Origin of the sequence: Variovorax glacialis (assembly GCF_051216375.1) — a bacterium.
Classification (GTDB): Bacteria; Pseudomonadota; Gammaproteobacteria; order Burkholderiales; family Burkholderiaceae_C; genus Variovorax.
The window spans coordinates 1-55,695 of the sequence record NZ_JBPJZT010000019.1; the positions used below are offsets into that span (position 1 = coordinate 1).

Below are 55,695 nucleotides of genomic sequence, written 5' to 3' on the forward strand. Positions count from 1 at the left end.
CGTGGGCGTGTCCTACGACTTCGGCAGCGGCCTGGCACTGGGCGGCTGGATCCAGGGCGGCAACAACCAGAGCGCCTTCAACCTGGTGGCCTCGCCCGGCATCCCCACGGGCACCGCGCTCGGAACTGTCGGCGGCTCCACCTTCTCGCCGAATGTGACGCGCTTCATTCTCACGCTGACCAAGACGCTCTAGTCACAGAAGGCGTGGCCCCGGTGGTTGCGCCGTCCCTTTCATCTGTAGGAGAAACATCATGAAGCTGGTCACAGCCATCATCAAACCCTTCAAGCTCGACGAAGTGCGCGAAGCGCTGTCGGCGATCGGCGTGCAGGGGATCACGGTCACCGAGGTCAAGGGCTTCGGCCGCCAGAAGGGCCACACCGAGCTGTACCGCGGCGCGGAGTACGTGGTCGACTTCCTGCCCAAGGTCAAGATCGAAGCGGCCGTGGCCGACGAACTGGTCGAGCGCGTGATCGAAGCCGTCGAAGCCGCCGCACGCACCGGCAAGATCGGTGACGGGAAGATCTTCGTCTACGACCTGGAGCAGGTCGTGCGCATCCGCACCGGTGAAACGGGCCGCGAAGCTCTCTGACACGCAAGGCACGAAAGACAAACCGAAATGAAAAAATTCCTTGTATCACTCGCGCTCGGCCTGAGCGTGCTGGCGGCCGGCACATCCGGCTTTGCACAGACCGCAGCGGCACCTGCCGCTGCACCGGCTGCGACGGCGCCCGCTGCGCCCGCGGCCGCGGCGCCCGCCGCCGCACCGGCTGCGGCCCCCGCCGCAGCGGCTCCCGATGCCGCCGCTGCCACGGCTGCACCCGCCGCGGCGCCCGCGCCTTCGTTCAACAAGGGCGATACCGCCTGGATGATGGTCTCCACGCTGCTGGTCATCATGATGACGGTCCCCGGCCTCGCACTGTTCTACGGCGGCCTGGTCCGCAGCAAGAACATGCTGTCGGTGCTGATGCAGGTCATGGTCACCTTCTCGATGATCGTGGTCCTCTGGCTGATCTACGGCTACAGCCTGGCCTTCAGCGAGGGGAACGCCTTCATAGGGGGCTTCGACCGGCTCTTCATGAAGGGGATCTTCGACGCGTCCACCGGCGTGTTCGCACCCGGCGCGACCTTCAGCAAGGGTGTCTACATCCCCGAGCTGCTGTTCGCCGCGTTCCAGGCCACCTTCGCCGGCATCACCTGCTGCCTGATCGTCGGTGCCTTCGCCGAACGCGTGAAGTTCTCGGCCGTGCTGCTCTTCATGGCGATCTGGTTCACCTTCAGCTATGCGCCGATCGCGCACATGGTCTGGTTCTGGATGGGCCCGGACGCCTACGCCAGCAAGGAAGTCGTCGACGCGATGAACGACAAGGCCGGCCTGATCTGGCAATGGGGCGCGCTCGACTTCGCGGGCGGCACCGTGGTGCACATCAACGCGGCCGTTGCCGGTCTCGTGGGTGCCTTCCTGATCGGCAAGCGCATCGGCTACGGCAAGGAATCCTTCACGCCGCATTCGCTGACGCTGACCATGGTCGGTGCCTCGCTGCTGTGGGTGGGCTGGTTCGGCTTCAATGCGGGTTCCGCACTCGAAGCCGGCACCAGCGCCGTGCTGGCCTTTATGAACACCTTCTCGGCCACCGCAGCGGCGGTGCTCGCATGGTGCATCGGTGAAGCGCTGATGCGCGGCAAGGCCTCGATGCTGGGTGCCGCCTCGGGTGCCGTCGCCGGCCTCGTGGCGATCACGCCGGCAGCCGGCAACGTCGGCCTGATGGGCGCGATCGTCGTGGGCCTCGTCGCCGGCTTCGCCTGCCTCTGGGGCGTGCATGGCCTCAAGAAGCTGCTCGGCGCGGACGACTCGCTCGACGTGTTCGGCGTGCACGGTGTCGGCGGTATCGTCGGCGCGCTGCTGACCGGTGTCTTCAACACCCAATCGCTCGGCGGCCCCGGCCTCGTGGGCGACTGGGTCACGGCCAGCGTGATTTCCAACGGCATCGGCGCACAGGTCTGGATCCAGCTCAAGGCCGTGATGCTGACGATCGTGTGGTCGGGCGTCGTGTCCTTCATCGCCTACAAGATCGCTGACCTCACCATCGGCCTGCGTGTGAGCGAAGAGGAAGAGCGCGAAGGCCTCGACATCTCGTCGCACGGCGAGACCGCGTACAGCCGCTGATCTTCGACGGGCCGCCCCGTGCGGCCCGATCCGACAAAGAGTTTTCTGCGAGAGTCTCCTCTGGATGTTCGGCCCGCTCGTGCTTCGGCACCGGCGGGCCTTTTTTCGTCCGAAATGATTTCCCCTTTAAGCTGCGGCCATGTGGACCACCCTGAACGACAGCCTCAGCCAGCTCGGCGAATCACCGTTCTGGCATCCGGTCGAGCGCTCGCTCTACTGGCTCGACATCCCGGGGCGCGCAGTGCTGCGCACGCGCGGCGACATCCATGCGGCCCAGGTCGAGCGGTGGAGCCTGCCGACCGAGCCCGGCTGCATGGCACCGGCGCGCAGCGGCGGCCTCGTGATTGCACTGCGCGACGGCATCTACCGCGCGCGCGAATGGGCCGGCGCGCTGGAGCCGATGGCGAAGGTCGACCATGACGTGCGCACCATGCGCTTCAACGATGGCAAGTGCGATCCACAGGGCCGCTTCTGGGCAGGCAGCCTCAACGAGGCCAAGGACCGCCCCAACGCCGCGCTCTATTGCCTCGACGCGCGTGCGGGCCGCGCGCCGACGTTGACGCAGATGGCCAACGAGGCGACCACCGCCAACGGCCTGGCCTTCGCGCCGGACGAACCCACGCTCTACTGGGCCGATACCGCGGCACACGTCGTGCGCGCGTGGACCTGGGCAGCGCGACCCAACCGGCTGTCGAATCCGCGCGTGTTCCGACAGTTCGCCGACAAGCCCGCGGGCTGGACACCCGAATCGCTCGTCCGCTACGAAGGCCGCCCTGATGGCGCCACGGTCGATGCCGAAGGCCACTACTGGGTCGCGATGTTCGAGGGCGGACAGTTGCTGCGCTTCGCGCCATCGGGCGAGCAGGTGGCCGCATTGCCGACGCCTGTCCAGTGTCCGACGATGCCGTGCTTCGGCGGCGACGACCTGCGCACGTTGTTCGTCACGAGCGCGCGACGCGGGCGATCCGTTTCCGAACTCGAACAGCGGCCGGCGTCGGGTCATGTGCTGTCGATCCGTGTGGATACGCCTGGATTGCCCGTGGCCTTCTTCATGGAATGACTCACCCCCAGCCTCGCCCGGTTCGTGGGGCTGTGCTGGCTGTAGGATCGCCGGCATGGATCCAGCCATCAGCCAGATCACCGAGCGCATACGCGCCGCTGTCGCCGACACCACGATGCTGCGCATCCGTGGGGGCGGCACCAAGGACTTCTATGGCGAACCGCCGCAGGGTGAGCCGCTTTCCACTGCCGGGCTCACAGGCATCACCAGCTATGAACCGAGCGAACTGGTCGTGACGGCGCGAGCCGGCACGCCATTGGCCGAGCTCGAAGCCGTGCTGGCCGGGAAGGGACAGTGCCTGCCCTTCGAGCCGCCGCGTTTCGGTGAGGGCGGGACGGTCGGGGGCATGGTCGCCACCGGGCTGAGCGGACCTTCGCGGGCGAGCGTGGGGTCCGTGCGCGACTACGTGCTTGGCGCGACGCTGGTGAACGGGCGGGGCGAAGTGCTCACCTTCGGCGGGCAGGTCATGAAGAACGTCGCGGGGTATGACGTGTCGCGCGTGCTCGCTGGATCGCTGGGCGTGCTCGGGCTCATCGCCGAAGTGAGCCTCAAGGTGCTGCCGGTCGCGCCTGCCGAAGAGACGCTGGAGTTTGCCTGCAGCCAGGCCGATGCGCTGCGACTGCTCAACGAATGGGGCGGTCGTCCGCTGCCGCTGAATGCGAGTGTCTGGCGCGAGCGTGACGGTGCGGGCGTGCTATCGCTGCGCCTGCGTGGCGCGGTGGCTGCGGTCGAGGCAGCGTGCAGGCAGCTGGGCGGGGAGCGCCAGAGTGCTGACCGCACGGCAGCCGGCTGGCAGTCGCTGCGCGACCAGCAGCACCCGTGGTTCGGCGGTCGCGGATCGCGCGACCTGTGGCGCTTGTCGGTGCCGCAGACCGCACCGGTGCTGGATATCGATAGCGCGCCGATGATTGAATGGCATGGCGGGCAACGCTGGTACATGGCACCGCCCGACCAGCGTCCGCAACTCCGTGCGGCGGCGCGTGTGGTCGGCGGCCATGCGACGCTGTTCATGCCTTCGGACGTTCACGGCCACCGCGTGCTCGGACGCTTCGACAAGCTCAGCCCTGCCGTCGAGCGCATTCATCGCGCGCTGATGAAGGAGTTTGACCCCCATGCCGTCTTCCACCGCGGACGGCTCTACCCCGCGGACTGATCCCCACGCATGCAAACCGAACTCGCTCCCGAATTCCAGGGCACCGCCGACGGCCGAGAGGCCGAGGCGATCCTGCGCAAATGCGTGCACTGCGGCTTCTGCACCGCCACCTGTCCCACCTACCAGTTGCTCGGCGACGAACTCGACGGACCGCGCGGGCGCATCTACCTGATCAAGCAGGTGCTCGAAGGCAAGGCGCCGACGCGCAGCACGCAGCTGCACCTCGACCGCTGCCTCACCTGCCGCAACTGCGAGACCACCTGCCCGAGCGGCGTGCAGTACGGCCACCTGGTCGACATCGGCCGCAGGATCGTCGACGAGAAGGTGCCGCGCCCGACCCTCGAAAAGGCCGTGCGCTGGACACTGAAGGAAGCGCTCCCTTCACCGCTCTTCGCGCCCGCGATGAAGCTCGGCCAGTCGGTGCGCGGCCTGCTGCCCGCCAAGCTCAAGGCCAAGGTGCCGGCCCCGCAGCCAGCCGGTGTCTGGCCCACGCGCACCCACGCGCGCAAGGTGCTGATGCTCGCCGGCTGCGTGCAGCCGTCGATGGCGCCCAACATCAACAGCGCCACGGCGCGCGTGCTCGACGCGGCCGGCATCCAGGCGGTCGTCGCGCCCAGTGCGGGATGCTGTGGCGCGGTGAAGTTCCACCTCAACGACCACGAAGGCGGCAAGGCGCAGATGCGCGCCAACATCGATGCGTGGTGGCCGCAGGTCGAGCGCGAGGAGGTCGAGGCGATCGTGATGAATGCCTCGGGCTGCGGCGTCACGGTGCGCGAGTACGGTCACATGCTCAAGGACGATCCGGCCTACGCCGCCAAGGCGCAGCGCATCAGTGCGCTCACGCGTGACCTGAGCGAACTGCTGCCTGGGCTCGTGCCGGCGCTGAAGGGTCGCGTCACCGCGCCGGCCGGCGTGATCGCCTACCACCCGCCTTGCACGCTGCAGCATGGGCAGAAGCTGCGCGGCGGGGTGGAGGTGAACCTGCGCGCGCTGGGCTTCGACGTGCAGGTCGCGCAGAACGAATCGCATCTGTGCTGCGGGTCGGCCGGCACTTACTCGGTCTTGCAGCCCGAACTGGCCTATCCGCTGCGCGACCGCAAGCTCGGCCACCTGAACCAGCTCAGGCCGACGACCATCGTCTCGGCCAACATCGGCTGCATCACCCACCTGCAGAGCGGCAGCGAGACGCCGGTGCGGCACTGGGTCGAACTGCTGGACGAAGCATTGGCGTACACGCCGGCGGCCTGATCGCACACGGACTGGGGTTCTGGTCCGACTCCCCGAAAAGCGGTGCCGCACGAGCATGCGTGCATGTTCACTACGGGGAGTGCCTTCATGCACGCTTCAAAGCATTTCGTGTTTCGCGCGGCCGTTGTCGGTGCCTGCGCCCTTGCGCCCTGGCTGGCGCATGCGCAGACCGCCGTCGTGCCGGCTGTTGTTCCTGCCGTCGCGCCTGCGATGAAGAGCGACGGTTCGGCGACGTACCGGTGCGGCGGGATCGGCTCGGATGAATCCGTCGCCATGCGCGCCGAGATGAAGGACCACCCGCTGTCGCTGCTGTTCGCACGCGCGGGCGGCGCCTATCTGGCGGACGTCGCAGTGACGGTCAAGGATTCAGCCGGCGCCACTGCCCTGGTCATGAATGCGAACGGGCCTGTGTGCCTGGTGAACCTGCCGCCTGGCCGCTACACCGTCGAGGCTGCAAGCGATGGCGTCACCAAGACCCAGGTCGTCACGCTGGGCGGTGGATCGAAGACCGCAGACTTCAGATTTTGACCCACCCCCGTTGCTTGGTTTTGATCCACCCCCGTTGCTTGCTCACTTCGTGTAGCCGCCTCCCCCTCAAGGGGGCAACACCGGCGGCCCGGCGGAGCCGGTTCCGCGGTGTTTCACGAAGCCGGTGGGGGAGTTCTATGCGGCGAGGGCTGTCTCGATGTCGCGGGCAATCGACTCGGGTTTGTCGAGCGGGGCGTAGCGGCGGATGACCTGGCCGTCCTTGCCGATCAGGAACTTGGTGAAGTTCCATTTGATGGCCGTGCTGCCGAGGAATCCGGGCGCTTCCTTCACGAGCCACTTGTAGAGCGGCGCCGCGTTCGAGCCGTTCACGTCGATCTTCTCCATCATCGGGAAGCTGACGCCATAGTTCTCCACGCAGAAGGCGCCGATTTCCGCGTTGGTGCCGGGGTCCTGGTTGCCGAACTGGTTGGACGGGAAGCCGAGCACTGCGAGGCCCTTGGCCGAATACTTCTCGTACAGCGCCTCGAGCCCTTCGAACTGCGGCGTAAAGCCGCACTTGCTGGCGGTGTTGACGATCAGCAGCACCTTGCCCTTGAACTTGGAAAGGCGCACCGCCTTGCCATTGATCTGGCGGGCTTCGAAGTCGTAGACGCTGGTCATGGCCTGTCTTTCTGAAGGGGATGGCGCCGATCATCGTCGCCGGCCGGCGATCGCGCAAACGCCGACCACACGGCGGCCAGCACGATCAATGCACCGCCGATCCAGATGCGCGCATCCATCGTCGCCGCGCCCAACGCCACCGATGAGCTGCTGGCGAACAGCACCTCCGACAGCATGATCACCGAGGTCGCGCTCGCCGCGAGACGCGCTGCGCCGTATTGCAGGCAGACGTTGGCAAAGACGAAGGCAACGCCCAGCAGCAAGGCCCAGCCCCACCATCCCGGTACGGCCAACGGGGGCGAGGGGATGGCGCCGAGCGCAGTCCCCGCGAGCGCCGTCGCGCCGGCCACCAGCGCGCAGCCGCCGAACATCGCCAGCGCGCGCGATTCGCCCGGCGCACTGCGCAGGCGGCGGAGCAGGATGTTGGTCACCGCGAAGCTGAATCCGGCCGCGACGCCGAGCCAGTCCGGCAGGCTCGACGGGATCGGCCAGTCGGTCTCCGGCGTCTTGAGCACGACCGCGACGCCGACGAGTGCGAGCGCCACGCGCGCCAGCGCCGAGGCCGTCGGCCGCTCGCCCAGGAAGACCCACGCCAGCAGCACGCTCCACAAAGGCATCAGGTAGAACAGCAGCACCACGCGCACGACGTCGCCCTGCGTCACCGCCCAGTTGAAGCCGACGTTGGTGAAGCCCGCCGCCAGGCCCAGCAGCACGAGACCGGGGTGCCGGGCGAAGACGTGCCACATGCTGCGGCGCAACAGCACCATCGCCAGCGCGATCGCGGCGTAGATCACGCAGGTCGCCCACACCGGGTGAACGCCGTGGCTCTCGATCTGACGGAAGGGAAACCAGGAGACGCCCCAGACGAAGGCGTTGAAGATCAGCGCAATGGCGGGCAAGACGGGATCAATGGTGCTTGTCGCTGCGCGCGATGGCGAGCAGGTGCTCGACCTCTTCGGGGTACTTGCGAAGGTTGTTCTGGTGCCAGCGCTTGATGAGCCACATGAAGCCGGCCACCACGACACCGAAGGCGGTGATAGCCGCATAGGCCGACATGCCCAGGCCGGTGCAGGCGCTGTAGAACGCGCCGAGGATCAGGATGCAGGACTGCTCGTTGAAGTTCTGCACCGCGATCGACCGGCCCGCGCCCATCAGGTTGTGGCCGCGGTGCTGGAGCAGCGCGTTCATCGGCACCACGAGGAAGCCGCCGAGCCCGCCCAGCAGGATCAGGAAGGGCACGGCCAGCCAGATGTTGCCGATGAAGTTCATGCCGATCACCAGCACGCCCATGCCGATGCCCAGCGGGATCACCCGCGTCGCCATGTCGAGCCGCATGCGAACCGAGGCGACGATCGCGCCGACCGCGGTGCCGATGGCGACCACGCCGGTCAGCGACGAGGCCTGCGCCGTGTTGTAGCCCAGCGCCAGCGAGGCCCAGGCCAGCACGATGTACTTGAGGTTGCCGCCCGCGCCCCAGAACAGGGTGGTCGTCGCCAGCGAGATCTGCCCGAGCTTGTCGCGCCACAGCCGCGAATTGCAGTGCCAGAAGTCAGGCAGCAGCGCGGCCATGTTGCGGACGAAGCTGTGCTGCGGATTCGCGCGCAGCGGCCGCATCTCCACGCCGGTGCCGGGAATGCGCGTGTTGAACCAGGCGGCCAGGATGTAGACCAGGATCAGTGCCGCGATGGCCGCTTCGGGCGGCGTGTCGATGCCGGTGTCGATGCCCGGGATGTCGAGCGCCAGCAGGTGGCTCGACAGCGCATGGCCCACCAGCTGGCCGCCGAGCACGATGCCGAGAATGATCGAGGCGATGGTCAGGCCCTCGATCCAGCCGTTGGCCTTGACCAGCTGCGATGCGGGCAACAGTTCGGTCAGGATGCCGTACTTGGCCGGCGAGTACGCCGCCGCGCCCAGGCCCACGATGGCGTAGGCAAACAGCGGGTGCGAGCCGAACAGCATCATCACGCAGCCCATCACCTTGATCGCGTTGCTGATGAACATGACCTTGCCTTTGGGCAAGGCGTCGGCAAAGGCGCCGACCAGCGGTGCGAGCGCGACATAGAAGATGGTGAAGATCGGGACCAGCGCAGCGCGCTGCCATTCAGGTGCGCCGTTGGTTCGCATCAGTTCCACGGCAGCAACGAAAAGCGCATTGTCGGCCAGTGACGAAAAGAACTGGGCCGACATGATCGTGTAGAAACCGCGCTTCATCGATGGGCTGGCTGGCCAGAAAGTGAGACTGCTGGCGATAGTGGACGAGGGGCCGCTTAAGTGCCGGCTGCGCGGTTATAGCATGGGGGTGCGATGTCAAAATGCCATGACGCGGGCGCCACGCCGTGCGCGTCATTTGTGTGAGTGTTTCCTGCTTTCCCCGGGGTTTTTTTACCGTGCCGCGTCCGATCCTCGCCACTGTCCATCTTGCTGCACTGCGGCATAACCTCGACCGCGCGCGCCGCGCCGCCCTCGACTCCCGGGTATGGGCGGTCGTCAAGGCGAATGCCTACGGCCACGGCATCGAGCGCGTGTTCGACGCCTTCCGCGCCGCCGACGGCTTTGCGCTGCTGGACCTGGACGAGGCCGCGCGCGTGCGGGACCTCGGCTGGCGCGGCCCCGTGCTGCTGCTCGAAGGCGTGTTCGACGCGCGCGACCTGGAGCTGTGTTCGCGTCTCGACCTCTGGCATACCGTGCACTGCGACGAGCAGATCGACATGCTGGCGGCCCACAAGACGCAGGCGCCGCAGCGCGTCTTCCTCAAGATGAATTCGGGAATGAACCGCCTGGGCTTCGCGCCCGAGCGCTTCCGGTCGGCATGGACGCGACTGAATGCGCTGCCGCAGGTCGACGAGATCACGCTGATGACGCACTTCAGCGACTCGGACGGCCCGCGCGGCATCGCGCACCAGATCGACGTCTTCGAGCGCACCACGCAGGATCTGCCGGGCGAGCGGTCGGTCGCCAACAGCGCAGCCACTTTGCGCCACGCGGCGAGCACGCGCGCGGACTGGGTCCGTCCCGGCATCCTGCTGTACGGCAGTGCACCCGACTACCCCGAGCACGACGCCGCGCACTGGCAGCTTCAGCCAGGCATGACGCTGTCCACGCGGTTGATCGGCGTGCAGACCCTGAAGGCGGGCGACACCATCGGCTACGGATCGAGATTCACGGCCGAAGGCCCGTTGCGCGTCGGCGTTGCCGCGGTCGGCTATGGCGACGGCTACCCGCGCCATTGCACCACCGGCACGCCCGTGCTCGTGAACGGCGTGCGCACGCGCACGCTGGGGCGCGTGAGCATGGACATGGTCACGGTCGACCTCACGCCGGTTCCGGACGCGGGCTTCGGCAGCGAGGTCACGCTGTGGGGCCGTGCGTCCAGCGGCGCGCTGCTGTCCATCGACGAAGTGGCGCAATCGGCCGGCACCGTCGGCTACGAGCTCATGTGCGCCGTGGCGATGCGGGTGCCGTCCGCGGTCGACTGAAGGCCGGCGTTTGAAGATTCTTTCGGACTGGCGCTCCGTGCGCCTGTGGGAAACGCAGGTCGAACGCGACCTGCACCGCACTTACAACCTGCGCACGCACGGCCTGCTGATCGGCACCTTCACCCTGCTGTTGATGTGGCTGGTGTCGCACCTGCAGATGCACCTGGGCGTCGAGTCGCTGGCCACGCGCTACTTCATCACACTGGGCGTGGGCTATCTCGCCTACCTGGCGGTCTTGCGCTGGTGGGCGGGACGCCTGGTGCAGCACAACGCCCGGTTCAATCCCGACCTGCCAGACCCCGGGGTCGTCGATTGGCCGTCCGCGCATGGCGGAGGCGCGGACGTGGGCTCGGCCAGCGGCATCTCCGACGTCGCCAGCGGCGCGCTCGACGTCGTCGCGGGCGCCGACGAGGGCGCGGTCATCGTGGTGCCGGTGCTCGCCATCTTCCTGATCTGCCTCGCGATCGTGCTCGGCGCCGGTGCGCTGGTGCTGCTCTATTTCGGCTGGGATGCGCTGCTGGCGGTCGCCATCGAGGTCGCCTTCTCGTATGTGTCGGCACGCGTCGCGGTGCGCGTGGCGCGCGAAGGCTGGCTGGCCGTCGCGGTGCGGCTGACGTGGAAGCCGCTGCTGGGGGCCTTGCTGTGCGCGGTGGTGCTCGGCGCGGTCATCGACCGCTTCATGCCCCAGGTGCACTCGCTGCCCGGGGCCGTGCGGGTCGTCCTGAAGCGCTGAAGCGCCCGGATCAGTCCGAATCAGTACAGGCCCAGTTGCCTCGCCCGCAGGCGCGCGAGCCCTAGGAGCGCATCGGTGAACGGCGTCTGCACGCCCGCCCGCTGACCGAGTTCGCGCACCGCCGATACCAGCGCATCGAGCTCAACCGCACGCCCGGCTTCCACGTCCTGCAGCATCGAGGTCTTGAACGCACCGAGCTTGCGCGTGACGGCGTGCCGGTCCTCGGGGCTCTCGGCGATCGGCACGCCGATGCGCGCGCCGATCTCCTTCGCCTCCAGCATGATCGTGGAGATGAAGCCGCGCACCAGGTCGTCGTTGAGGATGACGTCGGTGGTCGCGCCGGTCAACGCGCTGATGGGGTTGACCGTCATGTTGCCCCAGAGCTTGTACCAGACGTCCTTCTGGATCTGGGGCGAGAGCTTCGTGTCGATGCCCGCGCGCGCCAGCAGGTCGCGCAGCGCTTGCGCGCGCGGCGTCGCTTCACCCGAGGGCTCGCCGATGATCAGGCCGTTGCCGAAGTGATGCCGCACGACGCCCGGCGCATCGAGCGAGCAGCTCGCATGCACCACGCAGCCGATCACGTGCTTCGCCGGAATGGCCGCGTCGATCTTGCCGCCCGGGTCGATGGCCTCCAGCTGCGCGCCGGCCAGGTCGCCGCCGAAGCCGCCTTGCAGAAACCACCACGGCACGCCGTTCATGGCCGTGAGCACGATCGTCTCGGGGCCGAGCAGCGGGGCGATCTGCTGCGCCACGGCCGGCAGCGCCGGCGCCTTGACCGCGACCACCACCAGCTGCTGCACACCCAGCGCCTTCGGGTCGCTGCTCGCGTGGACAGGCACGGACACGCGCGTGTCGCCGCTCACCAGCGTGAGGCCGTCGCGCTTGAGTGCGTCGAGCGTCGCGCCACGCGCGACCACGTCGAGCTCGCAGCCCGCCTGCGCGAGCTTCACCCCGATCCAGCCGCCGATCGCGCCGGCGCCGTAGATGCAAACCTTCATAGTTCAGTTCAGCTTTTGTAAGAGTCGTCGATTCTGTCGACTTGTCGCACAAGCGCGTCGAAGACGTCCTGGCCCGCACCATGGTTCGGGTTGAATTGCAGCGCGTCGCGCGTGCACCTCCGCGCGATGTCCTCGGACACGGGAATCGCCGCGCCCATCGAGAAAGTCGCCATCTGGATCTCGCAGGCGCGTTGCAGCGTCCACAGAATCGCAAACGTCTGCGGCAGCGTCTGGCCCCAGGCCAGCAGGCCGTGGTTGCGCAGGATTACCGCCTTGCGGTCGCCGATGCTCTTCAGCAGGCGCGGACCTTCATCGGCATGGATCGTGATGCCCTCGAAGTCGTGGTACGCCACCATGTCGTGCAACTGCGCCGTATAGAAATTGGTCTGCTGCAGCCCACCCTGCAGGCAGGCGACAGCCACTCCGGCCGTCGTGTGCGTGTGCATCACGCAATGCGCACCGGGCAAGCTGTCGTGAATCGCCGCATGCACCGTGAACCCAGCCGGGTTGACCGGCCAGGTCGAGCCGTCGAGCACCTTGCCCTGCAGGTCGATCTTCACCAGGTTGCTGGCCGTGACCTCGCTGTAGTGCAGGCCGAAGGGATTGATGAGGAACTGCTTCTCGCCGCCCGTCACGCTGTCGGGCAGCCGCACCGTGATGTGGTTGTAGATCATCTCGGTCCAGCCCAGCATCGCGAACACCCGATAGCAGGCCGCCAGCTGCAGCCGCGCCGCGCGCTCGTCCGGATGAAGGGAGGGATGGACCAACGCCGAAGACGGCGTGGCGGCAAGTGTGTTCATGTCAGCTCCTTAAATTCCAAACCCCATCCCATCCCAGCGCGACTGCCATCCCAGAAATACCGCGGATCCGGCTTCGCCGGGCCGCAGGTATTGCCCCCTGCAAGGGGGTGGGCGGCTACGCGAAGCGAGCAAGCCTGGGGGTTTACTAAGCCTCTGCCGTGAAGCCGATCTTCTTGACGATCGGCGCCCACATGGCGGTGTCCTTCTTCAGCAGGTCGGCCAGTTCCGTGGGCGTCGACCACATCGGCTCCAGTCCGAAGCCGTGCAATCCATCGATCACTTCCTTGCTGGCCAGCGCGGTCTTCATCGCGGCGTTCAGGCGGTTCACGGTTTCCGGCGCGGCCTTGGCCGGCAGGAAGAAGGCGAACCATTCGCTGAATGCCATGTCCTTGAGCCCCTGTTCGCCGAAGGTCGGCACGTCGGGCGCGAAAGCGCTGCGCTTGGTGCCCGAGACGCCCAGGATGCGCACCTTGCCCGTCGGCAGATGCTGCGTGATGTCGCCGATCGGGCCCGAGACGGCCGAGATGTTGCCGCCGAGCAGGTCCAGCATCGCCGGCTGCGTGCCGCGGTAGGCCGCATGCTTGAGATCGACGTTGGCGTTCTTGCCGAGCAGGGCGCCGATGAAGTGCGGCGTGGAGCCCGCGGCGGGCGAACCGAAGTTGCCGCCGGCGGGATTGGCCTTCACCCATTCCAGGAATTCGGGCACCGTCTTCACGCTCGCCGGCACGCCCGGGCCGACCGCGAAGCCGAAGTCGAAGATGCAGGCCAGCGACACCGGCGACAGGTCGGCGACCGGGTCGTACGGCAGCTTCTTGTAGATGTGCGGGTAGATCGTGAGGATCGAGGTCGGCGTCTGCAGGATGGTCGCGCCGTCGGCCGGCTGGCTCTTCACGTAGGTGACGGCGATCTGGCCGCCCGCGCCGGTGCGGTTCTCGACCACCACCGACCTGGCGTAGTCCGGCGCGAGCTTGGTCGCGAGGCGCCGGCAGGTGGTGTCCGATGTACCGCCGGCCGCGAAGCCCGTGATGATGCGCGCGGTCTCGAACGACGCTTGCGCGAAGGCCTGCTGGCCGATGCTTGCGAGCAGGGCGGAGGCGCCGGTGGTTTGCAGCAGGCTGCGGCGGGTGAAGTTCATGCGGATGTCTCCAAGGGTGGTGCTTCAGGACTCGTCGCGCAGCCAGGTGACTGCGCCGGAGTGGGTCACGGCGCCCTGGTGGCCCGGGCGCACGGTGAGCGCATATTTTTCCAGCAAGCCGCCATGCCGGACCCCCGCGTTTACCTCACGTTTCGCCAGTCGCGCAGCGATTTCCTCATCGGTCAATTCCACCGCAATGCTGCGGGATTCCGCCCGCGCATCGATCGCGATCACGTCGCCATCCACCAGCGCCGCGATCGGGCCGCCATCGGCCGCCTCGGGGCCCGCGTAGCCGATGCACAGCCCGCGCGTCGCGCCCGAGAAGCGCCCGTCGGTCAGCAGCGCTACCTTGTCGCCCATGCCCTGGCCGTAGAGCAGCGCGGTGATGCCGAGCATTTCGCGCATGCCGGGGCTGCCCTTGGGGCCCTCGTTGCGGATCACGATCACGTCGCCCGGCTCGTAGCGGCGGTTCTGCACCGCCGTCTGGGCCTCTTCCTCGGAGTCGAAGACGCGCGCGGGGCCGCGGTGCACCAGCGTCCTCAGCCCTGCGGTCTTGAGCAGCGCGCCGTCTGGGCACAGGTTGCCCTTGAGCACGGCCAGTCCGCCGTCGCGCGAGATCGGGTCGCCGGCCTTGCGCACCACGCGGCCGTCGGGCTCGGCCGCGTCGGCCACTTCCTCGGCCAGCGTGCGGCCGGTGAAGGTCATCGCGTCGCCATGCAGGTGGCCTTGTTCCAGCAGCGTGCGCAGGATCACGCCGGCGCCGCCGATGTAGAACACGTCGCGCGCAAGGTACTTGCCGCCAGGCCGCAGGTCGGCGATCAGCGGCGTGCGCGCGAACACCTCGGCGACGTCGTCGAGGTGGAACTTGATGCCCGCCTCGTGCGCGATGGCCGGCAGGTGCAGCGCGGCGTTGGTCGAGCCGCCCGTGGCCGACACCACGGCGCAGGCGTTCTCGAGCGCCTTGCGCGTCACGATGTCGCGGGGCAGGGGGCTTTCGCCCATCACGGCGCGCATGAGCGACTTCGCGGCGCGGCGCATCAGCGGTGCACGCTCGCTGAAGACGGCCGGCACCATGCTGGAGCCGATCGGCGCCAGGCCGAGCGCCTCGGACACCATGCCCATGGTGTTGGCGGTGAACTGCCCCGCGCAGGCGCCTGCCGTGGGCAGGCAGGCGCGGCTCATCGCTTCAAGCTCGTCGGCGGTGGCGTCGCCGGCCAGCACCTTGCCGATGGTCTCGTAGGTGTCGACGACGTTGAGGTCGCGGCCATCGGGCCCGGGCATCTGGCCCGGCAAGGCGGAGCCGCCATGCACGAACACGCTCGGCACGTTGCAGCGCACCATGCCCATCATCAGGCCCGGCAGGTTCTTGTCGCACGCGCCGATGGCGAAGATGCCGTCCCACTGGTGGCCGCGCGTCGAAGCCTCCACGCTGTCGGCGATCAGCTCGCGCGAGATCAGCGAGAAGCGCATGCCCGAGTGCGCCATGGTGAGGCCGTCGCTCACCGACACCACCGGACACTCGTGCGGCGTGCCGCCGCCTGCGTAGATGCCGGTCTTGGCATGCTGGGCCTGGTCGCGCAGGTTCAGGTTGCAGGGGCTCATCTCGCCGCCGGTGTGGAACACGCCGATGTGCGGACGCGCGATGTCCTCGTCGTCCTGCCCCAGCGCGTGCAGGAAGCTGCGCGTGGTCGCACGGATCACGCCGTCGCGGATGGTGGCGGAGCGGAAGGGCTTGCCGCTCTTGTTCGCTGGGTCGGTCATCGCGTCAGTAGGTGCTGCTGGCCGCCGCTGCCTTCGCGCCGTCCTTGAAGCGGGCGGCCAGCGCGCTGGTGGTGCGCACCAGCAGGTTGGTGTCGAGACCGACCGCGACGAAGAGCGCGCCGAGGTCGAGGTACTTGCGGGCCAGCGCCTCGTCGGGCGTCAGGATGCCCGCGGCCTTGCCCGCGCGGTTGATGCGCACGAAGGCATCTTCGATCGCGGCCTGCACTTCGGGGTGGCCCGGGTTGCCGATATGCCCCATCGATGCCGACAGGTCGGCCGGCCCGATGAAGACGCCGTCGATGCCCTCGGTGGCTGCGATGGCGTCCAGGTTGGAGAGCGCCTCGCGCGTCTCGGCCTGCACCAGCAGGCAGACCCGGTCATTCGCTTCCTTCGGATAGGCGGGATAGCGGCCCCAGCCCGAGGCGCGTGCACCGCCCATGCCGCGGATGCCGTCGGGCGGATAGCGCATCGCGCGCACGAGCGCCGTGGCCTGCTCGGGCGTGTCGACCATCGGCACCAGCAGCGTCTGGATGCCGAGGTCGAGGTACTGCTTGATCAGCGCCATGCCTGCGTCGCCATGACCGAGCGGCACGCGCGCGATCGCGTTCACGCCCGGGTAGGCGGCGATCGCCTGCGCCTGCTGCAGGATGCTCTGCAAGCCGTTGGGGGAGTGCTCGCCGTCGATCAGCAGCCAGTCGAAGCCGGCGCCGGCGCAGATCTCCGCGCTGTACGAATCGGCAAGGCCGAGCCAGAGGCCGATTTGAGCGCGCCGGGCGGCGAGTGCCTGCTTGAAGGGATTCGCGGGTGTTTGCATGGGGTGTCTTTCAGTCGGCGCCGGGCCGCCCCAAGGCGACTGCGGCCCCCTCGGGGGGCAGCGCAGCACACGAATTGGCAAGCGTGGGGGCCATGGTTTCAGATGAAGCGGAAGGCGATGGAACCGAGCGGACCGTAGTCGGCGTGGAAGGTGTCGCCCGGCACGGCCGTGGTCGGCCGCGTGAAAGAGCCGCCGAGCACCACCTCGCCGGCCTCCAGGCATTCGTCCCACGGCGCGAGCTTGTTGGCGAGCCAGGCCACGCCGGTGGCGGGATGGTTGAGCACGGCGGCGGCGACGCCTGATTCCTCGATGACGCCGTTCTTGTAGAGCAGGGCGCTGACCCAGCGCAGATCCAGCGCATCGGGCTTCACGGGCCGGCCGCCGGTCACGATGCCGGCATTGGCCGCGTTGTCGGCGATGGTGTCGAACACCTTGCGCATCGCCTTGGTGTGGCGGTCGAACTGCTCGATGCGCGCGTCGATGATCTCGATCGCCGGCACCACGTAGTCGGTGGCCGCCAGCACGTCGAAGATCGTCACGTTCGGCCCTTTCAAGCGCTTGCCGAGTACGAAGGCCAGTTCGACCTCGACGCGCGGCGCGATGAAGCGCTCGAAGGGAATGTCGCCGCCCTGCGCGAAGAACATGTCGTCGAGCAGCGTGCCGTAGTCCGGCTCGGTGATCTGGCTGGCCTGCTGCATCGCCCGTGAGGTGAGGCCGATCTTGTGCCCCTTGACCACGCGGCCCTCGGCGAGCTTGGTCTTGACCCACTCGCGCGAGATCGCATAGCCGTCCTCGACGGTCATCTCGGGATGGCGCTTGGAGAAATGCTCCACCTGCACGCGCGACTTCTCGCTTTCGTGAAGTTCGGCGGCGAGCTGCTGGATGACCTTGGGCGCGAGCATGAGGGGTGGGCCTGTTCCTATTTGTTGAAGAGCGGGTGCAGGTTGCTGAGCTTTCCGTCGTAGACCTGGCCGGGGCTTTCGTCGATCTGCAGCGTGAGGCCGATGTGGCGCCGCGCGAAGACCGGCTCGAAGTGCCGCCTGGCCTGTTCGAGCAATGCGTCGCCGATGCGCTTCTTCACCGCCTCGGACCGCCCCGCCGCCATCCGCACGTTGAGGTAGACGAAGGCGTAGTCCGCCTTGCCGTCGGCGACCGCATAGTGCGCGGCCGGATAGGCGAGCACGCGCGTGCCGCCTGTGGGATAGACCTGCTTGTCGTCCTCGTCGCGCTGTTCGAGCATGGTGTCGGCCAGCGTGCGGCACAGCGCCGAGATGTCGGTCTCTGGCTCCAGGTTCGGCGTGTAGAGGATCACGAGATGGGGCATGGTGGGCGCTCCTCAGGCAGTGGTGGCATCCGCAGGCAAGGGCGTGACCGGGAAGATCGCATTGATCTGCCCCGTGCCCGAGCTGCCGAAATAGGGCGTGACAATCTCGGCTGGCGCTTCGTAGCGGTCCCAGCCCAGCAGGCCGAGCAGCATCGCGGTGTCGTGCATGTCGCCTTCGCCCCAGCACTTGTCGGCGTACATCGGCAGCATGCCGATGAAGGTCTTCCAGTCGCCGGCCTTCCAGAGCTCGACCACGCGATGATCGACCTGTTCGAGGAAAGGGTCGTACACCTTGTGCATGAATTCCGGCGCGCGACCGTTGTCGGCGAAGTGGTGCGAGAGCGAGCCGCTGGCGAACACGGCCACCGTGCCGTCGTAGCGCTCCTCGATCGCGCGGCGCACCGCCAGCCCGAAGCGGCCCGACTCGCGCAGGTCGTGCCAGTCGCACCAGCCGCTGATGCTGATCACCTTGTAGTGCCGGTCGGCGTTCATGTAGCGCATCGGCACCAGCGTGCCGTACTCCAGGTCGAGCGTGGTGTCGCTGTGCGCGCGGCTCTTCACGCCCATCTCGTTGGCCATGTCACCGATCAGATGGCCGAGTTGCGGATTGCCCGGGTAGGCATATGGCATGTTCTTGATGAAGTGCGGCAACTCGTTGCTGGTGTAGATGCCTTCGAACTTCGGGCCGCAGTTGATGTGGTATTCGCTGTTGACCTGCCAGTGCACATCGAAGACCACGATGGTGTCGACGCCGAGCGCACGGCAGCGCCGGTCGATTTCCTTGTGGCCATTGATCGCGGCGTCGCGGCACCCGAAGTTCGGGCCGGGGAACTCCGACAGGTACATCGACGGCACATGCGTGATCTTGGCTGCGAGTGCGAGCTTGCCCATCTCAGGTTCCCCAATGCGGAATGTGATGCGAGCCCAATGAGACAGCCACGTTCTTCGGCTCGCAGAAGACCTCGTAGCTCCAGGTGCCGCCCTCGCGCCCCGTGCCCGAAGCCTTGGTGCCGCCGAAGGGCTGGCGCAGGTCGCGCACGTTCTGGCTGTTGACGAAGCACATGCCGGCTTCGACAGCGGCGGCCACGCGATGCGCGCGGCCGATGTTTTCGGTCCACACATAGCTCGACAGGCCGTAGGGGATGTCGTTGGCGAGGCGGATGGCATCGGCCTCGTCCTTGAACGGAATCAGGCAGGCCACCGGGCCGAAGATCTCGTCCTGCGCGATCTTCATGCGGTTGTCGACGTCGGCGAAGACGGTCGGCAGCACGTAGTTGCCCCTCTTCACGCGATCGGGCAACTCGGGCGCGCCGAGGCCACCGCACAGCAGGGTCGCGCCTTCCCTCGGGCCGAGCTCGATGTAGCTGCGTACCTTGGCGAGATGGGCCTGCGAAATCATCGGGCCGACGATGGTCTTTTCATCGAGCGGATCGCCCACGCTGATGCGCTTGGCGCGTTCCGCGAACTTCGCGACGAAGTCGGCATAGATCGATTGCTGCACCAGGATGCGCGACCCTGCGGTGCAGCGCTCGCCGTTGTTGCTGAAGATCATGAACACCGCTGCGTCGAGCGCGCGGTCCAGGTCGGCGTCGTCGAAGATCACGAACGGGCTCTTGCCGCCAAGTTCCATGCTGAACTTCTTGAGGCCCGCGCTCTTGACGATGCGATTGCCGGTGGCCGTCGACCCGGTGAACGAAATCGCCCGCACGTCTGGATGCGCCACCAGCGGCTCGCCGGCTTCCTTGCCGTAGCCGTGCACGAGGTTCAGCACGCCGGGCGGGATGCCGGCTTCGAGCGCCAGTTCTCCCAGTCGCGCAGCAGTGAGCGGCGAAAGCTCGCTCATCTTGAGCACCGCCGTGTTGCCGAAGGCGAGGCAGGGTGCGACCTTCCACGTCGCCGTCATGAAAGGCACGTTCCACGGCGAGATCAGCGCGCAGACGCCCACAGGGTGAAACAGTGTGTAGTTGAGGTGCGTTGGCGTCGGATAGGTGTGCCCGTCCACGCGGGTGCACATCTCCGCGAAGTAGTAGAAGTTGTCGGCCGCGCGCGGCACCAGTTGCTTGCCGGTCTGCGCGATGACCTGGCCGCAGTCGTTGGTCTCGGTCTGCGCGATCTCCGGCACGTTCTTCGCGATCAGGTCGCCGAGCTTGCGGATCAGCTTTGCACGCTCGGGTGCCGGCAGGCCGGCCCACTTCGGAAAGGCATCCTTCGCGGCCGCGACTGCGGCATTGACTTCGGCCTCGCCGCCTGAGGCGACTTCGGCCAGCACTTCCTGCGTGGCGGGGTTGACGGTCTGGAAGTAGTCGCGGCCGGCGACGGACTTGCCGTTGATGAGGTGGTCGATCTGCATTGGATGTCTCGTCCCTTGTTGGATGCGCTCAGGCTGCGGCTACCGTGTTGATCAGCGCGCCAATGCGCTCGATCTCCGTCACGATGACATCGCCGGGTCGACAGTCCACCACGCCATCGGGCGTGCCGGTCAGGATCAGGTCGCCGGGCGACAGCGTCATGAAGGCGCTGAAATATTCGATCAGGAAGGGCGCGTCGAAGATCATGTCCTTCGTGTTGCCCGATTGCGTGACCTTGCCGTTGACGGTGGTCTGCAGTGCCAGCGACATCGGGTCGGGCACGTCCTTCGCGTCGACCAGCCAGGGGCCGATCGGCGTGCAGGTGTCGCGGTTCTTCACGCGCAGGTTCGGGCGGTACCAGTTCTCGAGGTAGTCGCGGATGGCGTAGTCGTTGGCGACGGTGTAGCCGCCGATGAAGTCGTAGGCATCGTCGCGCCGCACCTTGCGTGCCGTCTTGCCGACGACGATCGCGAGCTCGCATTCGTAGTGCATGAACTGCACGTCCGACGGACGGTAGGTGAGCTGTCGATGGCCGGTGAGCGTGCTCTCGCCCTTGATGAACACCAGCGGTTCCTCCGGCGCCTTGAATTCCAGCTCCTTGGCGTGGTCGGCGTAGTTCAGGCCGAGGGCGAGGATCGTTCGCGGGCGCGCGACCGGTGCCAGCGGAGGCAGCCACATCACGGCATCGGCCGCCAGCCGTCGACCATCGGCCAGCCGCAGGCCGCCGTTGTCCTCCACGGCGTCATGCACCGCGCCTTCGAACAGGATGCGCGCGTGCTTCATGCTTGTTCCTTCACCAGCGTGTTGACCAGGGTCTCGAAGCCCGGCCCGCTGATCTCGATGCGGTCGCCGCCTTGTGCCAGCGGGCGGCCCGCGTCGCAGCCGAGCATCAGCACCTCGCCGTGCGAGAGCGTCATGAACTCGCCGACATCCGCCAGCAGTTGCGAGGCGCTGCGCACCATCTGCGAAAAATCGACCGACTGCTTCAGCTCGCCGTTGATGCGCACTTCGAGCTTGAACTCCGCCGGATCGGCGACCTCCTGCGCATCGCGCATCGCCGGGCCGATGCCCAGGAAGCCGTCGACGCACTTGAACTTGACCGGCGGCCGGAAAAAGCTGGCATGCGGGATCGACAGGTCGTTCATGAGCACGAAGCCTTCGACGTCGTTGTCTGCGCCGATCACCATCGCGACGGTGGCGCCGACCTCGACCGCATCGACCTTCGCCGGTACCGTGATCGCGCTGCCGTGCGGGCTCCACGTGTTGGCTGTCTTGACGTAGAGCACGGGGGCTTTCGGCGGGGCCTTGTAGGGTGGCTGGTCCATCTGCGGCGTCAGTGCCTCGACCTCCGCGCGGAAGTTCAGCAGCACGCCGTAGACGGTGCCCGTCGGCAGATAGCTCATGGTTGTTCCAGTGCGATGAGTTCGTCGAGCAGCTCATAGAGTTGGGCGAGCTTCTCCTTGCCCATCGCCTCTTCCATCCAGGCGTAGTGCGCCTCGATGGTGGTGGACAGCGTCTTCACGAGGTTGCGGCCGTGGGCGGTGGCTTCGACCACCGTGCGGCGCTGGTCCTCGGGGTCGCGGCTGCGCGTGATGAGTTCGTCGCGCTCCATCCGGGCAAGAACACCCGTCAGGCTCGGGCCGAGGATGTAGGCCTCGCGCGCCACGCGGCCGGTTTCGACCGCGCCGTGCTCACCAAGCACGCGCAGCACGCGCCACTGCTGGTCGGACAGTGCATGCTCGCGCAGGCTGGGCCGCGTATGGCCCATCACGGCCTCGCGGGCCTGCAGCAGCAGGCGAGGCAGGTTGCGATGGGTGAAGGGCGTGCTCATGGGGCCTCGATTTATTTAACATGTTAAATGATCGATGAAAAGGCAATCCCCGGGTTAACCCTCTGGGGCGCTGCCGACCCAAAAAGTGTTTCTCATTCTTGACAAATTGACCTGTTTGTACAGAATGAGAAACGCATATGCCAACCCCCGGCCCTGAACTCACCAACCAATCCGCTGCAGCGCTGGCCGCCATCGCGTCTGCCGTGCGCGCGCGCCGCAAGGATCTGGGCGTCAGCGCGGTCACCACGGCCGAGACTGCCGGCATCTCCCGCGTCACACTGCACCGCATCGAAAAGGGTGAGCCCGCAGTCACCATGGGGGCCTACCTGAGGGTGATGTCGGCGCTGGGCCTTCATCTCGAAGCCGGGCTGCCGCAGGCGGCAACCGAAACGCCTCGCCCTGGCTGGCTTCCCGCGCGCATCCGGATCGCGGACTATCCCTGGCTCAAGCAGCTCGCCTGGCAGATCCACGGCCCGCAGGAGCTGACGCCGCGCGAAGCCCTGGGCATCTACGAGCGCAACTGGCGCCATGTCGACCCAGAAACGCTTTCGGCAGCCGAGAAGGATCTGGTCGAAGCGCTGCGGCTTGCACTGGGAGGCGATGCCGTTGTTTGAGCGTCCGCACCACCGCCGCATCGCGCGGGTACTGCGGGCACTCGACGGGCCGAGGCTGCGCCAATGGGGTTGCCTGTTCGGCGGCGGCACCGCCATTGCACTGCGCTTCGACGAGTACCGCGAATCGCTTGACATCGATTTCCTCGTTTCGGATCTGGCTGCATACCGTGAACTGAGACAGACCCTCACCGCCGTCAACGGCTGGAAGACCATCCAGCGCAGCGGCGCCGAAGAGATACAGGCCGGCGATTGGCGGGCCGACCAGTACGGCATCCGCACGCGACTGCAATTCGATGAGCAGCCCATCAAGTTCGAGATCGTCTTCGAGGCGCGCATCGCTCTGGAGCCGCCCGGCAAGGCCGACGAGCTGTGCGGCATCGCCACTCTGACGCCGCTGGACATGGCCGCGAGCAAGCTGCTCGCCAACTCCGACCGGTGGGCCGACGACGGTGTGTTCAGCCGGGACCTGATCGACCTCGCGATGATGAAGCCTGCCTTGCCGCTGCTGCGCTCGGCGGTGGACAAGGCCGAGGGCGCCTACGGCGACTCCATCCGCCGCGATCTGCAGCGCGCCATCGACCGCATGGGCCAGCGCACAGGATGGCTGGAGCGCTGCATGCAGGTCATGGGCATGACCGATGCGCCAGTGCAGGTGTGGCAACGTGTCCGGGCGTTGAAACGGGTCCTTGCCTAAATCGGCGCCTTGCCCTTGACCGCCCACGCAAGCGCCGCGTACGAGCGCGGGCCGTCCGCATCGCCGTCGAGGTACGCCGACTCCACCGCTTCGCGGAGCCGCGCACGTTCCTCCGGGCCGAGCGTGGCGAGGTATTCCGCGGCCGGCCCCTCCTTGCCCTCGAAGGGCGTCCAGTAATCCGTGAATGAAGCGAACTCCATGCGGATCGAAAGCGTCGTCTCCTCCACGCCCTTGAAGCCCGCGTCCCGCCAAGCCTTGGCCAGTTCGCCAGGCCGCGTCATCGGCCGCGTGTAGTTGCGGGCACGGCGCACCCGCGCTTCCGGGTCGAGTGCGGCGGCTGTGTCGTAGAACATGCGGTTGGACACGAAGCCGCCCCGCGCGTCCCACACGGTCGCGCCGACCACGCCTCCGGGCTTCGCAACCCGCCGCATCTCCGCAATGGCCTTGCCCGGCTCCGGAACGAAGTGCAGCACGAGCAGCGAGAGCACGCGGTCGAAGCTCCGGTCGGGAAAAGGCAGCGCGCAGGCGTCGGCCACATCGAAGACGATGCGCGGATCCTGGTTGTGGCGCCGGGCATGCGCGATGTAGGGTTCGGCGAGGTCCACGCCGCGCACCTCGCCAGCGCCGGTGCGGCGGGTCACCGCGAAGGCCAGGTGGCCCGTGCCGCACCCGACATCAAGCACCTTTTCGCCGTCGGCGGTGCCGACGAAGTCCAGGAAGGGCAGGGCGAGCTGGCGGCTCCAGCGCCCCATCGTCCGTTCATAGCCGTCGCCGTCGGCGGCGACGAAGGTCGAGGAAGTGGTGGTCATCGAATGTCCCTTCCTGCAGATGCGCATCGGATCGACGGCGCGTGCGAGATGCTATGGCGCCGCGCCTTTCAAGGTCAACGCCCGAAGATGCCGGAGATCATCATCACCAGCCCCACGATGCTGGCCGCCCAGATCGCCGTGCGCAAATAAGCGATGCCGGCGCAGTAGACCGGGATGTACAGCACGCGTGCCCAGAAGAAGATCTCCGCCCCTGTGGCGATCTTCGGACTGGTGGAACCCGAGGCGTGGGCGACCAGCGCGATCGCGGCAAAGAGGACGAAGTTCTCGAGCGTGTTGCGGGCCGTTCGCTCGGCGCGTCCGGCCAAGGGCGTAGCCACGGGCAGGTTGTCGCGGTTTCCCAGCGCCATCATGGTCCCGGGGACCGTCCAGCCGCGGACCCGTACCAGGCTCGCGACCAGCAGAGTGAGCCACGTGAGAATGGCCATGTAGATCACGAGCATCAGCGTGGTGGTCATAGCGAGGTCTCCTTCTCCTGTTGGTGCTGCCCGTGTGCAGGCGCGCGACATTGTGCGCCGGGCTGGCCGGCGTGCCCAGCGTCCCTACACTCGCTGTCATGGCCAAAGAGAAAACGCTTTACGTCTGCAGCGAATGCGGCGGCACCAGCCCCAAGTGGCTCGGCAAATGCCCGAGCTGCGGCGCCTGGAACACATTGATCGAACAAGTCGGCCCTCCCGCGGGAGGGCCATCCAACAATCGCTTCGGCACGCAGTTCGCGGCGCTGGCGGGCTCGGCCGAACTGGCGACCCTGTCGGAGATCGAGGCCACCGACATCGCGCGCACGCCGACCGGCATCGACGAACTCGACCGCGTGCTCGGCGGCGGCATCGTGGACGGCGGCGTCACGCTGATCGGCGGCGACCCCGGCATCGGCAAATCGACGCTGCTGCTGCAAGCCGTCGACGCACTGCAGCGGGCCGGCCGCAACGCGCTCTACGTCACCGGCGAGGAAAGCGGCGCGCAGGTCGCGCTGCGCTCGCGCCGGCTCGGCCTGGAGCACTCGCAGGTGCAGGTGCTGGCCGAGATCCAGCTGGAGAAGATCCTCGCCACCCTCGACGCCAGCCGCCCGGCGATCGCGGTCATCGACTCGATCCAGACCGTCTACTCCGACCAGCTCACCTCAGCCCCCGGCTCCGTCGCGCAGGTGCGCGAGTGCGCCGCGCACCTCACCCGTTTCGCCAAGGCCAGCGGCACCGCGATCGTGCTGGTCGGCCACGTCACGAAGGAGGGCGCGCTGGCCGGCCCGCGCGTGCTGGAGCACATGGTCGACACGGTGCTGTACTTCGAGGGCGATACGCATTCGAGCTTCCGCCTGGTGCGCGCCATCAAGAACCGCTTCGGCGCCGTCAACGAGATCGGCGTCTTCGCGATGACCGAGCGCGGGCTCAAGGGCGTGACGAACCCGAGCGCGATCTTCCTGAGCCAGCACGCCGAGCCGGTGCCGGGCAGCGTGGTGCTGGTCACGCTCGAAGGCACGCGGCCGATGCTCGTCGAGATCCAGGCGCTGGTCGACAACGGCGGCCCGAGTCCGCGGCGGCTGTCGGTCGGCCTGGACCGTGATCGCCTCGCGATGCTGCTCGCGGTGCTGCACCGCCATGCGGGCGTGGCCTGCATGGACCAGGACGTGTTCGTCAATGCGGTGGGCGGCGTGCGCATCAGCGAGCCTGCGGCCGACCTGGCGGTGATGCTCTCGATCACGTCGAGCCTGCGCGGCAAGCCGCTGCCCAAGGGCTTCATCGCCTTCGGTGAAGTGGGGCTGGCCGGCGAAGTGCGGCCCGCGCCGCGCGGGCAGGAGCGGCTGCGCGAAGCAGCCAAGCTCGGCTTCAGCGTGGCGGTGGTGCCGAAGGCGAACGCGCCGCGCAAAGGCTCGAAGGAGATCGAGGGGCTGACGATCCATGCGGTGGAGCGGATCGAGGAGGCATTGGATATCGTGCGGCAGATGCAGTAGCAAATAGCGCTGGCAGGCGTGGTCGAAAGTCCGCCTCTGGCGGACAAAGTCAGGGCCAGCGCGTTGCCGCGGTGTCGGCATCCATGTCGTTGGGAGTGAGTGAGCTCATCAGTGCTACTGAGAGATAGCAGCCAACGGCTGCAACCAGCAACTGAAGAATTTCGCCGACCACCGGAATCAGTCGCCAAGGCAAGTTGAAGAGCACCAGGGTCGCCATGACCGAAAACAGCCCTATCCGAGCGCCTTGTCGATATATCGTCAACGTGCGACCCAGCGTGGGCACCTTGATTTTTGGCTCTCCACGATGCTTCTGCAGTGTCGACATGGCCGTCCTCCTTGATTCGAATAGGGCACTCGAGCCCGATTGTTGTCGACTGTAGCCGTGTCAGAAAGGTCACACCCCCGAGTCCCAGTAAGGCGGATCACCAAACGCCACCTTGAGCGCATCCGTCATCGCCCGCAGCTTCGCCGAAGGCGACCGCCCTTCCGGATGCGCGACGTACAAGAACTCTTCCTCCGAAGGAAGCCCGATATCAATGGCAAGCAGCCTGCCCGCCCGCAACGACTCCCCGACGATGAACGTAGGCAGCAGCGCGACGCCCAAGCCCGCCTCGCAGGCGTCCCGCATCATGTCCCCGTTGTTCACCCGCAGCGCCCGCGACGCGCGCACCGACACGAGCTCGCCATCGCGCCGAAACTGCCAATCGGCAACGCCCCGGTTCGTATAGAACACGCCCCGGTGCCGCTGCAAGTCGTCGACGCTGGAGGGCCGCCCTTGCTTCTCGATGTACTCCGGCGAGGCGACGAGCGCCCGGCGACTGCGCGCCAGCGTCCAAGCCACCAGACGCGAATCGACCAGTGGCCCGTTACGGACCACGCCGTCGTAGCCCTCCGATGCCGCGTCGATTCTTCGATCGTCCAGTTCGATCGCCAGCTCGATGCCGGGATGCGCCGCGATGAACGGATACAGCGCCGGCCCCAGGTGCATGCGCCCGAAGGTGACCGGCGCGGAAATCCTCAGCGGCCCGACCAGCGTGCCGCGCCGTTGCGCCAACTCCGCAGCGGCCTCGTCGACATCCCGCATGATGGCCGAGGCGCGCGCCAGGAAGGCGCTGCCGTCCTCGGTCAGCGTCAGCCCCCGCGTCGAGCGGTGCAGGAGACGGACGCCCAACTCCTTCTCAAGGTCGGCGAGGCGCTCGCTCACGACGGACTTGGACAGATTCAATCGTCGCGATGCCTCGCTGATCGAGCCTGACTCCGCGACGGCCACGAAGGTGGCCATGCCGTCGAGCTTCACCATGCCCGGTCAGGTGCGGGTGATGGATGCACCGCCATCGACCAGCGATGCCGTGCCGGTGACGAAGGCCGAATCGTCCGAGGCAAGGTACAGCACCGAGCGAGCCAGTTCCTCCGGCGTCGCGACGCGCTTGAGCGCGTGCAGGTTCGTGATGAAGGACTGCGACTCCTTGGTGTTGTTCATGCTGCGGTACATGTCGGTGTCGACGGCGCCCGGCAGGATCGAATTCACGCGCACCCCTTGCGGACCGTACTCGGCAGCGAGCGCCTGCGTGAGGCCGATGAGGCCGGCCTTGCTCGCCGCGTACGCCGCCACACCCGGGAACGCGAAGCTGTGGCCCACGAAGGTCGAGGTGAAGATGACCGAGCCGCCGCCGTTCTCCAGCATCTGCGCGACCTGGTGCTTCGCGCCGAGGAACGCGCCGGTCAGGTTGATCGCCAGGGTGTCGCTCCAGCCGGCTTCCGAGATCCCCGTGCTGGGGCCGCCTTCGCCGAGCGTGCCTGCATTGTTGAATGCGATGTCGAGGCGCCCGTAAGTCGACACGGCCAGCGCGACGAGGGCGCGCGCATAGTCTTCGGAGCGCACGTCGCCGGCGAGTGCGACGGCCTGGCCGCCGGCGGCGCGAATTTCTCCGACGAGCTTTTCCAGTTCGGCCGCCCGGCGCGCGCCGACGACCAGCCTGGCGCCTTCCGCCGCGAACAGCTTCGCGGTGGCATGGCCGATACCCGCGCTGGCGCCGGTGATGAGAGCTACTTTTCCTTCAAGACGGTTCACGATTCGATCCTTTCGTTGCTGATCGATGCGATCAGATGCAGTCAGTATGGAGACCGGAAGGCGTTCGCGGTAGACGTCGAATGGCGATGTTGGCTTTCGGAAAAGCCGAACGACCGGGAGGCGATTTGCAGCGGATTGTCACGTTTAGTGAATATTCGTTCGCCAAAAACCTAAAAGCCCTAAGATTGCCGCCGTGAAACCCAAGGACGACGAAAAGCTCCGCGCCATCGCCGAGGCCACGTTCACGCTGGTCGAGCAGACCGGGCTGAGCGGCCTGACCATGGCCGCCATCGCCCGCGAGGCCGGACTTGCCACCGGCACGCTGTACGTCTACTTCAAGTCGAAGGAAGAGCTGATGGTCGCGCTCTACGAGCAGGCCAAGACGACGACCACCGCCAGCCTCTTGCAAGGCGACGACCCGAACGCGCCCTTCCGCAGCCGCTTCCGGCACATGTGGATGAACTGGCTCGAACACCGGCTGACGCACTATGCGGAGGTCGTCTTCGTGGAGCAGTACTACAACTCGCCCTGGTTCACCGAAGAGAGCCGCAACCTCTCCGCCCGGCTCATCAAGCACTGGGTCGACATGATCGAGTCGGCCAAGGCGCACCAGATCCTGAAGGACGTGCCGACGGTCCTCCTGACCAACAGCTTCGGCGGCTCGGTGCGCGAGACTGCCAACCTGCTTCGCTCCGGCGCGCTGGCCCGCACGGACGAGAACCTCGCAATGGCCTTCGGCCTCTGCTGGGACGGAATCAAAGCCTGAAAAGCGCTCTCCCCAAGGCTTGCCCACGTCGTGTGGCCGCCTACCCCCTTCCGAGGGCAACCCCTTTGGCCCGACAAAGCCGGTTCCGCGGGATTCCTGGTCTTGGCCGCTTGACCTCGCATGCGCACAGGTCTATTGTTTGACCGAACCGATATTCACCCAAGAAGAGGAAACCCCACCATGACCACCCTCAGCATCAACGGCAAGGACCGGCAGGTCGACGCCGACCCCTCCACCCCCATCCTCTGGGCCCTGCGCGACACGCTCGGCATGACGGGCACCAAGTTCGGTTGCGGCGCGGCGCTGTGCGGCGCCTGCACGGTGCACCTCAACGGCCAGGCGATCCGCTCGTGCGTCACGCCGATCTCCGCCGCGGCGGGCCAGAAGATCACCACCATCGAAGCCATCACCGATGGCGGCGACAAGGTCGGCAAGGCCGTGCACGACGCCTGGGTCAAACATGACGTCGCGCAATGCGGCTACTGCCAGAGCGGCCAGATTATGTCGGCCACCGCCTTCCTGAAAACCGTCGCGCCCGGCAAGCTGCCCAGCGAATCCGAGATCGATTCGGCCATGGCCGGCAACATCTGCCGCTGCGGCACCTACGCGCGCATCCGCGCCGCCGTCGCCGACGCCGCGAAGACGCTGGCTTGAAGAAGGAGACTCACCATGAACTTCGATCAAGCCACCTTCGAACTCCCCGCCAACCTCCGCGCGCTGATGAAGCGCCAGGACGACACCCCCGAACTCACCGGCCTGCCGCGCCGCAGCTTCCTCAAGCTCACGGCAGTGGGCGGCTTCGCACTCGGCGTCTTCCCGATGGCCGCGCTCGCGCACGACACGAGCGCAGCGGCCGCCAAGCCCGCAGGCCTGAAGCCGCTGCAGCAACCCGCGGCCTTCGTGCACATCGACCGCGACGGCACGACCACCATCACCATCAACCGGCTCGACTTCGGGCAAGGCGTGCAGACCGGCCTGCCGATGATCCTGGCGGAAGAACTCGACGCCGACTGGTCGAAGGTGCGTAGCGTCCACGGCACCAACGACCCGGCCTATGTCGACCCCGCCTTCGGCATGCACATCACCGGCGGCTCGGGTTCGATCAAGAACTCGTACACGCAATACCGCGAACTCGGCGCCCGCACCCGCGCCATGCTCGTCAGCGCGGCGGCCGCGCAGTGGAAGGTGGACCCCGCGGCGCTGCAAACCCGCAATGGTGTCGTCATCGGCCCCGGCGGCAAGCAACTCGGCTACGGCGAACTGGCCGAAGCAGCGATGAAGCTGCCCGTGCCCGAAACCGTCAAGCTCAAGGACCCGAAAGACTTCCGCCTCATCGGCAAGCCCACCGGCCGGCTCGACGCGCAGGCCAAGTCCAGCGGCCACCAGGACTACGGCATCGACATGCACCTGCCCGGCATGCTGACCGCCGTCGTGTCCCATCCGCCGGTGTTCGGCGCCAAGCTCAAGTCGGTGGACGACAGCGCCGCCAAGGCGATCAAGGGCGTCAAGGCCGTGCTGCGCGTGCCGCTGGACCGCGGCGCCGAAGGCGTGGCCGTGGTCGCCGACGGCTACTGGCCCGCCAAGCAGGGCCGCGATGCGCTCAAGCTCGACTGGGACACCAGCGCTGTCGAGAAGGTCGACAGCGAGAAGCAGCTCGCGCAATACCGCGAACTCGCGAAGCAGCCAGGCAAACGCAAGTACGACGCCGACGTCTCGAAGCTCGCCGCGGCCCCGCACAAGATCGAGGCCGAATTCGTCTTCCCCTACCTCGCGCACGCGCCGATGGAGCCGCTCAACTGCACCGTCAGCCTCGCGGCAGGCAAGGCCGAAGTGTGGACCGGCACGCAGATGCCCGGCATCGACGGCATGGCCGCCGCCAAGGTGCTGGGCGTGCCGCCGGAGAACGTCAAGGTCCACGTGCAGATGGCGGGCGGCGGCTTCGGCCGTCGCGGCCTGCTGACCAGCGACTTCGTGTCCGAGGCCTGCAGCGTCGTCAAGGCCGCGCAGGCCGCCGGCATTGCCGCGCCCATCCGCACGCTGTGGAGCCGCGAGGACGACATCAAGGGCGGCTACTACCGCCCGATGCACCTGCACACCGCGAAGATCGGGTTCGACGCGCAGGGCAAGGTCACCGGCTGGGACCACGTCATCGTCGGCCAGTCGCTGCTCATGGGCAGCATGTTCGAGCCGATGATGGTCAAGGACGGCATCGACGCCACCGCCGTCGAAGGCATGAAGGAGCCCTACGACCTGCCGATGCGGCTCACCGTGCACCACCCCAAGCTCAACGTGCCGGTGCTCTGGTGGCGCAGCGTGGGCTCGACCCACACCGCGTTCGTCATGGAAACGCTCGTCGACGAAATCGCCCGCACCACCAAGCAGGACCCGGTCGCCTACCGCATGAAGCTCATCGGCGACCAGCACCCGCGCCACAAGGCCGCACTGCAACTGGCGGTGGACCAGTCCGGCTACGGCAAGAAGAAGCTCGACGCCGGCCGGGCTTGGGGCGTGGCCGTGCACGAATCCTTCAACTCGGTGGTCGCGTATGTCGTCGAAGCCTCGGTGAAGGACGGCACGCCCATCCTGCACAACGTGACGGCCGGCGTGCACTGCAATCTCGCGGTCAACCCGAAGAGCGTGGAGGCGCAAGTGCAGGGCGGCGCGGTGATGGGGCTGTCGATGTGCCTGCCCGGCGCGGCGATCACGCTGAAGGACGGGGTGGTGCAGCAGAGCAACTTTGGGGACTTTGTGGTGCCGCGGATTACGGACATGCCGCAGATTGCGGTGCATATCGTGCCGAGTGCGGATGCGCCTACCGGCATGGGTGAGCCAGGGCTGCCGCCGCTGGCGCCGGCGTTTGCGAATGCGGTGGCGGCGGTTACGGGGAAGGCGGTCCGAGGGTTGCCTTTTAAGTTGGCTTGAGGAGATCGGATATCGCAGGCCCGCGCGAATAGCGCTGGCATACTGCCAAGTCGCGTCGAAAAAGGACGCGGTGGGTTTGGAAGCCCGCGATGGAGTTTTTTACGGCGAAAGCCGCAGTTGCCTTTGGCCTGCGGCTTCGTCGCTCGTGCCCCAGTTTTTGGCGGCCCGGGCGGGAGGACGCAAGTCCTGCCGGTTCTTTCGTAAGAAACTCCCCCGGTCTTCCAACCCGTTCGGGCCGCCGCCTCCGTTTGGAAGCGGGCGTGGCGGTTGAAGCGAGACCGTTTCACTAGGGAGTTAAAAAAGAATGGCGAAGTCTGATCGCGCATCCGCGAGTTCTCACGGCGATCCCAAATCCAAAATGCGCAAAGCCGGTAGACGTCGGCTGGCAACAAGCCCCGCGCCTCGGAAGTCAGCAAAGAACAAGGCCGCGAGCGACGCGGTGCTACTGGTGGAGGACGAGTTCAACAACCTGCGCGCGGCACATCGTGCGTACGACTGCGTGCGGAGCTTTCTGACGCCTCTTCATCTCCAAGAGTTCGAAGAGTTCCATATTCAGCCGACCGAGTTGCGCGCCTTGATGGAGGTGGTCAACGCGGAGATGCTGCGACGGATGCAGGTCGTGAACGAAGCGATTCAGTCGGTGCGGAAGGCGCTTCACTGAGGCTTGCAGAAAGCCAGGCCGTTGCTCGGTCTCCGGCGGACGTTCACCCCTTTTGGGGGCTTCCGCTGAAGACTGGGAGCTGCCGGCCAAGTTGCCGCAGCTGGAGGACTGCTTAGCTCGTTTGCGGGCACTCTTGAATATCCGCTTCAGGGGCGCAAACTGGAGCTCGGATCCATGAGGGACGAGTCCGATGCTTCCCGCGAGTGCGGCAGCATTGGACGCGGCTTCAGAAGTCTTCGTTGCCCGCATCCGGCGGAAAGCGGCGCTCCAATTCCGACTCGATTGCCTGTCCAAACGCTGCCACCATGCCGCGCACCCGAAGCACATCGTCGGCTGACACGGACACCACATTCCCGTCCCGCGTCCGGCCCGCCCGATGCACGATGTCGTGCCGAATGACGACCTCGCGCATCAACTCGCCGATGTCTGGCACCACGATGTCCAACCCGGCTTGCACCATCGGCTTGATCTTGTCGAGCCGATGCCAGATTAAGTCCTGAAGGTACTGCCGAACCTCCTCGTCCAAGGCATCGAGTCGATCGAACACTTGGTCTAGTGTCAAGCCGCGTGCCTTGAAATCCTTGTTTCGCGACACGAAGCGCCGCAGTGCTGCGTTGTCGTGGCAAACCCAGTAGGTCACCGTGTCCGCCAGATAGGCCTCGAGCGCCGCGATCAGCGAGCTGTGCGCCATCTGGTGAATTAGTTCCGCCTCGAGGGCCGGTGTCTGCACGGCGAGCACGGCATCGATCTGCCCCAGCCTGCCCTGCAGAAATCGCATCGGATCGCTGCGCAGCACCACCAAGAACGACAACTCGTCGTCGTAGTCGACACCCTCGTGCTCAATGGGCGCCCAAGCGTCACCGACGTCGCCCCAAAGGTCCCGGATCAGCTTTTCCATCACCGGGTAGGGCACAGACTGGTCAAAGCGTTCCTGGATGACGTCGTTCGGGTTGTAGGGCCCGCCGAAGACGAACATGTAGCCACCCTCCTGGCTAGAGTACGGCGTCTGGTTGGCAGGGTCTTCGTAGCGCGCGTGGAACCAGCGGCGCATGGCCTCGATCTGCAGTTCCGGCGGTGCCTCTTGGAGCCACGCGTCGTTAGGCTCGAAAGGATGTTGATCGCCGTTGCCCGCCTCTGGGGGAAGTTCAGGTCCGTCGTAGTCCATGTGGTCGTTGTGGCCCATTGGAGCTTCGCTTCGCGTCGAACTACGGATGGCCCGAGGCGCCGTCGACATGAACTCTCATGCTCGGGTAATAGGTGGTGATGGGATTGTCAACAGCGTCGGGGTCATCCAGCGCCCGTCGAACTTGGCTCGCGATCTCGGACCGGTACGTCTCGATCTTGGGGACGAACTCATGCAGGCCGCTGGTGTCGATGCGTATGGTCCGAATTTGATTGAGGTCGAAGGGGATCCGATCGGCCACGCGAACAAGTTGCACGACGGGTAATCGCACTGCATGGCGCAGGGCGAGTTCGTAGAAGACGTTAGGGTTATGGAAGGATAGATCGGCAATGACGAGACGCGAACGCAACAAGTACTCGATGATCTGCCTTGTGATCGTCCCAGGCTTATCGATCATGTCAGCACGAACAACCTTCAACCCGAACTGTTCAAGCGCCGGTTCGATGAGAGAGCCGAGGAATAGGTCAGCGTGTTTGCGTTGGTCACTACCGTCTTCGCCGATAGGCGTGACATAAAAACATGTGGTCTCGAAGTGCGCATGCTCCGTTGTCACAATCGCGTGAGATCGTCCTTCAGCTGCACGCTCAACCCGGCCTTGGATCGCCTGCGCGGAGGGCGCAGCTGCGGGCCTGCCTTGTGTCGCCGGTAGCGAGTCGAGCAGGTGATCGATCGTGATGATTCGCTCGGCGCCGGAGAGGGTTTGTAGAAGCCCGACGAAGCGCAGGTTGACGATGAAGGTGTCGACACACTCTTCGCTCATTTCCTCGGCGACTCCGACATCTTTTGCCGCATCGATCAGGGCCGCTCGGGCAGGCAACTTGTTGGACATGAAGCGGGCATAGAGGCCTGAGAACGGTGCGATGTCCTCAATTGCTAACTTCACTCGCGCTTTAGCCTGCTCGCGTGGCGCAGGGTCAGTGTCGACTGCCTTCAAACCGTCGGCAGTGATCTTCAAGTGATCCGCTTGGTAGCCGCCTTCGATCAACCCGTACTTGTTCGAATTGATGATGAGTTGTCGGCTTGGGCCGCTCTCCGGCGACTTGCCGAGGTGATCGAAAATACTGAGACGCCGGACGGGTTGTCCGCTTCCGAACGCGTAGATCGTCTTTGCGAAATCCAGTGCCTCCTCGAAGGGAGCGGCAGGGAAAGGGCGCTGTGCCCGCTTTCGCTTCTCAGCGGCAGCATGCTCAACGCGGGCATTGGCTTCCGCAACAGGATCGGGCGTCGCGCCCTTTTTTGCTCGTGGCATTTCCTATCTTCTTCCTCTGCTATTGGTGGCCGCGACTATGCCTGAAACCAAACCGGCTGCTCGGAGGGTGAGCGAACGTGGCGACTTTGGAGGGCAGTGCGCGGGATGCAATGCGGCTAGAAGTGGGCTTTGCTCAAAAGGCCTACCCTGTAAGCTAGGCAACCCTGACGCCAGGCGCACCAGAGTGGGCGCATTGGCTGTTGACTAAGGTTATGAGCCAAGCGGGAATCACGCACATTTTCTGAACTGCTACGACAGCCCGAAGTCCGAAGCGTGCATCCGATAGAAGCGAGGTCGAAAGACCACTTCTTGGCCGATAGCAGCCGCCCGGTCACCTCCCGCGAGCGGCCGCAACCGCTGCCTTGCAGCCATATCAAGGGAACTCTGCATTCACGTACCCCATTCGACCCGGAAAATATTGCACAGTCTCCTTCACTGGTGATCGTGCCTCGAATACCAGGTAAGGGTCAGCGCGCCATGATGCAAAGCTGACTACCGGAACCTTAAATGGCCGTCCTGCTCCCCGCCCTCAGCACCTGCGTAGCCCGCATGACCTCCGGCGAGCGCCGCCTCGCCGAGCGCTTGCAGCAGAAGCTCGACGAGGACTACCTGCTCTGGTTCGACGTCCCCATCGGCCCAGGCAGTGCCATCCCGACTTCGTCGTCCTGCACCCGCTCCGTGGCCTGCTGATCCTGGAGACCAAGGACTGGCGTCTCGGCACCATCCAGAAGGCCAGCCGGGGCGACTGGGTGATCGCGCCCGACGGCGTGCCCAAGAGCGTGCCCAACCCCATCGCGCAGGCGCGCCACCAGACGCTGCAGGTGGTCGATGCCCTCAAGCGCGACGCGCAACTGATCGTTCACGAAGGTAAGTGGCAAGGCATGCTCACCTTTCCGTGGAGCTACGGCGTCGTCTTCACGCGCATCACCCGCAAGCAGTTCGAAGCCGCCGGGCTCGCGAGCGCGATCGAGTCGAACCGCGTGATCTGCTCCGACGAGATGCTGGAGGACGTCGAGCCCGAGGCCTTCCAGAGCCGGCTGTGGGACATGTTCCCGCAGCTCATGCGCGGCACGCTGTCGCTGCCCCAGATCGACCGCGTGCGGTGGAACCTGTTTCCCGAAGTGCGCGTGGCCGAGCAGGGCTTGCTCTTCTCTTCCTCTCCTTTCGACGATGCGGATGAAGCGGCGTCCATCCCCGACTTCCTGCGCGTGATGGATCTGCAGCAGGAGCAGTTGGCGCGCAGCCTCGGCGAAGGCCACCGCGTGATCCACGGCGTGGCCGGCTCCGGCAAGACCATGATCCTGGGCTACCGCGCGGAGTACCTGGCCAAGGCCGCGACCGACGCGGCCAAGCCGGTGCTCGTGCTTTGCTACAACGAGCCACTGGCGGTCAAGCTGCAGGCCGTGATGCGGGCCAAGTCACTGGGGCAGCGCGTGCATGTGCGGCACTTCCACAAGTGGTGTCGCGACCAGCTGGTGGCTTTCGGTCAGCCCTTGCCGCGCAACGACCAGCCCGTCGGCGCCGTGATGGAGCAGATGGTGCACAACGTCATCGTCGGCGTCGAGCGTCGCATGATCCCCTCGGGCCAGTACCTGGCAGTGCTGGTCGACGAGGGCCACGATTTCGCGCCCGAATGGCTCAAGCTGGTCACGCAGATGGTCGACCCGACCACCAACAGCCTGCTGCTGCTCTACGACGATGCGCAGAGCATCTACGACAAGCGGCGCGGCAAGCCTTTCAGCTTCAAGAGCGTCGGCGTGCAGGCGCAGGGCCGCACCACCATCCTGAAGATCAACTACCGCAACACGCGGCAGATCCTGCAGACCGCCAGCGCGATGGCGGCGGACCTGTTGCGCCCGCAGGAAAGGGACGATGACGGCATCCCGCTGCTGCAACCCGTGAGCTGCGGCCGCGACGGCGCGGAGCCGATCGTCATCGACCTGCCGACCCCGCGCGAGCAGGCCGACCGCATCGCGGACCTGATGGCCAGCGCGCACAACGAAGGTTATGCCTGGGGCGACATGGCGGTGCTGTGCCGAAGCTGGGCGCTGATGGATGAATGCTCGCGGGCGCTGACCCGCCGCCGGCTGCCGCACAAGGTGCGCAAGGGCACGAACGACTTCGATCCGCTGGCGGACAACATCAAGGTGATGACATTGCATGCGAGCAAGGGTCTGGAGTTTCCGGTCGTCGCGGTGGTGGGGGCGCGGCAACCTGTGGCGGGCAGTGAAAGCAGCGCTGCCGATGGGGATGCGCTGGAGGAGATGCGGCTGTTCTACGTTGGGGCGACACGGGCGACGTCGCGGCTCATCGTGGCCAACGCAGTGCGGCACTGATCAAAACCTGCCTGAATCTGTAGCCACGACCATCGGGCGCGATACGACGCGGCTTTCGCGTCGAACAGCTCGCGATGCGGCATCAGCGGATTCATCGTCAACACACCGTCGTACAGCATCGCGAGGCCATTCGGCGCATAGAGTTCGCCCGGCCGAACACCGACGCACGTTGCCGGAACAAGGAATCGATCGATCCCATCTCGCGCGCTGCGCAGTTCCTCGTACGGATGCCCGAAGTACGACTTGTACCAGAGATGAACGCGCGCCTGGTTCGATGCTTCCACCGTGATGCCGAGATCGCCGAGCACTTCATCAACGCGCGCTTGCACGCAACGCTCACCTTCGTCGCTCGTGTCACTGGCGTCGAAGTAGAACAGGTCGTAGTCCTTGATGCCCGCCTCCGGCGCACGCCCAGACCGCAGGTTCCACACCGTCTGAAAAAGGCAGCCGGCGACCAGCCATCCGTCCGGCAGGGCCAGGTCGCCCCAGCGCTCAAGGATTGCCCGGTTGTTGCGGTTTTTGAGAATGTCAGTGATGAAGCGTTCTTGCATTGCATGAAGGCTATCCGATCCAACGAGTCCTTCACTTCGCTGCAACGAGTCCAAGCCTTCGCCATTTCCCTCGACGAATGCGGCAGTAATTCACAGCGTGACTGTCCGCCCCCCTCCCCGAGGGTGGGGGTGTCTGACTACCAGCCGACCGAAACTGGAAGACATGATCCAAAACATGACTTGCAGCTTGGCGGCGGCTGCGCTCTTGCTGAGCGGATGCTCCACCATGGTGGTCTACTCGCCAAAACTGGGTAGCGAATCGCAAACACTGAAATACGTGCAGGGCGTTGGCACTCTGGCCGAGAAGAGCAGCACCCAGGAAGTTTTCATGTACCCCACGTTCAAGACGCAGGGTACGTCGATGCCGACCTTCACCGTTGGGTTCGCGAACAATTCAGGTGAGGCTGTCAACTTCAGCCCCGACAACATCAAGGCGTTCTTCCGCGGCACACCGATCCCGATCTATACGTACGTCGAGCGAACATCGGAAATCCAGTCCGCGAAGCGAAGTGAGCAGATTGCACTCGCGATCGTTGGCGGCCTCGCCGCGGGCGCTGCTGCGTACAGTGCGTCGCATCGCACGTACCAATCGAGCTACTCGGGCTTTGCCGGCAACCGCTATGGCTCAACGACTTTCGCAGGCACGAACACGGTGAAGGTCTATGACCCGCTCAGCGGCATCGTGGCCGGCGCGGCCATCGGCGGCGCCACGGCCTTGAGCATTCAGCAAGTCGAGTTCAATGCACAGAACCAGGAGCTGGCGGCAAACGCCATCTTGCAGATGAACACCGTCGACCCTCTGCAGATGGTGACCGGCGATCTGGTGTTGAAGAATTGCTGCGACCCGCACCCGACGTCGGAGGACGTGATTCGCTTCGAGGTCACCGCGGGTGGCAAGACCTCCACATTCCAGTTCGACCGCAAGAAGGTGTCCCAGTAGACGAGGTAGCGATGATCGCGCTTATCTCCGTCAAACAACTCTCCCCGTTCGAACCCCCGGGGCATGTCGCGCAGATCCGGTCGCGCTGATCAAGCGCGTCCTGTCGTTGCCAACGCGCTGAACCGCCAGCAAAGACAGCTTGAAGCCTAAGTTTTAGTTTGTCACACTACCTGCCGACCGCGGCAGGCTGTGCTGCCGGCAAAGCTATGGAAAGGGCGCCCCATGGTTCACGACAGCGAGCTGGCCGAGCCGGAGTCACACCCGTGATCGCCATGGCCATCGACGTTGTGGCGCCGCACATGCGCCGCACGTTGTCCGGTCGGCTCTTCCTCGTCCTCGGGGCGTTGTCACTTCTCGCCGCCTGCGGCAAGGAGCCGCCAAAGCTGGCGCCGGCGCCGCTCGAAGTCAGCATCGTCACCGTCAAACCCGGCGACATCAACATCTCACGCGAATACGTCGCGCAAACCCAGAGCTCGCAGGCTGTCAACATCCAGGCGCGCGTCTCGGGTTGGCTCGACAAGCGGGTCTACACCGAAGGCTCGGTGGTCAAGGCCGGGCAGGTGCTGTTCCGCATGGACCCGAAGCCCTTCCAGGCGCAGCTCGATGCGGCCAAGGCCGCGCTGCAGCGCAACCAGGCGGCGCTGACGGTGGCGACGTCCAACCTGAACCGCACCAAGCCGCTGGCGCAGAAGAACGCGCTGTCGCAGAAGGACCTGGACGACGCGCAGGGCCAGTACGAGCAGGCCGCCGCGGCGGTGGAGCAGTCGAAGGCGCAGGTCACCTCGGCGCAGCTGGACCTGAGCTATACGGTGATCAGCTCGCCGGTCAACGGCGTGAGCAGCTACGCCGCGGTGGCCGACGGCACCTACCTGAATCCGCAGAACGCGCAGTTGACCACGGTGTCGGTGCTGACGCCGATGTGGGTCAACTTCAGCCTGTCGGAGAACGAGTACCTGCGCGTGCAGGACGACATCCGCGAGGGTCGGCTGATCCTGCCCAAGGACCTGGCGATGACGGTGGAGATCGTTCAGGCGGACAACAGCGTCTTTCCTTTCAACGGCAAGATCACTTTCGCCGACCCCTCGTACAGCGCGCAGACGGGCACGTTCCTGATCCGCGCCACGGTGGACAACCCCAAGGGCGTGCTGCGTCCCAACCAGTATGTGCGCGCGCGGCTGAAGGGTGCGGTGCGGCCGAACGCCATCCTGATTCCGCAGCGCGCGGTGCAGCAGGGTGCGAAGGGCCATTTCGCGTGGGTGGTGAACAAGGACGGCATGGCCGAACTGCGGCCGCTGGTGGTGGGCGACTGGCTCGGCGACAACTGGTTCGTCAATGAAGGGCTGAGCGCGGGCGACCGGGTGGTGGTCGACGGCGGCCAGCGCCTGTCGCCCAATGCCCATGTGATCGTCGTGCAGGCCGACGGCACTTCCACCGGCGCGGGCGGCGCCAGCGCGCCGGCAAGCGCCACTCGCTGAAGGGCGCATGTTCTCCCGCTTCTTCATCGAACGACCGATCTTCGCGGCGGTGGTCGCCATCATCCTGTGCCTCGCCGGGCTGGTGGCGATGACGCAGCTTCCGGTGGAACAGTACCCGGCGATCACGCCGGTGCAGGTGACGGTGCAGGCGACCTATCCGGGCGCCGACAGCAAGTCGCTGGCCGACAGCGTGGCCTCGCCGATCGAGGCGCAGATCAACGGCGTCGACAACATGCTCTACATGAGCAGCACCAGCTCGGCCAGCGGCCAGCTGACGCTGACGGTGTACTTCTCGCTCAACACCGACCCCGACATCGCGCAGGTGCAGGTGCAGAACCGCGTCAACATGGCCTTGCCGCAGTTGCCCGAAGCGGTGCAGCAGCAGGGCGTGTCGGTGCAAAAGAAGAGCTCGTCGATCATGATGCTGGTGGCCGTCACCGGCAAGGGCGGGCGCTACAGCGCGGACTACGTCGCCAACTACGCCAACGTCTACGTGCTCGATGCGCTCAAGCGCGTCAACGGCGCCGGCCAGGCGCAGATCATGGGCGTGCCCGACCAGGCGATGCGCATCTGGATGAATCCGGACCGCATGGCCTCGCTGAGCGTCACCACCACCGACATCGCCAACGCGGTGAACCAGCAGAACGCGCTCTTCGGTGCCGGCCAGATCGGCCAGGAGCCGAGCAGCGGCGATGTTCAGCTGACCTTTCCGGTGGTGACGCAGAGCCAGTTCGTCGATCCGCGGCAGTACGAGCGCATCATCCTGCGCGCCAATTCCGACGGCAGCGCCATCGTGCGCCTGGGCGACGTGGCGCGCGCAGAGGTGGGCCTGCGCCAGTACATCGTCGACAGCCGGTTGAACCGCGAGCCGGCAACGCTCATCGCCATCTACCAGCAGCCCGGCGCCAACGGCCTGCTGGTGTCGAATGCGGTCCGCAAGGCGCTCGACGAGGCGAAGTCGCGCTTCCCGGCGGGGCTCGAAGTCAGCATCGCGCTGGACACCAACGACTTCGTGCGTCTGTCGATCGAGGAGGTGATCCACACGCTGGCCGAGGCGCTGGTGCTGGTGGTGCTGGTGGTCTATTTGTTCCTGCAGAGTTTCCGCACCACGCTGATCTGCGCGGTGGCGATCATCGTGTCGCTGGTCGCCACCTTCACCGGGATGCTGGCGCTGGGCTTCTCGATCAACCTGCTCACGCTGTTCGGGCTGATCCTGGCGATCGGCATGGTGGTCGACGACGCGATCGTGGTGTGCGAGAACGTCGAGCGCAACATGGCGCAGCACCACCTGTCGCCGACGGAGGCGACGATCCGCTCGATGGGCGAGATCGGCAGTTCGCTGGTTGCCGTGGTGCTGGTGATGGCGGCGGTGTTCGTGCCGGCGGCCTTCCTGCCGGGCACCACCGGGCAGTTGTACAAGCAGTTCGCGATCACCATCGTGGTGTCGGTGGTCATCTCCGGCTTCGTCGCGCTCACGCTGACGCCCGCGATGTGCGCGCTGCTGTTGAAGCACAACCCGCCGCCTACGCGCGGTTTCTTCGCCTGGTTCAACCGACAGGTCGACAGCCTGACGCGCGGCTTCGGCCATGCGGTGGAGTTTGTCATCGCCCGCATGCTGGTGGCCTTCGTGCTGCTGGCGCTGTTCCTGTACGCGATCTGGCATCTGTTCCATGTGCTGCCGACGAGCTTCGTGCCACAGGAGGACCAGGGCTATGCGATGGTCGCGATCATCATGCCGCAGGCCGCGAGCCTGAAACGCACGCAGGCAGTGGCCGAACGCGCCGACGCGATCCTGGCGAAGATTCCCGGCGTGGCCACGCGCTCGATGATCACCGGCTACAGCCTGGTGGACAGCGGCTTCAAGACCAACGCCGCAACCTTCTTCATCACCTTCACCGACTTCAAGCAACGCTACGCCGACATCGCCACCGCCAAGGAACAGAACGCGCGCGCCATCCTGGGCCGCTTCTATGAAGAAGCGAAGCACATCCAGGAGGCGGTGGTGCTGCCGATCGCGCCGCCGGCGATCCCCGGCATCGGCACCACGGGCGGCTTCGAGTTCTGGATCCAGGACACAGCCGCCGGCTCGTCGATGGAACTGGGCACGAATGTGCAGGCTTTCATCGCCAAGGCGCGGCAGCGGCCCGAGCTGACCGGTGTGAACACGACCTTCAGCGCCAACAGCCAGCAGTTGCGCGCCGACGTCGACCGCGAGAAGGCGATGCTGCTGAACGTGCCGGTGCAGGACGTGTACAGCGCGATTCAGGCGCAGTTCGGCTCGTTGACCGCCAGCCAGTTCAGCCAGTACAGCCGCGTGTGGTGGGTGATCGTGCAGTCCGACGCGCCGTTCCGCCAGACACCGGACGATCTGACGCGCCTCTACACGCGCTCCAACCAGGGAAAGATGGTGCCGCTGTCGGCGCTGGTCAACACCAGTTGGACGGCCGGGCCGGATCTGCTGCCGCACTTCAACGGCTTCCCCGCGGCAAAGATCATCGGCAACCCGGCCGCCGGCTACAGCTCGGGGCAGGCGATCGCGGCGATGGAGGAGCTTGCGCGCGAGCTGCCGGGCACCTATAGCTTCGCCTGGTCGGGGCTGGCTTTCGAGGAGAAGAAGTCCGGCGGCACCTCGTCGCTCGCCTTCGTCTTCGGCCTGATCATCGTCTTCCTGGTGCTGGCGGCGCAGTACGAGAGCTGGACGCTGCCCGGTGCGGTGATGACGGCCATCCCCTTCGGCGTGTTGGGCGCGCTGCTCACCAACTACATCCGCGGGCTGGAGAACGACGTGTACTTCCAGATCGGCCTGCTGGTGCTGATCGGGCTGGGCGCGAAGAACGCGGTGCTGCGCGTGAGCGCGGCCGTGGATTTCCGCGAGCAGGGCCACAGCATCATGGAAGCCACGCGCCTCGCGGGCGAGCAGCGATTGCGGCCGATCATCATGACTTCGCTGGCCTTTGCGGTGGGCTGTCTGCCGCTGGCCATCGCGGTCGGTGCCGGCGCCAACGCGCGCCACTCGATCGGCACCGGCATCATCGGCGGCATGCTCGGCGAGACCACGCTGGCCATGCTGTACGTGCCGCTGTTTTTCTATATCTTCGATCGCCTGGGTGAACGGCGCAAGGCCAAGGCCCCGCCCAAGGCCGAAGAGACTGCCGCCGGCGAGGGGGCCTGAGGTGCCGAGGTACGCGCTCTCCACTTGCGCGATGGTGGTGCTGGCCGGCTGCACGTTCGGCCCGAACTACCAGCGTCCGGATGTGGTGACGCCGAAGGCCTTCCAGTACGAAGCCAAGGACGCCGCCGAGACGGCCGACACGCTGTGGTGGCAGCAGTTCCACGACCCGGTGCTGGACCAGCTGATCGACGAGGCGCTGAAGCACAACAGCAACGTGCAGATCGCCGCGGCCAACGTCGAGCAGGCGGCAGCCATCCTGACGCAGTCGCGCTCGCAGTTCTTCCCGGCCGTCGGCTACGGCGCCGGGGCGCAGCGCTCGCGCTCGCCCGCGCCGGCCTTTGCCTCGCTGATTCCGAACTACCCGAACCCGGCCTCTGCCTACCAGGCGGCGCTGCAGGTGAGCTGGGAGGTCGACCTGTGGGGCCGCATCCGCCGTCAGTCCGAGGCCGCGTATGCCAACGTGCTGGCCACCAACGAGGCCCGGCGCGGCGTCATCCTGACGTTGGTGGCGCAGGTGGCCGTCAGCTACCTGCAGCTGCGCGGGCTGGATGCGCAACTGGAGGTCGCGAACAAGACGCTGGGCACCTACAAGGAATCGGTGGACCTGTTCACGCTGCAGTTCCAGTACGGGCAGGTGTCGATGATGAACGTGGCGCAGGCGCAGTCCCAGTACGAGACGGCCGCCGCGCAGATCCCGCTGATCGAATCGCAGATTGCACAGACCCAGAGCTCGCTGGCGGTCCTGATCGGCCGCGACCCGGGGCCGATCGCGCGCGGCAGGTCGGTGTATGACCTGCAACTGCCGCAGGTGCCGCAGGGCGTGCCCTCGGCGCTGCTGGAGCGCCGGCCCGATCTGCTGCAGTCCGAGCAGCAGCTGATCGCCGCCAATGCGCAGATCGGTGCGGCCAAGGCCTTGTACTTCCCGACGATCTCGCTCACCGGCACTTACGGCAATGCCAGCTCCGATCTGTCCAACCTGTTCAGCGGGCCGACCCGGGTGTGGAGCTACGCCGGCTCGGTGGTCGGGCCGATCTTCAGCTTCGGCGCGATCAGCGGCCAGGTGGCGCAGGCCGAAGCCACACAGGACGCGGCCTTGCTGAACTATCAGCTGTCGATCCGCAATGCCTTTGCCGACGTGGACAACGCGTTGGTCGCCAGGCAGAAGCTGCAGGAGCAACTGGACGCGCAGGTCAAGCTGGTCGCAGCGCTGCAGCAGTACAACGAGCTGGCGCGGCTGCAGTACGACGGCGGCTACACCAGTTACAGCACCGTGTTGCAGGCCGAGCAGGCGCTGTTCCCGGCCGAGCTGAACCTGGCCTCGATCCGCGCGCAGCTCTTCGCTTCGGCGGTGAACATCTACAAGGCGATGGGCGGCGGCTGGGTCGCGCAGGCCGACCAGCGCACCGGCAGCTCACCGCCCGATCCGGCACCCAGTGCGCTGCCGCCGCCGCTGTTCTGAGGCTCTGGTCAGGCCGGCGCCGCCGGATTCCCGCTCCAGCGCGAAGCCGCCGGAATGCTCTCGCCCTTCATCACCAGCGTCAGCGGGCCGAGCTGCGCGCCATCGTTCACCGTCGCGCCGTAGAGCATGATGCTGCGCGCCCCGACGGTGACCTGCTTGCCGATGTTCACGTGATGAATCTTCATGACGCGGTCCTCGAACAGGTGGGTCTGGGGACAGCTCTGCGCGTTGAGTTCGCTGTAGTCGCCGATGTGGACGCAATCGAATTCGGTGAGGTCGGTGGTGTCCAGGTACACGCCGCGGCCGATGTGCGCGCCCAGCAGGTTGAAGGCGATCGGCAGCCAGGGCGTGCCGCGCAGGTAGTGCATGAAGTTGGGCACCGCGATGCCCTCGTAAAGGTTCGTCGCGGCCTCGGAGAGCCAGACGAAGGGCGTCCACATCGGCACGGCGAGCGGTCGGTAGCGGCGCAGGAAGATCCACTTGAAGAGCGCCACGAAAACGAAGGTCGACAGGCCGAAGATCAGGCCGTCGACGGTGAGGTACCAGGCCACCGCACCCCAGTGCTCGGCGGCCGCCGAGGGCATCACCGCCAGCACGATGCTGTAGCCCGCGGCGATCACCAGCGCATGTGGCGCGACGATGCGGAAGGCCTCGACCACGGCGCGCCCCAGCCGGCGCATTGGCGACGGATTGAAGGTCAGCGATGCGGGGTGGCCGGTCGGCGCTTCGCGTGCCGGCAGTCGCACGGCGGGTGAGCCGACCCAGGTGTCGCCGATGCGCAGCGCCGCCGGATCGGGCGCGCGTCCGAGCACGCCGATCAGCACGTTCTCGGGCAAGGTGGTGCCGTCGGGAAGGTAGGCGCCGTTGCCGACGAAGCTGCGACGCGAGATGACGGTGGGCCGCATCGACATCCAGCCGCCATCGATCTCTTCGTCGCCCAGGAGCACCGCATCGGCGATGAAGGTGTCGTCGCCAAGCGTGAGCATGTCGGGCACGACGCCCAGTGCGGTCGATATCTCCGCGTTGCGGCCGACCTTGGCACCCAGCAACCGGTACCACATGGGCGCGAACAGGGTGGCGTAGACGCCATGCAGCACCTGCAGGCTGGATTCCTGGATCTGGTTGACCAGCCACTTGCCGCAATAGACATTGCTGTGCACGGGCCAGCTCCCGCTCTTGAGCCGCGGCAGCACGCTCCAGCGGATGCCCGCGGAGATCAGGGCCGTGAGCACGATCATCACCGCGCCCGCAGGCAGTGCCAGCACGAAATACTTGAACAGCTGCAGCACGGTGGAGCTGGTTTCGAGCCAGGGGAACCGCTCGGTGTCGTCCAGCACGTCGATCAGCATGAAGGTCGGGAACACCGGCAGGAAGAACAGGGCCGCGACCACCATGGCGCCGCAGAAGAAGAACAGGCCTTCGCCGGCGAGCCGGCGTTTGCTGACCGGCGGACGCGGCCGCAGCGAGGCGGTGTCGAAGGCGCCCACGTCGCGCGCTGGCGAGCCGCTCCAGATGCGCCCGGCCGGCACGGTCTGGCCGTCGCCGAGTGCGGACTGGCCGTCGAGGTGGCCCCAGTCGCCGACCCGAGTGTTGCCTTCCAGCACGGCATAGGAACCGATATGGGCCTCCGCGCCGATCTCGATGGGACCGATGAGCAGTTCGCCGCGCTGGACGCGCACGTTCTCGAAGTTGACCGCGTTGCCGATGCTGGCGCCGTCACCGACCGTGAGCAGATCGGGTGCGCGCAGCTTGATCGAACCGATGCTCACGTTGCTGCCGATGCGCGCGCCCAGCGCGCGCAGCCACCAGGCGTGCAGCGAGGAACCACTGATGAAGTAGGTCGGCGCCGCATCGACCAGGCGGTCGGCGAGCCACCAGCGGAAATAGGTGACGCCCCACAGCGGATAGCGGCCAGGCGCCAGTCGGCCCGCGATCAGCCATTTGCCGGCGATCGCAACCACGAACTCGAGCACCGTCGCCGCCAGGAACACGACGACGGACATGGCGACCGCATGGGGGATCGAATCCGCCGCCCCGCCGGTATAGAAGTGGTAGGTGAAGAACGGTGCGAGCCACTGCATCATGCGGACGGCCACCAGTGCCGGGATCGCCGCAGCCTGCGCGGCCCCGCAGCGCCAGCGGCGCCAGGCCGATGGCGGTGTCCAGTCGGGCACGAGCGTCGCCTGCGTGGCGCCACACGCGTCCAGCGCGGCGGCAATGCCGCCGACGGTGCGGTGCTGATAGATCTCACGCACCGTGATCCGGGCGAAGCGGGGGTCGGCACGCAGCACGGACGCGAGCCGCGCTGCCAGCAGCGAATGCCCGCCGAGTTCGTCGAAAAAATCCGCGGAGCGCCGGATCGCGAGGCCGGGAAAGAGCCCCGCCAGGGCCGCGAACAGCGCGATCTCGGTCGGGGTCGCCGGTGTGTCCGAGCCTCCGGACGGACCCGTCGCCTCGGCCAGCGGCGTCGACTTGAGCGTCTTGCGATCGATCTTCCCGGAGCTCAGGCGCGGCATCTGCGCGAGCACCTCGAAGCGGCTCGGGACCATGTAGGGCGGCAGTCGCGCGCCGAGCACCGACCGCAGCGAAGACGCCGAAACGCCGGTGGCGCCCTCGGTCACCAGGAAGACGATCAACTGGTCGACGCCCTCGATCTCGCGCAGCACCACGGCCGCGGTGCCCACACCCGGCTGCTGCGCCAGCACGGCCTCGATCTCGCCGAGTTCGACCCGAAAGCCGCGGATCTTGATCTGGTCGTCGGTGCGTCCGAGGCACTGTATGCGCCCGTCCTCGTCGATGCGCGCCAGATCGCCGGTGCGGTAGAGCCGATCGTCCCGCACGCCGGTCGACCAGGGGTTGCGCAGGAACTTCCCTGCCGTGAGGTCGGGACGCCCGAGGTAGCCCGACGCGACGCCAGGGCCGGCAATACACAATTCGCCGACCTCGCCGCGCGGCAGCAACCGGAGGCCCTGCTCGACATCGGGCGCGATGACCAGCAACGCGTAGTTGGGCAAGGGCCGGCCGATGGTCACGGTCTCGCCCGCGCGCAGTTCGGCCATGCTGGCCGATACGGTCGCCTCCGTCGGGCCGTAGCTGTTGAAGATCTGCCGGTCGTCGGCCGCCCAGCGCGCCACCAGCGATGCAGGGCACATTTCGCCACCGAGGTTGATCAGCCTCAGCCCCGGCACATCGCGATCGAAAAGGGCCAGCAGGGTCGGCACCGCGTGCAGCACGCTGATGCGCTGTTCGATCAGGGCTTTGGGCAAGGCTTCGGGGTCGGATGCGATGGCCTTCGGCGCGATCCACAGCGTCGCACCGACCAGGTAGCTGATCCAGATCTCCTCGAAGGACATGTCGAACGCGATCGAGAAGCCCTGGTAGACGCGATCGTCCTCGCGCACGCCCAGCACGGCGTTTTCGCTGCGCAGGAAGTGGCAGATGCTGCGCTGGGTGATCTCGATGCCCTTGGGCTTGCCGGTGGAGCCCGAGGTGTAGATCACGTAGGCGGGATGACCGGGCAGCGCACCCTGACGCCGGTGCAGGTCGGCGTCGCCGGCGTCATCGGCCAGCAATGCCTCCGCGGTCCAGAGGGTCCGGCCGATCGCCGCCAGTCGTGGCGCAAGTGCCACGCAGCTCACGAGGCCCGCGGCATCGGCGTCGTCGAGGCACACGGCGATGCGTTCGACCGGTGTGTCGGCATCCAGCGGCAGCCAGGCGGCGCCCGTCTTGGCGATGGCCAGTTGCATGACCAGGAGGTCGATGCCTCGCGGCAGCCAGAGGCCCACGATGTGGCCGGGACGAACGCCGGCTTCGATCAGCTTGGACGCGGCGCGATCCGCTGCAGCACCCAGTTCTCCGTAGCTCAGCGCCCGCTCGCCGAAGATCAGCGCAGTCTGGGCGGGGATCCGCTCGGCGGTGGCCTCGAACAGGTCGGCGAGGATTTCGGGCCGGAGCAGGTCGGCCCGGTCGGGGCCGTGAACGATGTCGGGAGAGTGGGAGGGGGTGGTGCGGGAGAGAGACTCGGGGTTCGTGCGAAACATCGTCAATGCTGGAGTGGCAGAGCGGCCATGTGGCCGCTGGCGATCCAGTCGCCATTGTCCTCCAGGTGGGCTCGGATGCACGCATGTACGCCAGCGTTTCTGAAGAAGACCGGAGGATCGGCAAAAATAGCGCGTGGGTTGTGTCTCGCAAGCCACGCCATCGGCGCGCAGCCGATCCGGCATTCAAGCAAGGAGCCCTCCCATGCCCAAAGTCCGCGTCCAGAGTTTTGCCGTCTCCCTCGACGGCTACGGTGCCGGCCCGAGCCAGGATCTGCAGAATCCGCTCGGCCTGCGCGGCCCCGAGCTGATGGAGTGGTTCATGCCCACGCGCCTGTGGCGCCAGATGCAAGGCATGGGCGATGGCGAGACGGGCGTCGACAACCGAATGGCCGAGAAGGGCTTCGACGGCATCGGTGCCTGGATCCTCGGGCGCAACATGTTCGGCCCGGTTCGCGGCCCGTGGCCGGACGACAGCTGGAAGGGCTGGTGGGGCGACGAACCGCCGTATCACACGCCCGTGTTCGTGCTCACGCACCACGCGCGCGCGCCGTTGGCGATGGCCGGGGGGACGGAGTTCCGCTTCATCACCGCAGGCATCCACGAGGCCCTCGCGCAGGCGAAGGCCGCGGCGGGTGACCTCGACGTGCGCATCGGCGGCGGCGCGTCGACCGTGCGGCAGTACCTGCAGGCGGGGTTGATCGACGAACTGCATCTGGCCGTGCGGCCTGTATTGCTCGGGACCGGGGAGCCGCTCTTCCAGGGGCTCGACCTGCCTGCCCTCGGCTATGACTGCGTGGAAAGCATCGCCGGCGAGCGTGCGACGCACATGATCCTGCGCAAGCGGCCCTGAGCTGAAGGGCCGACGGGCGGCCGAGCGACAATCCGCCCATGAATTTCGGAAGAATCCTCGTCCCCGTCGGCGGCCTGATCCTGCTCGGCGTGGCCTATCGCGGCTACGGCTGGGCCGGCGTGGCGCTGGTCGGCGGCGCCATCATCATGTTCCTGCTCCTGCACTTCAATCGCACGATGCAGGTGCTGAAGCGCGCTACCGATCGTCCGATGGGCACGGTCGCGAGCGCGGTGATGCTCAATGCCAAGCTGAAGCCCAAGTCCACGCTGTTGCACGTGATCGCGATGACGCGCGCGCTCGGCGAACTCCGCACGCCGCAGGACGCGCAACCCGAGGTGTTCCGCTGGACCGACGCGGGCGGCTCGTGGGTCGATGCGACCTTCGTCGGCGGCAAGCTCACCGAATGGAACCTGGTGCGGCCCCAGCAGCCCGAGGACGACGAGCCACGGACCATCGAGTCCAACGCCGACGCCATCAAGCCGGGCGCGGCGGACGCGCTGCGGCCGCCGGTCTAGAACGGCGCCGATTCGTCGGCCAGCGCTTCTTCCGCTTCGACCTTCTGTTGTGCAGCGGCAGGCGCCGCAGCGGCCGATGCCGTGCCCAGGCGCATTTCGCCGCCCAGCGCTTCCAGCAGTTCCGGCACGAGCTGCCCGAGTTCGCCCGTGGCGATCGCGGCATCGGCATCGAAGTTGTCTTCCTTGCCCGAGGAGGCCGGCGCATCGTCCAGCGTGCCTTCGAGGAACACGATCTTGCGGATCTGCAGGCCTTCGGTCAGCTCGAAGGACACGCGGTCGTCCCAGGTCATCGCGAGCCGGGTCGGGCGCTTGCCGTCGGCGATGTGCTGGCGGACTTCCTCGATGTCGAGCGGGTGCTTGGCGTAGCGCACCACGGCCTTCGATTCGTCGCTGGCCTTGAGTTCGCATTCGCGGTCTATGGTGAAGCCGGCGGGCGGCTCCTGGCTCGACAGCCATTCGGACATGGCGGCAGCCGGTTCGATCTGCGTGTTGATCAGGGCGACGGCGAAACCGTCGAGCGCCTTCACGAGATTCGTCACGACTTCATCGGCGCGGGCCGCGTTGCTGGAGTTGACGACGAGCCGGCGTGCGGCCGGGTCGATCCACACGGCGACGCGCGCATGGCGGGTGAAGGCCAGCGGCAGCAGCTCGTGGGTGACGTCTTCCTTGAGCTCCTTCTTTTCCTTCTTGCCGGGCTTGCGGCCGGTGGTGGCCTCGATTTGCGCGGCGCGTTCGTCGACCTTGCGGCGTACGACCGAAGCGGGGAGCGCCTTGGTTTCGATCATGAATTCGAGCAGCCACTGGCCGCCGATGGATTCGGCGAGCGGGCCGTGCTCCTGGCCACGGGGTTCGACCCAGCCGGCGGATTTTTCCTGCGAGGGGCTGCAGGGGACGAAACGTTGCGTGCCGAGGCCCTGCTCGACCTGGTCGAGCGACTGCGACCACGTGGATTCGATGCGGTAGACGATGACGTTCTTGAAGACGGACACTGAAACCCTTTGATGGCTGTTTGGCAAAGCTGTGCATTGTCGGTGCGTCGGAATCGGACGCCGCCGTAAAATCGAAAGCTTTTGCGACTTACCAACGCCTGGAGACCAAGAACATGAGCGTGCTCCCCCCCGCACTGGACGACCGTGACGGCAAGATCTGGATGGACGGCGATCTCGTGGACTGGCGCGAAGCCAAGATCCACGTGCTGACCCACACGCTGCACTACGGCTGCGGCGCCTTCGAGGGCGTACGCGCCTACAACACGGTCAACGGCACGGCGATCTTCCGGCTGGCCGAGCACACCGAGCGACTCTTCAACAGCGCCAAGATCCTGCGCATGAAGATCCCGTTCTCGCCAGAGCAGCTCAACGAGGCGCAGAAACAGGTGGTGCGCGAGAACAAGCTCGAAAGCTGCTACCTGCGCCCGCTGGTGTGGATCGGCTCCGAGAAGCTCGGCGTGAGCCCCAAGGGCAACCGCATTCACGCGATGGTCGCGGCCTGGGCCTGGGGTGCGTACCTCGGCGACGAGGGCATGAAGCGCGGCATCCGCGTCAAGACTTCGAGCTTCACGCGCCACCACGTCAACATCACGATGACGCAGGCCAAGGCGGTCAGCAACTACAGCAACTCGATCCTCGCCAACATGGAAGCGCTGGACGACGGCTACGACGAGGCCCTGCTGCTCGATTCGAGCGGCTTTGTCTCCGAAGGCGCGGGCGAGAACGTGTTCGTGGTCAAGGGCGGCGTGGTCTACACGCCTGACCTCTCGGCCGGTGCGCTCAACGGCATTACGCGCAACACCATCCTGCACATCTGCAAGGACCTCGGCGTCGAAGTCGTGCAGAAGCGCATCACGCGCGACGAGATCTACATCGCCGACGAAGCCTTCTTCACCGGCACGGCAGCCGAAGTGACGCCGATCCGCGAACTCGACCGCGTCGAGATCGGCATCGGCTCGCGCGGTCCCGTCACCGAGAAAATCCAGAGCGCGTTCTTCGACATCGTGAACGGACGCAATCCCAAGTACGCCCACTGGCTCACGAAAGTCTGAAGACCATGACGACCCCCAACGCCGCCATCGAACTGCTCGCCAAGGACCTGAACGACCAGGGCGGCGTGTTCTGCCCGAATCCCAAGGCCGACATGCAGCTCTGGAGCGCGCACCCGAAGGTCTATCTCGACGTGGCCCGCACGGGCGAAGCCAAGTGCCCCTATTGCGGGACGGTCTACCGCCTCAAAGCGGGCGAAGTGGTGGGACACCACCACTGAGCGCCGGTGCATCGCGGCGCGGCACCAGTCCGCGCCACGAATCGCCCGGTTCCTGCGCCAGCCGCAGGTAGACCATCGCCACCCACAGGATCGCGAGCCCGATCTGCGCGTCGCGCAGCGCGGAGTTCACGCTGGTGGCAATCAGCACGATCAGTGTCGCGACGAAGGCCAGGCGCCCGGCCAGGTCGTCGCGCTTCCATGCGACCCAGACGCTCGTCAGCAGGATGGCCAGCAGCGTCAACGCGCCGAAGACGCCGGTCTGCGAGCCCATCCACAGGAAGTCGTTGTGGGGCATGTTCTTATAGTCGAGCAGCTTCGGCCCTCGCAGGTGCCACTGCTCCGTCCAGCCGCCGATGCCCCAGCCCATGAAGGGCCTGTCGATGATCATCCGCGCGGTGTCGCGGTACATGTAGTAGCGCACCACCCAACTGGCTTCGGAGATCTCGCCGGCCTGCGCTGCCTCGATCTCCTGAATGCCGACCGCGAATTTCTGCTGCACCACCGGCGTGTTCCACAGCCCGGCCGCAGCGATCACGCCGCCCACCATCAGCACCACGGCCAGCACCTTGAGCTGACGGCGCCATTGGTGCACGCAGGCGGCGGGGATGACCAAGAGCAGCGCGAGCAGCGACGTGCGCGACGGCAGCGAGAAGGTGATGATCGCCATCACGGCCACGATCAGCGCAATGGCCGCGACCACGCGGGCCGCACGATGCTCCGTGATCCACTTGAGCGCGAACACCGCCGCGGTCCCGGCCATGATCGTGAACAGAAGGGCATTGCTGATGGACTTGTTGCCGATCAGGATCAACACGCCGCGCCACGGTTCGAGCATCGGGAAACCGACCGTGTAGTACAGCGCGATCATGACCATGTTCACCAGGCCGATGATCCAGAAGCCGCGCAGCGCCCAGATCGCCTCGTCGCGCGTGAGGGTCAGCGCCATCAGGACGGTGGCCGCGATGCGCAGGCCGTGGAACAAGTTCGATCCGGTCTCGGGGTAGTGAGGCCCGATGGCGAGGATGACCAGCGTCCACACGACATAGGCCACGACCGGCCACCACATCGGGTTGTTGCGCAGCCGGAGCGCCCGATCGCGCAAGCCGCCGGCCGACAGCAGCGTGACCAACATCAGCACTGCGGCAACGTACGTGACCCCGACCGGCATGAAAACCGTGAGCCCCCAGAACATGGCCGCGGGCCCGACGTACTTCGATCTCTGCATCACTGAATTCTAGGGTGACCTCAGCAGCGCGCCGTTGTCGCAGAACGCCGCAGATCCGGCTCCGCTGGTCTGCAGGCGTTGCCCCCGGAAGGGGGTGGGCGGCCACACGAAGTGGGCAAGCCTGGGGGCGAGCCTAGTGAGGCAATGTAATAACGAAACTTGCGCCGCCGCCGGGGCGGTCTTCGCAGCGAACGCTGCCGCCGTGACGCTCTGTGATCGACTTGACCAGCGCGAGGCCCAGGCCGACACCGCCGTTGCGCTCGCTGGCACCGGGTAGTCGGTAGAAGGGCTCGAAGATGCGTTCGCGCAAGGCGGCAGGCACGCCAGGACCACGATCGTTGACGCGGATCTCGGCCTGGCCGGCATGGCTGCCGATTTCCACGCTCGTCTCGCCGGCGCCGTAGCGGCGGGCGTTTTCGAGCAGGTTGCGAATCGCGCGGCGCAAGAGGCGCGGCACGCCGCGCACAGTGAGGATGTCGCTGTCGGTGCCTTCCCTGACTTCGAGGTCAGCATCGGCGCGGGCGCATTCTTCGGCGGCGAGGCCGGTGAGGTCGACGGTTTCGACCGTGCCCATGTCGGCTTCCTTGGCGTCGAGCCGGCTGGCGAGCAGGATCTCGTCGATCAATTGATCGAGTTCGGCGATGTTGCGGGAGATCTCGTCGCGTGCCGCTCCGCTGGGCCGCTCGCCCATCAGTTCGAGCCCCATGCGGATGCGCGTCAGCGGCGAGCGCAGTTCGTGCGAAGCGTTGGCCAGCAGCGACTTGTGCGATTGCACCAGCTGCTCGATGCGCCCGGCGGCGGCGTTGAAACCGTTGGAGAGATCGGCCACTTCGTCCTGCCCCTCCTCGTGCACGCGCACCGACAGGTCGCCTTCGCCCCAACGCTGCACGCTGCGCTGCAGCGACTCCAGGCGCTTGGTGAGCCGTCGCACGATGGGATAGACGCCCAGCGCGACGATGATGCCCACCACCGCCACCATCCAGCCGAGCCCGAAGGGCGTGCGCCAGGGCGACATCGGCGGCGGCCCCTGGGAGCGGTCGCGCGGCGCAACCTGCAGCGTGACCGCGCGGCCGTCGCCCAGCGTGACGTCGAATTCCAGCCCCTGGCCGGGCACGCGCATGGCCTTGCCTGCGCCGATCTGCTTGTCGTTCGAGTCCAGCACGATCACGTCGCGCGGCACGGGCGCGAGGCGCTCGCGCTCGCTCTCGGCGGCTTCGCGAACGATCCAGTTGGCGGTCAGCGTGAGGATGAACACGCCCGCCACCACCGCAAGCCAGATGCGGACATAGAGATGCCGCCGGTAGAGCTTGAGGAGCATCGCGTCAGTCTTGCTGCTTGGCGAACACGTAGCCGACGCCGCGAACGGTCAGGATGCGCTTGGGGTTCTTGGCGTCGACCTCGATCGCGGCGCGAATGCGGCCCATGTGGACGTCGATCGACCGGTCGAAGGCTTCGAGCTCGCGGCCGCGCACGGCTTCCATGATCTGGTCGCGCGTGAGCACGCGGCCAGCGCGTTCGGCCATCGCGACCAGCAGGTCGAACTGGTAGGAGGTGAGGTCTGCGGGTTCGCCGCCGACGGTGACCGTGCGTGCGTTGCGGTCGATTTCCAGCGAGCCGAAGTGCAGCACGGACGGCGTGCTGGCGTCGGACGCGGTCTCGCCGCGCCGGCGCAGCACAGCCCGGATGCGCGCGAGGAGTTCGCGCGGCTCGAAGGGCTTCGGCAGGTAGTCGTCCGCGCCGATTTCCAGGCCGATGATGCGGTCCATCGGGTCGCCCTTGGCGGTGAGCATCAGCACCGACACCTTGGCGAGCCCGTTGGGCAGCGCCCGGATCCGGCGGCAGACTTCCAGGCCGTCGGTGTCGGGCAGCATGAGGTCGAGGATGACGAGATCGGGCGACCGCTGCTGGAGCTGCTCGATTCCGCTGGCGCCATCGGCCGCGTG

General features: G+C 66.6%; 51 protein-coding genes and 2 pseudogenes (1 of these 53 only partly in view). 25 read left to right on the top strand and 28 right to left on the bottom strand.

Features of this window, described 5'->3' with window-relative positions:
- The 7 genes and pseudogenes from ACSFBL_RS30505 to ACSFBL_RS30535 form a co-directional block, all read left to right on the top strand.
- Window positions 1-193: pseudogene (locus tag ACSFBL_RS30505) on the top strand (TorF family putative porin); the annotation flags it as partial.
- A gap of 58 nt (window positions 194-251) precedes the next feature.
- Window positions 252-590, top strand: coding sequence for a P-II family nitrogen regulator (gene glnK, locus ACSFBL_RS30510; RefSeq protein ID WP_028249673.1), 339 nt, complete (start codon window positions 252-254; stop codon window positions 588-590).
- Between the two features lie 27 nt (window positions 591-617).
- Entirely contained in the window at window positions 618-2,165 is a 1,548-nt protein-coding gene (locus ACSFBL_RS30515; RefSeq protein ID WP_435519563.1) for an ammonium transporter, read from the top strand.
- A gap of 139 nt (window positions 2,166-2,304) precedes the next feature.
- Window positions 2,305-3,225: an SMP-30/gluconolactonase/LRE family protein gene (locus ACSFBL_RS30520; protein ID WP_435519564.1), complete on the top strand. Its 921-nt coding sequence runs from the start codon at window positions 2,305-2,307 to the stop codon at window positions 3,223-3,225.
- Between the two features lie 55 nt (window positions 3,226-3,280).
- Complete coding sequence (gene glcE / locus ACSFBL_RS30525; RefSeq protein ID WP_435519565.1) at window positions 3,281-4,378, top strand: glycolate oxidase subunit GlcE; 1,098 nt, start codon at window positions 3,281-3,283, stop codon at window positions 4,376-4,378.
- A 9-nt stretch (window positions 4,379-4,387) separates the two neighbouring features.
- Window positions 4,388-5,626 (top strand): glycolate oxidase subunit GlcF, encoded by a 1,239-nt coding sequence (gene glcF, locus ACSFBL_RS30530; RefSeq protein ID WP_435519566.1) that lies wholly within the window; start codon window positions 4,388-4,390, stop codon window positions 5,624-5,626.
- Between the two features lie 87 nt (window positions 5,627-5,713).
- Window positions 5,714-6,154: a carboxypeptidase regulatory-like domain-containing protein gene (locus tag ACSFBL_RS30535; protein WP_435519567.1), complete on the top strand. Its 441-nt coding sequence runs from the start codon at window positions 5,714-5,716 to the stop codon at window positions 6,152-6,154.
- Window positions 6,155-6,289: 135 nt separating this feature from the next.
- On the opposite strand, the gene ACSFBL_RS30540 is transcribed toward ACSFBL_RS30535, so the two are convergent.
- Genes ACSFBL_RS30540 through lplT form a run of 3 tightly spaced genes read right to left on the bottom strand, consistent with a single transcriptional unit; the run spans window position 6,290 to window position 8,986 of the window.
- Complete coding sequence (locus tag ACSFBL_RS30540) at window positions 6,290-6,775, bottom strand: glutathione peroxidase (protein ID WP_435519568.1); 486 nt, start codon at window positions 6,773-6,775, stop codon at window positions 6,290-6,292.
- Entirely contained in the window at window positions 6,772-7,674 is a 903-nt protein-coding gene (locus tag ACSFBL_RS30545; protein WP_435519569.1) for a DMT family transporter, read from the bottom strand. Before ACSFBL_RS30545 ends, ACSFBL_RS30540 begins: the two co-directional genes overlap by 4 nt.
- 7 nt (window positions 7,675-7,681) lie before the next feature.
- Window positions 7,682-8,986 (bottom strand): lysophospholipid transporter LplT, encoded by a 1,305-nt coding sequence (gene lplT / locus ACSFBL_RS30550; protein WP_435519570.1) that lies wholly within the window; start codon window positions 8,984-8,986, stop codon window positions 7,682-7,684.
- 176 nt (window positions 8,987-9,162) lie between these two features.
- Between lplT and alr the strand changes: the two genes are divergently transcribed.
- The gene (gene alr / locus ACSFBL_RS30555) at window positions 9,163-10,251 is read left to right on the top strand and encodes an alanine racemase (RefSeq protein ID WP_435519571.1); all 1,089 of its coding nucleotides are present in this window, start codon (window positions 9,163-9,165) and stop codon (window positions 10,249-10,251) included.
- Between the two features lie 10 nt (window positions 10,252-10,261).
- Entirely contained in the window at window positions 10,262-10,984 is a 723-nt protein-coding gene (locus ACSFBL_RS30560; RefSeq protein WP_435519572.1) for a hypothetical protein, read from the top strand.
- Between the two features lie 20 nt (window positions 10,985-11,004).
- Here the strand turns inward: ACSFBL_RS30560 and ACSFBL_RS30565 are convergent, their stop codons facing one another.
- The 12 genes from ACSFBL_RS30565 to hpaR all read right to left on the bottom strand — a co-directional run bounded on the left by ACSFBL_RS30565 (window position 11,005) and on the right by hpaR (window position 21,995).
- Window positions 11,005-11,982: a 2-dehydropantoate 2-reductase gene (locus ACSFBL_RS30565; protein ID WP_435519573.1), complete on the bottom strand. Its 978-nt coding sequence runs from the start codon at window positions 11,980-11,982 to the stop codon at window positions 11,005-11,007.
- Between the two features lie 8 nt (window positions 11,983-11,990).
- A complete protein-coding gene (locus ACSFBL_RS30570; RefSeq protein ID WP_435519574.1) occupies window positions 11,991-12,782 on the bottom strand; it encodes a class II aldolase/adducin family protein in 792 nt (263 codons plus the stop codon).
- Between the two features lie 145 nt (window positions 12,783-12,927).
- Window positions 12,928-13,917, bottom strand: a complete 990-nt coding sequence (locus tag ACSFBL_RS30575; RefSeq protein WP_435519575.1) for a Bug family tripartite tricarboxylate transporter substrate binding protein — start codon at window positions 13,915-13,917, stop codon at window positions 12,928-12,930.
- A gap of 24 nt (window positions 13,918-13,941) precedes the next feature.
- On the bottom strand, window positions 13,942-15,678 hold the full coding sequence (gene ilvD, locus ACSFBL_RS30580; protein WP_435519576.1) for a dihydroxy-acid dehydratase: 1,737 nt from the start codon (window positions 15,676-15,678) through the stop codon (window positions 13,942-13,944).
- A gap of 4 nt (window positions 15,679-15,682) precedes the next feature.
- The gene (locus ACSFBL_RS30585; protein WP_435519577.1) at window positions 15,683-16,492 is read right to left on the bottom strand and encodes an aldolase/citrate lyase family protein; all 810 of its coding nucleotides are present in this window, start codon (window positions 16,490-16,492) and stop codon (window positions 15,683-15,685) included.
- Window positions 16,493-16,590: 98 nt separating this feature from the next.
- Window positions 16,591-17,394 (bottom strand): 2-oxo-hept-4-ene-1,7-dioate hydratase, encoded by an 804-nt coding sequence (gene hpaH, locus ACSFBL_RS30590; protein ID WP_435519578.1) that lies wholly within the window; start codon window positions 17,392-17,394, stop codon window positions 16,591-16,593.
- Between the two features lie 17 nt (window positions 17,395-17,411).
- Window positions 17,412-17,816 carry a 5-carboxymethyl-2-hydroxymuconate Delta-isomerase gene (locus ACSFBL_RS30595; protein WP_435519579.1) on the bottom strand — a complete coding sequence of 135 codons (405 nt, stop codon included), beginning with the start codon at window positions 17,814-17,816 and terminating at the stop codon, window positions 17,412-17,414.
- Between the two features lie 12 nt (window positions 17,817-17,828).
- The gene (gene hpaD / locus ACSFBL_RS30600; RefSeq protein WP_435519580.1) at window positions 17,829-18,707 is read right to left on the bottom strand and encodes a 3,4-dihydroxyphenylacetate 2,3-dioxygenase; all 879 of its coding nucleotides are present in this window, start codon (window positions 18,705-18,707) and stop codon (window positions 17,829-17,831) included.
- Between the two features lies 1 nt (window position 18,708).
- A complete protein-coding gene (gene hpaE / locus ACSFBL_RS30605; RefSeq protein ID WP_435519581.1) occupies window positions 18,709-20,166 on the bottom strand; it encodes a 5-carboxymethyl-2-hydroxymuconate semialdehyde dehydrogenase in 1,458 nt (485 codons plus the stop codon).
- 28 nt (window positions 20,167-20,194) lie between these two features.
- A complete protein-coding gene (locus ACSFBL_RS30610; RefSeq protein ID WP_435519582.1) occupies window positions 20,195-20,947 on the bottom strand; it encodes a fumarylacetoacetate hydrolase family protein in 753 nt (250 codons plus the stop codon).
- The gene (locus ACSFBL_RS30615) at window positions 20,944-21,567 is read right to left on the bottom strand and encodes a fumarylacetoacetate hydrolase family protein (protein WP_435519583.1); all 624 of its coding nucleotides are present in this window, start codon (window positions 21,565-21,567) and stop codon (window positions 20,944-20,946) included. The genes ACSFBL_RS30610 and ACSFBL_RS30615 overlap by 4 nt, the downstream gene beginning before the upstream one ends.
- A complete protein-coding gene (hpaR, locus tag ACSFBL_RS30620; protein WP_435519584.1) occupies window positions 21,564-21,995 on the bottom strand; it encodes a homoprotocatechuate degradation operon regulator HpaR in 432 nt (143 codons plus the stop codon). The genes ACSFBL_RS30615 and hpaR overlap by 4 nt, the downstream gene beginning before the upstream one ends.
- 137 nt (window positions 21,996-22,132) lie before the next feature.
- Between hpaR and ACSFBL_RS30625 the strand changes: the two genes are divergently transcribed.
- The gene (locus ACSFBL_RS30625; RefSeq protein WP_435519585.1) at window positions 22,133-22,609 is read left to right on the top strand and encodes a helix-turn-helix domain-containing protein; all 477 of its coding nucleotides are present in this window, start codon (window positions 22,133-22,135) and stop codon (window positions 22,607-22,609) included.
- Window positions 22,596-23,303 (top strand): nucleotidyl transferase AbiEii/AbiGii toxin family protein, encoded by a 708-nt coding sequence (locus ACSFBL_RS30630; RefSeq protein WP_435519586.1) that lies wholly within the window; start codon window positions 22,596-22,598, stop codon window positions 23,301-23,303. The genes ACSFBL_RS30625 and ACSFBL_RS30630 overlap by 14 nt, the downstream gene beginning before the upstream one ends.
- Here the strand turns inward: ACSFBL_RS30630 and ACSFBL_RS30635 are convergent.
- The gene (locus ACSFBL_RS30635; RefSeq protein WP_435519587.1) at window positions 23,300-24,112 is read right to left on the bottom strand and encodes a class I SAM-dependent methyltransferase; all 813 of its coding nucleotides are present in this window, start codon (window positions 24,110-24,112) and stop codon (window positions 23,300-23,302) included. The genes ACSFBL_RS30630 and ACSFBL_RS30635 overlap by 4 nt on opposite strands.
- A gap of 74 nt (window positions 24,113-24,186) precedes the next feature.
- Window positions 24,187-24,588 (bottom strand): MAPEG family protein, encoded by a 402-nt coding sequence (locus ACSFBL_RS30640; RefSeq protein ID WP_435519588.1) that lies wholly within the window; start codon window positions 24,586-24,588, stop codon window positions 24,187-24,189.
- A 98-nt stretch (window positions 24,589-24,686) separates the two neighbouring features.
- Between ACSFBL_RS30640 and radA the strand changes: the two genes are divergently transcribed.
- Window positions 24,687-26,078: a DNA repair protein RadA gene (gene radA, locus ACSFBL_RS30645; RefSeq protein ID WP_435519589.1), complete on the top strand. Its 1,392-nt coding sequence runs from the start codon at window positions 24,687-24,689 to the stop codon at window positions 26,076-26,078.
- Window positions 26,079-26,127: 49 nt separating this feature from the next.
- Here the strand turns inward: radA and ACSFBL_RS30650 are convergent, their stop codons facing one another.
- The 3 genes from ACSFBL_RS30650 to ACSFBL_RS30660 all read right to left on the bottom strand — a co-directional run bounded on the left by ACSFBL_RS30650 (window position 26,128) and on the right by ACSFBL_RS30660 (window position 28,149).
- Complete coding sequence (locus ACSFBL_RS30650) at window positions 26,128-26,403, bottom strand: hypothetical protein (protein WP_435519590.1); 276 nt, start codon at window positions 26,401-26,403, stop codon at window positions 26,128-26,130.
- Between the two features lie 69 nt (window positions 26,404-26,472).
- Window positions 26,473-27,378, bottom strand: a complete 906-nt coding sequence (locus ACSFBL_RS30655; protein ID WP_435519591.1) for a LysR family transcriptional regulator — start codon at window positions 27,376-27,378, stop codon at window positions 26,473-26,475.
- A gap of 6 nt (window positions 27,379-27,384) precedes the next feature.
- Window positions 27,385-28,149 (bottom strand): SDR family oxidoreductase, encoded by a 765-nt coding sequence (locus ACSFBL_RS30660; protein ID WP_435519592.1) that lies wholly within the window; start codon window positions 28,147-28,149, stop codon window positions 27,385-27,387.
- 193 nt (window positions 28,150-28,342) lie between these two features.
- On the opposite strand from ACSFBL_RS30660, the gene ACSFBL_RS30665 reads away from it, so the two are divergent.
- The 4 genes from ACSFBL_RS30665 (at window position 28,343) to ACSFBL_RS30680 (ending at window position 32,498) form a co-directional block, all read left to right on the top strand.
- Window positions 28,343-28,915: a TetR/AcrR family transcriptional regulator gene (locus tag ACSFBL_RS30665; RefSeq protein ID WP_435519593.1), complete on the top strand. Its 573-nt coding sequence runs from the start codon at window positions 28,343-28,345 to the stop codon at window positions 28,913-28,915.
- Between the two features lie 180 nt (window positions 28,916-29,095).
- A complete protein-coding gene (locus ACSFBL_RS30670) occupies window positions 29,096-29,569 on the top strand; it encodes a (2Fe-2S)-binding protein (protein WP_435519594.1) in 474 nt (157 codons plus the stop codon).
- A gap of 15 nt (window positions 29,570-29,584) precedes the next feature.
- Window positions 29,585-31,837, top strand: a complete 2,253-nt coding sequence (locus ACSFBL_RS30675) for a xanthine dehydrogenase family protein molybdopterin-binding subunit (RefSeq protein WP_435519595.1) — start codon at window positions 29,585-29,587, stop codon at window positions 31,835-31,837.
- Window positions 31,838-32,141: 304 nt separating this feature from the next.
- Window positions 32,142-32,498, top strand: a complete 357-nt coding sequence (locus ACSFBL_RS30680) for a hypothetical protein (protein WP_435519596.1) — start codon at window positions 32,142-32,144, stop codon at window positions 32,496-32,498.
- Between the two features lie 226 nt (window positions 32,499-32,724).
- Here the strand turns inward: ACSFBL_RS30680 and ACSFBL_RS30685 are convergent, their stop codons facing one another.
- A complete protein-coding gene (locus ACSFBL_RS30685) occupies window positions 32,725-33,681 on the bottom strand; it encodes a hypothetical protein (protein ID WP_435519597.1) in 957 nt (318 codons plus the stop codon).
- Window positions 33,682-33,703: 22 nt separating this feature from the next.
- The gene (locus tag ACSFBL_RS30690; protein WP_435519598.1) at window positions 33,704-34,930 is read right to left on the bottom strand and encodes a hypothetical protein; all 1,227 of its coding nucleotides are present in this window, start codon (window positions 34,928-34,930) and stop codon (window positions 33,704-33,706) included.
- 507 nt (window positions 34,931-35,437) lie between these two features.
- Between ACSFBL_RS30690 and ACSFBL_RS30695 the strand changes: the two are divergent.
- Window positions 35,438-37,266 (top strand): annotated as a pseudogene (locus tag ACSFBL_RS30695) (3'-5' exonuclease).
- Here ACSFBL_RS30695 and ACSFBL_RS30700 read toward each other — a convergent pair.
- A complete protein-coding gene (locus ACSFBL_RS30700) occupies window positions 37,206-37,817 on the bottom strand; it encodes a nucleotidyltransferase family protein (RefSeq protein ID WP_435519599.1) in 612 nt (203 codons plus the stop codon). The pseudogene ACSFBL_RS30695 and the gene ACSFBL_RS30700 overlap by 61 nt on opposite strands.
- Before the next feature lie 226 nt (window positions 37,818-38,043).
- Between ACSFBL_RS30700 and ACSFBL_RS30705 the strand changes: the two genes are divergently transcribed.
- The 4 genes from ACSFBL_RS30705 to ACSFBL_RS30720 all read left to right on the top strand — a co-directional run bounded on the left by ACSFBL_RS30705 (window position 38,044) and on the right by ACSFBL_RS30720 (window position 44,863).
- Complete coding sequence (locus tag ACSFBL_RS30705; RefSeq protein WP_435519600.1) at window positions 38,044-38,757, top strand: hypothetical protein; 714 nt, start codon at window positions 38,044-38,046, stop codon at window positions 38,755-38,757.
- Between the two features lie 272 nt (window positions 38,758-39,029).
- On the top strand, window positions 39,030-40,232 hold the full coding sequence (locus ACSFBL_RS30710; RefSeq protein ID WP_435519601.1) for an efflux RND transporter periplasmic adaptor subunit: 1,203 nt from the start codon (window positions 39,030-39,032) through the stop codon (window positions 40,230-40,232).
- A gap of 7 nt (window positions 40,233-40,239) precedes the next feature.
- Window positions 40,240-43,404 (top strand): efflux RND transporter permease subunit, encoded by a 3,165-nt coding sequence (locus ACSFBL_RS30715; protein WP_435519602.1) that lies wholly within the window; start codon window positions 40,240-40,242, stop codon window positions 43,402-43,404.
- Between the two features lies 1 nt (window position 43,405).
- Window positions 43,406-44,863: an efflux transporter outer membrane subunit gene (locus tag ACSFBL_RS30720; RefSeq protein WP_435519603.1), complete on the top strand. Its 1,458-nt coding sequence runs from the start codon at window positions 43,406-43,408 to the stop codon at window positions 44,861-44,863.
- 8 nt (window positions 44,864-44,871) lie between these two features.
- On the opposite strand, the gene ACSFBL_RS30725 is transcribed toward ACSFBL_RS30720, so the two are convergent.
- The gene (locus ACSFBL_RS30725; RefSeq protein ID WP_435519604.1) at window positions 44,872-48,903 is read right to left on the bottom strand and encodes a Pls/PosA family non-ribosomal peptide synthetase; all 4,032 of its coding nucleotides are present in this window, start codon (window positions 48,901-48,903) and stop codon (window positions 44,872-44,874) included.
- A gap of 202 nt (window positions 48,904-49,105) precedes the next feature.
- Here ACSFBL_RS30725 and ACSFBL_RS30730 point away from each other — a divergent pair, with 202 nt between their 5' ends.
- Both ACSFBL_RS30730 and ACSFBL_RS30735 read left to right on the top strand, forming a co-directional pair.
- Window positions 49,106-49,753 (top strand): dihydrofolate reductase family protein, encoded by a 648-nt coding sequence (locus ACSFBL_RS30730; protein ID WP_435519605.1) that lies wholly within the window; start codon window positions 49,106-49,108, stop codon window positions 49,751-49,753.
- A 38-nt stretch (window positions 49,754-49,791) separates the two neighbouring features.
- Window positions 49,792-50,268, top strand: coding sequence for a glycerate kinase (locus ACSFBL_RS30735; protein ID WP_435519606.1), 477 nt, complete (start codon window positions 49,792-49,794; stop codon window positions 50,266-50,268).
- Here ACSFBL_RS30735 and ACSFBL_RS30740 read toward each other — a convergent pair.
- Entirely contained in the window at window positions 50,265-51,257 is a 993-nt protein-coding gene (locus ACSFBL_RS30740; protein ID WP_435519607.1) for a recombination-associated protein RdgC, read from the bottom strand. The two genes, ACSFBL_RS30735 and ACSFBL_RS30740, sit on opposite strands and share 4 nt — an antisense overlap.
- A 113-nt stretch (window positions 51,258-51,370) precedes the next feature.
- Between ACSFBL_RS30740 and ACSFBL_RS30745 the strand changes: the two genes are divergently transcribed.
- Entirely contained in the window at window positions 51,371-52,309 is a 939-nt protein-coding gene (locus tag ACSFBL_RS30745) for a branched-chain amino acid transaminase (RefSeq protein ID WP_435519608.1), read from the top strand.
- Window positions 52,310-52,314: 5 nt separating this feature from the next.
- A complete protein-coding gene (locus tag ACSFBL_RS30750; RefSeq protein WP_435519609.1) occupies window positions 52,315-52,527 on the top strand; it encodes a zinc-finger domain-containing protein in 213 nt (70 codons plus the stop codon).
- On the opposite strand, the gene ACSFBL_RS30755 is transcribed toward ACSFBL_RS30750, so the two are convergent.
- The 3 genes from ACSFBL_RS30755 to ACSFBL_RS30765 all read right to left on the bottom strand — a co-directional run.
- On the bottom strand, window positions 52,493-53,752 hold the full coding sequence (locus ACSFBL_RS30755) for an O-antigen ligase family protein (protein WP_435519610.1): 1,260 nt from the start codon (window positions 53,750-53,752) through the stop codon (window positions 52,493-52,495). The two genes, ACSFBL_RS30750 and ACSFBL_RS30755, sit on opposite strands and share 35 nt — an antisense overlap.
- Before the next feature lie 133 nt (window positions 53,753-53,885).
- The gene (locus ACSFBL_RS30760) at window positions 53,886-55,070 is read right to left on the bottom strand and encodes an ATP-binding protein (RefSeq protein ID WP_435519611.1); all 1,185 of its coding nucleotides are present in this window, start codon (window positions 55,068-55,070) and stop codon (window positions 53,886-53,888) included.
- A 4-nt stretch (window positions 55,071-55,074) separates the two neighbouring features.
- Window positions 55,075-55,695, bottom strand: the 3' portion of a protein-coding gene (locus ACSFBL_RS30765; RefSeq protein ID WP_435519612.1) for a response regulator. Its footprint extends 93 nt past the window's final position; only the last 621 of its 714 coding nucleotides appear in the window; its start codon lies off the right edge, out of view; the stop codon is at window positions 55,075-55,077.

Coding starts and splice junctions, on each gene's coding strand:
- ACSFBL_RS30700 (WP_435519599.1), bottom strand. CDS start 37,817: ATGCAAGAACGCTTCATCACTGACATTCTCAAAAACCGCAACAACCGG.
- ACSFBL_RS30540 (WP_435519568.1), bottom strand. CDS start 6,775: ATGACCAGCGTCTACGACTTCGAAGCCCGCCAGATCAATGGCAAGGCG.
- hpaH (WP_435519578.1), bottom strand. CDS start 17,394: ATGCTCGCGCCCAAGGTCATCCAGCAGCTCGCCGCCGAACTTCACGAA.
- ACSFBL_RS30535 (WP_435519567.1), top strand. CDS start 5,714: ATGCACGCTTCAAAGCATTTCGTGTTTCGCGCGGCCGTTGTCGGTGCC.
- ACSFBL_RS30675 (WP_435519595.1), top strand. CDS start 29,585: ATGAACTTCGATCAAGCCACCTTCGAACTCCCCGCCAACCTCCGCGCG.
- glnK (WP_028249673.1), top strand. CDS start 252: ATGAAGCTGGTCACAGCCATCATCAAACCCTTCAAGCTCGACGAAGTG.
- ACSFBL_RS30705 (WP_435519600.1), top strand. CDS start 38,044: ATGGTGGTCTACTCGCCAAAACTGGGTAGCGAATCGCAAACACTGAAA.
- hpaD (WP_435519580.1), bottom strand. CDS start 18,707: ATGGGCAAGCTCGCACTCGCAGCCAAGATCACGCATGTGCCGTCGATG.
- ACSFBL_RS30595 (WP_435519579.1), bottom strand. CDS start 17,816: ATGCCCCATCTCGTGATCCTCTACACGCCGAACCTGGAGCCAGAGACC.
- ACSFBL_RS30690 (WP_435519598.1), bottom strand. CDS start 34,930: ATGCCACGAGCAAAAAAGGGCGCGACGCCCGATCCTGTTGCGGAAGCC.
- ACSFBL_RS30725 (WP_435519604.1), bottom strand. CDS start 48,903: ATGTTTCGCACGAACCCCGAGTCTCTCTCCCGCACCACCCCCTCCCAC.
- glcF (WP_435519566.1), top strand. CDS start 4,388: ATGCAAACCGAACTCGCTCCCGAATTCCAGGGCACCGCCGACGGCCGA.
- ACSFBL_RS30570 (WP_435519574.1), bottom strand. CDS start 12,782: ATGAACACACTTGCCGCCACGCCGTCTTCGGCGTTGGTCCATCCCTCC.
- ilvD (WP_435519576.1), bottom strand. CDS start 15,678: ATGACCGACCCAGCGAACAAGAGCGGCAAGCCCTTCCGCTCCGCCACC.
- ACSFBL_RS30710 (WP_435519601.1), top strand. CDS start 39,030: ATGGCCATCGACGTTGTGGCGCCGCACATGCGCCGCACGTTGTCCGGT.
- ACSFBL_RS30750 (WP_435519609.1), top strand. CDS start 52,315: ATGACGACCCCCAACGCCGCCATCGAACTGCTCGCCAAGGACCTGAAC.
- ACSFBL_RS30575 (WP_435519575.1), bottom strand. CDS start 13,917: ATGAACTTCACCCGCCGCAGCCTGCTGCAAACCACCGGCGCCTCCGCC.
- ACSFBL_RS30745 (WP_435519608.1), top strand. CDS start 51,371: ATGAGCGTGCTCCCCCCCGCACTGGACGACCGTGACGGCAAGATCTGG.
- ACSFBL_RS30625 (WP_435519585.1), top strand. CDS start 22,133: ATGCCAACCCCCGGCCCTGAACTCACCAACCAATCCGCTGCAGCGCTG.
- ACSFBL_RS30755 (WP_435519610.1), bottom strand. CDS start 53,752: ATGCAGAGATCGAAGTACGTCGGGCCCGCGGCCATGTTCTGGGGGCTC.
- radA (WP_435519589.1), top strand. CDS start 24,687: ATGGCCAAAGAGAAAACGCTTTACGTCTGCAGCGAATGCGGCGGCACC.
- ACSFBL_RS30615 (WP_435519583.1), bottom strand. CDS start 21,567: ATGAGCTATCTGCCGACGGGCACCGTCTACGGCGTGCTGCTGAACTTC.
- ACSFBL_RS30685 (WP_435519597.1), bottom strand. CDS start 33,681: ATGGGCCACAACGACCACATGGACTACGACGGACCTGAACTTCCCCCA.
- ACSFBL_RS30610 (WP_435519582.1), bottom strand. CDS start 20,947: ATGAAGCACGCGCGCATCCTGTTCGAAGGCGCGGTGCATGACGCCGTG.
- ACSFBL_RS30655 (WP_435519591.1), bottom strand. CDS start 27,378: ATGGTGAAGCTCGACGGCATGGCCACCTTCGTGGCCGTCGCGGAGTCA.
- ACSFBL_RS30640 (WP_435519588.1), bottom strand. CDS start 24,588: ATGACCACCACGCTGATGCTCGTGATCTACATGGCCATTCTCACGTGG.
- ACSFBL_RS30565 (WP_435519573.1), bottom strand. CDS start 11,982: ATGAAGGTTTGCATCTACGGCGCCGGCGCGATCGGCGGCTGGATCGGG.
- hpaR (WP_435519584.1), bottom strand. CDS start 21,995: ATGAGCACGCCCTTCACCCATCGCAACCTGCCTCGCCTGCTGCTGCAG.
- ACSFBL_RS30730 (WP_435519605.1), top strand. CDS start 49,106: ATGCCCAAAGTCCGCGTCCAGAGTTTTGCCGTCTCCCTCGACGGCTAC.
- ACSFBL_RS30760 (WP_435519611.1), bottom strand. CDS start 55,070: ATGCTCCTCAAGCTCTACCGGCGGCATCTCTATGTCCGCATCTGGCTT.
- ACSFBL_RS30670 (WP_435519594.1), top strand. CDS start 29,096: ATGACCACCCTCAGCATCAACGGCAAGGACCGGCAGGTCGACGCCGAC.
- ACSFBL_RS30585 (WP_435519577.1), bottom strand. CDS start 16,492: ATGCAAACACCCGCGAATCCCTTCAAGCAGGCACTCGCCGCCCGGCGC.
- ACSFBL_RS30650 (WP_435519590.1), bottom strand. CDS start 26,403: ATGTCGACACTGCAGAAGCATCGTGGAGAGCCAAAAATCAAGGTGCCC.
- ACSFBL_RS30520 (WP_435519564.1), top strand. CDS start 2,305: ATGTGGACCACCCTGAACGACAGCCTCAGCCAGCTCGGCGAATCACCG.
- ACSFBL_RS30680 (WP_435519596.1), top strand. CDS start 32,142: ATGGCGAAGTCTGATCGCGCATCCGCGAGTTCTCACGGCGATCCCAAA.
- hpaE (WP_435519581.1), bottom strand. CDS start 20,166: ATGCAGATCGACCACCTCATCAACGGCAAGTCCGTCGCCGGCCGCGAC.
- ACSFBL_RS30735 (WP_435519606.1), top strand. CDS start 49,792: ATGAATTTCGGAAGAATCCTCGTCCCCGTCGGCGGCCTGATCCTGCTC.
- lplT (WP_435519570.1), bottom strand. CDS start 8,986: ATGAAGCGCGGTTTCTACACGATCATGTCGGCCCAGTTCTTTTCGTCA.
- glcE (WP_435519565.1), top strand. CDS start 3,281: ATGGATCCAGCCATCAGCCAGATCACCGAGCGCATACGCGCCGCTGTC.
- ACSFBL_RS30715 (WP_435519602.1), top strand. CDS start 40,240: ATGTTCTCCCGCTTCTTCATCGAACGACCGATCTTCGCGGCGGTGGTC.
- ACSFBL_RS30515 (WP_435519563.1), top strand. CDS start 618: ATGAAAAAATTCCTTGTATCACTCGCGCTCGGCCTGAGCGTGCTGGCG.
- ACSFBL_RS30635 (WP_435519587.1), bottom strand. CDS start 24,112: ATGACCACCACTTCCTCGACCTTCGTCGCCGCCGACGGCGACGGCTAT.
- ACSFBL_RS30630 (WP_435519586.1), top strand. CDS start 22,596: ATGCCGTTGTTTGAGCGTCCGCACCACCGCCGCATCGCGCGGGTACTG.